54 protein-coding genes and 1 other RNA gene (2 of these 55 only partly in view) are annotated in these 56,228 nt (G+C 62.7%); 20 read left to right on the forward strand and 35 right to left on the reverse strand.

Translation table 11 applies throughout. From position 1 onward, the window contains the following. The 4 genes from ACP7D4_RS06575 to ACP7D4_RS06590 form a co-directional block, all read left to right on the forward strand. Positions 1–912: the 3' portion of a DUF58 domain-containing protein gene (locus tag ACP7D4_RS06575; protein ID WP_426208278.1), read on the forward strand. The gene continues 84 nt to the left of window position 1, outside the view; 912 of the gene's 996 nt are visible here — the last part of the coding sequence; the start codon falls outside the window, past its left edge; the stop codon is at positions 910–912. Next, positions 909–2,897, forward strand: a complete 1,989-nt coding sequence (locus tag ACP7D4_RS06580) for a transglutaminase TgpA family protein (protein ID WP_426208279.1) — start codon at positions 909–911, stop codon at positions 2,895–2,897. The genes ACP7D4_RS06575 and ACP7D4_RS06580 overlap by 4 nt, the downstream gene beginning before the upstream one ends. Further along, on the forward strand, positions 2,894–4,078 hold the full coding sequence (gene mltB, locus ACP7D4_RS06585; protein WP_426208281.1) for a lytic murein transglycosylase B: 1,185 nt from the start codon (positions 2,894–2,896) through the stop codon (positions 4,076–4,078). Before ACP7D4_RS06580 ends, mltB begins: the two co-directional genes overlap by 4 nt. A gap of 466 nt (positions 4,079–4,544) precedes the next feature. Beyond that, on the forward strand, positions 4,545–4,874 hold the full coding sequence (locus ACP7D4_RS06590) for a hypothetical protein (protein ID WP_099788908.1): 330 nt from the start codon (positions 4,545–4,547) through the stop codon (positions 4,872–4,874). Positions 4,875–4,973: 99 nt separating this feature from the next. Here ACP7D4_RS06590 and cysM read toward each other — a convergent pair whose 3' ends face one another. From cysM to gyrA, 15 genes are all read right to left on the reverse strand, one after another. Then, positions 4,974–5,876, reverse strand: a complete 903-nt coding sequence (gene cysM, locus ACP7D4_RS06595) for a cysteine synthase CysM (protein ID WP_426100573.1) — start codon at positions 5,874–5,876, stop codon at positions 4,974–4,976. Positions 5,877–6,024: 148 nt separating this feature from the next. After that, positions 6,025–6,375, reverse strand: coding sequence for a ComEA family DNA-binding protein (locus tag ACP7D4_RS06600; RefSeq protein ID WP_426100571.1), 351 nt, complete (start codon positions 6,373–6,375; stop codon positions 6,025–6,027). Between the two features lie 119 nt (positions 6,376–6,494). Beyond that, positions 6,495–7,460, reverse strand: a complete 966-nt coding sequence (rfaE1, locus tag ACP7D4_RS06605; protein ID WP_426208283.1) for a D-glycero-beta-D-manno-heptose-7-phosphate kinase — start codon at positions 7,458–7,460, stop codon at positions 6,495–6,497. Between the two features lie 2 nt (positions 7,461–7,462). Then, on the reverse strand, positions 7,463–8,638 hold the full coding sequence (lapB, locus tag ACP7D4_RS06610; RefSeq protein WP_426100569.1) for a lipopolysaccharide assembly protein LapB: 1,176 nt from the start codon (positions 8,636–8,638) through the stop codon (positions 7,463–7,465). 24 nt (positions 8,639–8,662) lie between these two features. Continuing rightward, on the reverse strand, positions 8,663–8,974 hold the full coding sequence (locus ACP7D4_RS06615) for a LapA family protein (RefSeq protein WP_426100567.1): 312 nt from the start codon (positions 8,972–8,974) through the stop codon (positions 8,663–8,665). Positions 8,975–9,140: 166 nt separating this feature from the next. Next, positions 9,141–9,446, reverse strand: coding sequence for an integration host factor subunit beta (locus ACP7D4_RS06620; RefSeq protein WP_072787195.1), 306 nt, complete (start codon positions 9,444–9,446; stop codon positions 9,141–9,143). A gap of 30 nt (positions 9,447–9,476) precedes the next feature. Then, the gene (gene rpsA, locus ACP7D4_RS06625; RefSeq protein ID WP_426100565.1) at positions 9,477–11,159 is read right to left on the reverse strand and encodes a 30S ribosomal protein S1; all 1,683 of its coding nucleotides are present in this window, start codon (positions 11,157–11,159) and stop codon (positions 9,477–9,479) included. A 137-nt stretch (positions 11,160–11,296) separates the two neighbouring features. Beyond that, positions 11,297–11,962, reverse strand: coding sequence for a (d)CMP kinase (gene cmk / locus ACP7D4_RS06630; protein WP_426208285.1), 666 nt, complete (start codon positions 11,960–11,962; stop codon positions 11,297–11,299). A 216-nt stretch (positions 11,963–12,178) separates the two neighbouring features. Next, on the reverse strand, positions 12,179–13,507 hold the full coding sequence (gene aroA / locus ACP7D4_RS06635) for a 3-phosphoshikimate 1-carboxyvinyltransferase (RefSeq protein WP_426208287.1): 1,329 nt from the start codon (positions 13,505–13,507) through the stop codon (positions 12,179–12,181). 11 nt (positions 13,508–13,518) lie between these two features. Continuing rightward, positions 13,519–14,415, reverse strand: a complete 897-nt coding sequence (locus tag ACP7D4_RS06640; protein ID WP_426100559.1) for a prephenate dehydrogenase — start codon at positions 14,413–14,415, stop codon at positions 13,519–13,521. A gap of 3 nt (positions 14,416–14,418) precedes the next feature. Beyond that, entirely contained in the window at positions 14,419–15,525 is a 1,107-nt protein-coding gene (gene hisC / locus ACP7D4_RS06645; protein WP_426100557.1) for a histidinol-phosphate transaminase, read from the reverse strand. Positions 15,526–15,543: 18 nt separating this feature from the next. Beyond that, on the reverse strand, positions 15,544–16,617 hold the full coding sequence (pheA, locus tag ACP7D4_RS06650; protein ID WP_426100555.1) for a prephenate dehydratase: 1,074 nt from the start codon (positions 16,615–16,617) through the stop codon (positions 15,544–15,546). Positions 16,618–16,654: 37 nt separating this feature from the next. After that, entirely contained in the window at positions 16,655–17,743 is a 1,089-nt protein-coding gene (serC, locus tag ACP7D4_RS06655; protein WP_426208289.1) for a 3-phosphoserine/phosphohydroxythreonine transaminase, read from the reverse strand. A gap of 22 nt (positions 17,744–17,765) precedes the next feature. Further along, positions 17,766–18,308: a DUF2059 domain-containing protein gene (locus tag ACP7D4_RS06660; RefSeq protein ID WP_426100551.1), complete on the reverse strand. Its 543-nt coding sequence runs from the start codon at positions 18,306–18,308 to the stop codon at positions 17,766–17,768. A gap of 184 nt (positions 18,309–18,492) precedes the next feature. Next, positions 18,493–21,111 (reverse strand): DNA gyrase subunit A, encoded by a 2,619-nt coding sequence (gene gyrA / locus ACP7D4_RS06665; protein WP_426100549.1) that lies wholly within the window; start codon positions 21,109–21,111, stop codon positions 18,493–18,495. Between the two features lie 461 nt (positions 21,112–21,572). Here gyrA and ompA point away from each other — a divergent pair, with 461 nt between their 5' ends. From ompA to ACP7D4_RS06680, 3 genes are all read left to right on the forward strand, one after another. Further along, a complete protein-coding gene (gene ompA / locus ACP7D4_RS06670) occupies positions 21,573–22,283 on the forward strand; it encodes an outer membrane protein OmpA (RefSeq protein WP_426100547.1) in 711 nt (236 codons plus the stop codon). A gap of 176 nt (positions 22,284–22,459) precedes the next feature. Then, positions 22,460–23,155 (forward strand): bifunctional 2-polyprenyl-6-hydroxyphenol methylase/3-demethylubiquinol 3-O-methyltransferase UbiG, encoded by a 696-nt coding sequence (gene ubiG / locus ACP7D4_RS06675; RefSeq protein ID WP_426208291.1) that lies wholly within the window; start codon positions 22,460–22,462, stop codon positions 23,153–23,155. A gap of 34 nt (positions 23,156–23,189) precedes the next feature. After that, a complete protein-coding gene (locus ACP7D4_RS06680; RefSeq protein ID WP_426100543.1) occupies positions 23,190–23,897 on the forward strand; it encodes an HAD family hydrolase in 708 nt (235 codons plus the stop codon). A 108-nt stretch (positions 23,898–24,005) separates the two neighbouring features. Here ACP7D4_RS06680 and ACP7D4_RS06685 read toward each other — a convergent pair whose 3' ends face one another. After that, positions 24,006–24,287 carry an energy transducer TonB gene (locus tag ACP7D4_RS06685; protein ID WP_426100963.1) on the reverse strand — a complete coding sequence of 94 codons (282 nt, stop codon included), beginning with the start codon at positions 24,285–24,287 and terminating at the stop codon, positions 24,006–24,008. Positions 24,288–24,537: 250 nt separating this feature from the next. Between ACP7D4_RS06685 and ssrA the strand changes: the two genes are divergently transcribed. Both ssrA and ACP7D4_RS06695 read left to right on the forward strand, forming a co-directional pair. Beyond that, positions 24,538–24,897, forward strand: a transfer-messenger RNA (tmRNA) gene (ssrA, locus tag ACP7D4_RS06690). Between the two features lie 287 nt (positions 24,898–25,184). Further along, positions 25,185–25,856, forward strand: coding sequence for a hypothetical protein (locus tag ACP7D4_RS06695; RefSeq protein WP_426208292.1), 672 nt, complete (start codon positions 25,185–25,187; stop codon positions 25,854–25,856). Between the two features lie 164 nt (positions 25,857–26,020). On the opposite strand, the gene ACP7D4_RS06700 is transcribed toward ACP7D4_RS06695, so the two are convergent. From ACP7D4_RS06700 to ACP7D4_RS06715, 4 genes are all read right to left on the reverse strand, one after another. Further along, positions 26,021–26,308, reverse strand: a complete 288-nt coding sequence (locus tag ACP7D4_RS06700; protein WP_426208293.1) for a DUF378 domain-containing protein — start codon at positions 26,306–26,308, stop codon at positions 26,021–26,023. A gap of 112 nt (positions 26,309–26,420) precedes the next feature. Beyond that, on the reverse strand, positions 26,421–26,975 hold the full coding sequence (locus tag ACP7D4_RS06705) for an NADPH-dependent FMN reductase (RefSeq protein ID WP_426100537.1): 555 nt from the start codon (positions 26,973–26,975) through the stop codon (positions 26,421–26,423). 62 nt (positions 26,976–27,037) lie between these two features. Continuing rightward, positions 27,038–27,628: a type 1 glutamine amidotransferase domain-containing protein gene (locus tag ACP7D4_RS06710; protein WP_426208294.1), complete on the reverse strand. Its 591-nt coding sequence runs from the start codon at positions 27,626–27,628 to the stop codon at positions 27,038–27,040. Between the two features lie 236 nt (positions 27,629–27,864). Next, positions 27,865–28,764, reverse strand: coding sequence for a DnaJ C-terminal domain-containing protein (locus tag ACP7D4_RS06715; RefSeq protein WP_426208404.1), 900 nt, complete (start codon positions 28,762–28,764; stop codon positions 27,865–27,867). A 95-nt stretch (positions 28,765–28,859) separates the two neighbouring features. On the opposite strand from ACP7D4_RS06715, the gene ACP7D4_RS06720 reads away from it, so the two are divergent. Further along, complete coding sequence (locus tag ACP7D4_RS06720) at positions 28,860–29,762, forward strand: c-type cytochrome (RefSeq protein WP_426208296.1); 903 nt, start codon at positions 28,860–28,862, stop codon at positions 29,760–29,762. Positions 29,763–29,787: 25 nt separating this feature from the next. On the opposite strand, the gene ACP7D4_RS06725 is transcribed toward ACP7D4_RS06720, so the two are convergent. Next, positions 29,788–30,747 (reverse strand): beta/gamma crystallin-related protein, encoded by a 960-nt coding sequence (locus ACP7D4_RS06725; RefSeq protein WP_426100529.1) that lies wholly within the window; start codon positions 30,745–30,747, stop codon positions 29,788–29,790. 173 nt (positions 30,748–30,920) lie between these two features. On the opposite strand from ACP7D4_RS06725, the gene ACP7D4_RS06730 reads away from it, so the two are divergent. Together ACP7D4_RS06730 and ACP7D4_RS06735 are read left to right on the forward strand one after the other, a co-directional pair. Further along, positions 30,921–32,309 carry an MATE family efflux transporter gene (locus ACP7D4_RS06730; protein ID WP_426208297.1) on the forward strand — a complete coding sequence of 463 codons (1,389 nt, stop codon included), beginning with the start codon at positions 30,921–30,923 and terminating at the stop codon, positions 32,307–32,309. A 118-nt stretch (positions 32,310–32,427) separates the two neighbouring features. Beyond that, the gene (locus ACP7D4_RS06735) at positions 32,428–34,644 is read left to right on the forward strand and encodes an alpha/beta fold hydrolase (RefSeq protein WP_426208298.1); all 2,217 of its coding nucleotides are present in this window, start codon (positions 32,428–32,430) and stop codon (positions 34,642–34,644) included. A 105-nt stretch (positions 34,645–34,749) separates the two neighbouring features. Here ACP7D4_RS06735 and ACP7D4_RS06740 read toward each other — a convergent pair whose 3' ends face one another. From ACP7D4_RS06740 to ACP7D4_RS06765, 6 genes are all read right to left on the reverse strand, one after another. Next, positions 34,750–35,520 carry a hypothetical protein gene (locus ACP7D4_RS06740; protein WP_426208300.1) on the reverse strand — a complete coding sequence of 257 codons (771 nt, stop codon included), beginning with the start codon at positions 35,518–35,520 and terminating at the stop codon, positions 34,750–34,752. Between the two features lie 314 nt (positions 35,521–35,834). After that, a complete protein-coding gene (locus ACP7D4_RS06745) occupies positions 35,835–36,014 on the reverse strand; it encodes a CsbD family protein (protein WP_426100521.1) in 180 nt (59 codons plus the stop codon). A gap of 165 nt (positions 36,015–36,179) precedes the next feature. Then, on the reverse strand, positions 36,180–36,836 hold the full coding sequence (locus ACP7D4_RS06750; protein WP_426208302.1) for a class I SAM-dependent methyltransferase: 657 nt from the start codon (positions 36,834–36,836) through the stop codon (positions 36,180–36,182). Next, positions 36,830–38,881 carry a M13 family metallopeptidase gene (locus ACP7D4_RS06755; protein WP_426208303.1) on the reverse strand — a complete coding sequence of 684 codons (2,052 nt, stop codon included), beginning with the start codon at positions 38,879–38,881 and terminating at the stop codon, positions 36,830–36,832. The genes ACP7D4_RS06750 and ACP7D4_RS06755 overlap by 7 nt, the downstream gene beginning before the upstream one ends. Before the next feature lie 61 nt (positions 38,882–38,942). Beyond that, positions 38,943–40,997, reverse strand: a complete 2,055-nt coding sequence (locus tag ACP7D4_RS06760) for a M13 family metallopeptidase (protein ID WP_426208304.1) — start codon at positions 40,995–40,997, stop codon at positions 38,943–38,945. Positions 40,998–41,029: 32 nt separating this feature from the next. Further along, positions 41,030–43,657: a M1 family metallopeptidase gene (locus tag ACP7D4_RS06765; protein ID WP_426100513.1), complete on the reverse strand. Its 2,628-nt coding sequence runs from the start codon at positions 43,655–43,657 to the stop codon at positions 41,030–41,032. A gap of 196 nt (positions 43,658–43,853) precedes the next feature. Here ACP7D4_RS06765 and ACP7D4_RS06770 point away from each other — a divergent pair, with 196 nt between their 5' ends. Both ACP7D4_RS06770 and ACP7D4_RS06775 read left to right on the forward strand, forming a co-directional pair. Further along, positions 43,854–44,681, forward strand: a complete 828-nt coding sequence (locus ACP7D4_RS06770; protein WP_426208306.1) for an HDOD domain-containing protein — start codon at positions 43,854–43,856, stop codon at positions 44,679–44,681. A 118-nt stretch (positions 44,682–44,799) separates the two neighbouring features. Continuing rightward, positions 44,800–45,078 (forward strand): flagellar protein FliT, encoded by a 279-nt coding sequence (locus tag ACP7D4_RS06775; RefSeq protein WP_426208308.1) that lies wholly within the window; start codon positions 44,800–44,802, stop codon positions 45,076–45,078. Between the two features lie 296 nt (positions 45,079–45,374). Here ACP7D4_RS06775 and ACP7D4_RS06780 read toward each other — a convergent pair whose 3' ends face one another. Then, positions 45,375–46,586 carry an aminotransferase class I/II-fold pyridoxal phosphate-dependent enzyme gene (locus tag ACP7D4_RS06780; protein WP_426208309.1) on the reverse strand — a complete coding sequence of 404 codons (1,212 nt, stop codon included), beginning with the start codon at positions 46,584–46,586 and terminating at the stop codon, positions 45,375–45,377. 1 nt (position 46,587) lies between these two features. Here ACP7D4_RS06780 and ACP7D4_RS06785 point away from each other — a divergent pair, with 1 nt between their 5' ends. Beyond that, positions 46,588–46,851, forward strand: coding sequence for a hypothetical protein (locus tag ACP7D4_RS06785; RefSeq protein WP_426208310.1), 264 nt, complete (start codon positions 46,588–46,590; stop codon positions 46,849–46,851). Positions 46,852–46,945: 94 nt separating this feature from the next. Here the strand turns inward: ACP7D4_RS06785 and ACP7D4_RS06790 are convergent, their stop codons facing one another. Then, on the reverse strand, positions 46,946–47,971 hold the full coding sequence (locus tag ACP7D4_RS06790) for a type IV pilus assembly protein FimV (protein WP_426208311.1): 1,026 nt from the start codon (positions 47,969–47,971) through the stop codon (positions 46,946–46,948). Positions 47,972–48,222: 251 nt separating this feature from the next. Between ACP7D4_RS06790 and ACP7D4_RS06795 the strand changes: the two genes are divergently transcribed. The 5 genes from ACP7D4_RS06795 to ACP7D4_RS06815 all read left to right on the forward strand — a co-directional run bounded on the left by ACP7D4_RS06795 (position 48,223) and on the right by ACP7D4_RS06815 (position 51,598). Beyond that, positions 48,223–48,939, forward strand: a complete 717-nt coding sequence (locus ACP7D4_RS06795; protein WP_426100503.1) for a tetratricopeptide repeat protein — start codon at positions 48,223–48,225, stop codon at positions 48,937–48,939. 163 nt (positions 48,940–49,102) lie between these two features. Then, a complete protein-coding gene (fumC, locus tag ACP7D4_RS06800) occupies positions 49,103–50,494 on the forward strand; it encodes a class II fumarate hydratase (RefSeq protein ID WP_426100501.1) in 1,392 nt (463 codons plus the stop codon). Further along, entirely contained in the window at positions 50,455–50,910 is a 456-nt protein-coding gene (locus ACP7D4_RS06805; protein ID WP_426100499.1) for a hypothetical protein, read from the forward strand. Before fumC ends, ACP7D4_RS06805 begins: the two co-directional genes overlap by 40 nt. 41 nt (positions 50,911–50,951) lie before the next feature. Continuing rightward, entirely contained in the window at positions 50,952–51,173 is a 222-nt protein-coding gene (locus ACP7D4_RS06810) for an RNA-binding S4 domain-containing protein (protein ID WP_426100498.1), read from the forward strand. A 137-nt stretch (positions 51,174–51,310) separates the two neighbouring features. Beyond that, positions 51,311–51,598, forward strand: a complete 288-nt coding sequence (locus ACP7D4_RS06815) for a DUF883 family protein (RefSeq protein WP_426100496.1) — start codon at positions 51,311–51,313, stop codon at positions 51,596–51,598. Between the two features lie 21 nt (positions 51,599–51,619). Here the strand turns inward: ACP7D4_RS06815 and ACP7D4_RS06820 are convergent, their stop codons facing one another. The 6 genes from ACP7D4_RS06820 to ACP7D4_RS06845 all read right to left on the reverse strand — a co-directional run. Continuing rightward, positions 51,620–53,290: a DUF692 family multinuclear iron-containing protein gene (locus ACP7D4_RS06820; RefSeq protein WP_426208313.1), complete on the reverse strand. Its 1,671-nt coding sequence runs from the start codon at positions 53,288–53,290 to the stop codon at positions 51,620–51,622. 18 nt (positions 53,291–53,308) lie between these two features. After that, a complete protein-coding gene (locus ACP7D4_RS06825; RefSeq protein ID WP_426208315.1) occupies positions 53,309–53,587 on the reverse strand; it encodes a DUF2282 domain-containing protein in 279 nt (92 codons plus the stop codon). A 243-nt stretch (positions 53,588–53,830) separates the two neighbouring features. After that, the gene (locus ACP7D4_RS06830; RefSeq protein ID WP_426100490.1) at positions 53,831–54,031 is read right to left on the reverse strand and encodes a YjfB family protein; all 201 of its coding nucleotides are present in this window, start codon (positions 54,029–54,031) and stop codon (positions 53,831–53,833) included. 20 nt (positions 54,032–54,051) lie between these two features. Continuing rightward, complete coding sequence (mobB, locus tag ACP7D4_RS06835; RefSeq protein WP_426100488.1) at positions 54,052–54,627, reverse strand: molybdopterin-guanine dinucleotide biosynthesis protein B; 576 nt, start codon at positions 54,625–54,627, stop codon at positions 54,052–54,054. Positions 54,628–54,646: 19 nt separating this feature from the next. After that, on the reverse strand, positions 54,647–55,339 hold the full coding sequence (locus ACP7D4_RS06840) for a general secretion pathway protein GspB (protein WP_426208317.1): 693 nt from the start codon (positions 55,337–55,339) through the stop codon (positions 54,647–54,649). A 1-nt stretch (position 55,340) separates the two neighbouring features. Continuing rightward, positions 55,341–56,228: the 3' portion of an AAA family ATPase gene (locus tag ACP7D4_RS06845; protein ID WP_426208319.1), read on the reverse strand. Its footprint extends 723 nt past the window's final position; 888 of the gene's 1,611 nt are visible here — the last part of the coding sequence; its start codon lies off the right edge, out of view — the gene reads right to left on this strand; the stop codon is at positions 55,341–55,343.

Here is a 56,228-nt window from a genome sequence, read left to right on the forward strand (position 1 = left end):
TTTCTCAACCAGCGGCGCGTGTTCATCCTGCCCACCGGGGCCGGGGTGGGCTTTGGCGTGCTGCTGCTGGTGCTGCTGATCGGCGCCACCAATTACAACCTGAGCCTGGGCTTTGCGCTGGTGTTCGCGCTGGGCGCCTGCGCCGTTGTCGACATGTACCTGACCTACCGGAACCTGGGCCAGCTGCACCTGGCGCCCGGGCGCGCCCAACCCCTGTTCGCCGGCGAAGTGGCGCAGTTCGAGCTGTCCATCGTCAACCGCAGCAAACTGGACCGCTACGCGCTGTGGGCCGATTTTTTGCAGGCCGGCGAGGCGCGCTACGTGGCCGACGTGGCGGCGGGCGAGCGCACGGCGCTGCTGCTGTCGGCGCCCAGCACGGCGCGCGGTTACCTGGCCGCGCCCCGGGTGCGCCTGGCCACCCGCTTTCCGCTCGGCCTGTTTCGCGCCTGGAGCTACTGGCAGCCGGACGCGCGCGCGCTGGTCTATCCGTTTCCCGAAGCGGTGGCGCCGCCGCTGCCGATGTCGGGCGTGGCCAGCGAAGACGGCCACGGCCACGCGGGCCACGACGACTTTGCCGGCATTCGCAGCTACCAGGCCGGCGACTCGCTGCGCCACATGGCGTGGCGCCAGATCGCGCGGCTCGACCCGGCGCTGGGCGGGCAACTGGTGACCAAGCATTTTGAAGGCGGCGCGATCGAGGAACTGATGCTCGATTTCGACGCCTTGCCCGCCACGCTGGCGCTGGAGTTGCGCCTGTCGCGCATGACGCGCTGGGTGCTCGACGCCGAGCAGCGCGCCCTGCCCTACGGCTTTCGCCTGCACGGCCACGCATTCGCCCCGGCACTGGGCGCGGCGCACCAGGCGGCCTGTCTGCGGGCGCTGGCGCTGTACGGCAGCAAGGAACGCCCATGATGGCGCGCCTGGCCTTGCAGCTCTCGCGCGACAAGGCGGACACCTTGCTGCTGCTGGCGGCCACGCTGCTGGTGCTGGGGCCCCATGCGGCGCACCTGCCGCCGTGGGTCTCGCTGGTGTGCGCCGCCACGCTGGCCTGGCGCGGCCTGATCACGTTCCGCGGCATCCGCATGCCGCCCACCTGGCTGCTGCTGCCGCTCGCCTTCGCGGCCATGGCCGGCATTTTCATGACCTACAAGACGCTGCTGGGGCGCGAAGCGGGCGTTGCGATGGCGGTGCTGCTGGTCGCCTTTAAAATGCTGGAAATGCACGCCCGGCGCGACCTGTTCGTGGTCATCTTCCTCTGCTTTTTCCTACTGCTGACCAATTTCTTTTACTCGCAAAGCATCGCCATGGGCGTCATGATGGTGCTTGCCATTATCGCCCTGTTGAGCGCGCAACTGACGTTCCAGTACAGCGGCGTGGTGCCGCCGCTGGGGCGCCGCCTGCTGCTGGGCGCCAAGATTTTGGGGTTCGCCGCGCCGCTGGCGCTGGCGCTGTTCTTCCTGTTCCCCCGACTCCAGGGCCCGCTGTGGGGCATGCCCGGCGACGCCACGGGCGCCCGCACGGGCCTGTCCGACAGCATGAGTCCGGGCAATATCTCGAATCTGGCCCAGTCCGACGAGATCGCCTTCAGGGTGCGCTTCAAGGCGCGCGCGCCGGCCCAGTCGGGCCTGTACTGGCGCGCCGTCGTGCTGGGCGACTTCGACGGGCGCAACTGGACCCACGCAAGGCGGCGCCACCGTGGCGAATCGACCCAGCTCTCGCTTAGCGGCACCCCCGTCGACTACCAGGTCACGCTCGAGCCGCACGGCAGGACTTGGCTGTTCGCGCTCGACATGCCGGGCAGCGTGCCGGTACTGCCCGAACAGGCGGCCCTCACGCCGAATGTCGAATTGCGCGCCGGCGTGCCCATCGACAAGCGGCTGCGCTACGACGTCACGTCGTACCCGACCTACCAGCTCGACGCCGGGGTTGACCTGCCCGAGGCCGAGCGCTATCTGGCGCTGCCGCGCGGCTTCAATCCCTTGGCCATGCAGGCCGGCCTCAACTTGCAGCGCGAGCCGGACCCGGCGCGCCGGGTGGAACAGGTGCTGCGCGAGTTTCGCGACGGCGGCTACGTGTACACGCTGCAGCCGCCCAAGCTGGGACCGAACTCGGTGGATGACTTTTTATACAGTTCGAAAGCAGGCTTTTGCGAGCATTACGCCAGCGCATTTGTGTTCCTGATGCGCGCGGCCGACGTGCCGGCGCGCGTGGTGACCGGCTACCAGGGTGGCGAGCGCAACCCGGTCGATGGCTTTACGGTGGTGCGCCAGAGCGACGCGCACGCCTGGGCCGAAGTGTGGATCCGCAACAGCGGCTGGGTCCGGGTCGACCCGACCGCGGCGGTGGCGCCGGGGCGCGTGGAACGGGGCATGGCGCGCACGCTGGCCCCAAGCGAGCAGTCCGGCATCGCGCGCCTGGGCAGCCTGATCAACCTGCAGCTGGACGGCGATTCGCTGATCGGGCGCCTGCGCTATCAAATCAGCGCCATGAACAATGGCTGGAACCAGTGGGTGCTCAATTACGACCCCGAGCGGCGCCAGGGCTTGCTCGACACGCTGCTGGCGGCGCTGGGCAACTGGCGCAACCTGGCGGCGCTGGCGGCGATTGCCGCTCTGCTCGTCGTTGCGCGCAAGCTGCACGTGCGCAGGCAGGCAGATCCGGTCGATGCGCTATACTCGGCGCTCAATGTGCAGCTGGGGCGGATCGGTCTGGCGCGCGCGCCGCACGAAGGGCCGAACGCCTGGGCGCAGCGGCTGGCCGAGACGCCCCTTGCGCCGGACCGGAAAGAGCGATTGCTGCGTTTCCTGGCGCTGTACAGCGCGCACAAATACGCGGACCGCGCACCCGACGCGGCGCTGCTTACCACCATGAAAAGGCTGCTCGGCACTTCCCGATGAAATTGTTCACCACCCTGCTTTTGCTGCTGGCCGTGTCTGCCAGCGGCGCGCTGCACGCCGCACCGGTCCACCCCAAAGCCAAGGCCGAGGTCAAGGCCAAGGCCAAGGCCAAGGCCAAGGCCAAGGCCAAGGCCAACCCGAAGCCCAAGCCCACCATCGCCAAGCCGACGCCGCGCAAAGTTGATTACGCGGGCGAGCAAGTCAATTTCGTGGAATGGAAAGCGGTCAGCGAGTTCGCCGACGAGATCGCGCTGCGCCACGGATTTGTGCGTAAGGAATTGACCGCGCTGATCGCGCAAATCCGTTACGTCGATTCGGCGGTGCAGCTGGTCAAGCCGGCGCCGGCGGGCAAACCAAAGAACATGACGGCGGTGCGCGCGCTGATGCTCGAACCGGTGCGCATCAATGCCGGCGTCGTCTTTTGGAACAGCAACGCCGACACGCTGGCGCGGGCCGAACGCGACTACGGCGTGCCTGCCGAAATCATTGCCGGCATCATCGGCATCGAAACCGTGTATGGACGCAACACGGGGCGCTTCCGCGTCCTGGACGTGCTCACCACGCTGGCGTTTGCCTATCCGGAAGCGCCGAATCAGGCGGCGCGCATGGCGTTTTTTCGGGGCGAACTGGAAAATGCCCTGGTCTTGGCGCGCAAGAACGCGATCGACCCGTTCAGCCTGCTGGGATCGTTTGCGGGCGCCATCGGCATGCCGCAGTTCATGCCGGGCAGCGTGCTCGCGTACGGCGTCGATTACGACCGGGACGGCGCCGTCAACTTGCAGAACTCGGCCCAGGACGCCATCGGCAGTGTCGCCAATTTTCTGGTGCAGCATGGCTATCAACGCGCACTGGGCGGGCCGTCCGTGTACGCGGCGCACGTGGCGCCCGACGAGCGCTGGGAGCGTTTCATCGGGCAAGGCTTGGCGGCCAAGTTTTCGCTCGACGAACTGCTCGCCGCCGGCGTGGCAAGCGCCCCCAGACCCCCTGGCGGGCGCCTGTACGGCTTGATCGACCTGCAAAACGGGGCCGAAACGACAGAATACTGCTTGGCAACGGATAATTTTTTTGCTATCACCCAATACAATCGCAGTTACTACTATGCAATGTCGGTGCTTGAACTGGGGCGCGCGGTCAGGCTCGCGCGGGGTGCTCAGGCGCTTATGCCCGGAGAAACTTTGTAAAGAAATGTAACGAGTCCGGCAGTCTTCCCCGCCATGTCAGGCGGTAGCGCGGGGTATACTGGCGCGGGGTATCATTGGAAGAAACGGCCCGTGCGCCCGGGAAAACTGTTTTGTGGCAACATACTGTTGCTATTCTTGCTTTTCATCCAGTACTTGCCGGTACCGTGCGGATCGAAGACTATAATTGCCCTACAATTAAACTTTCTGAAAAAACAATTAATTTTTCAGTGGTTTTGTGAGAGAATTGCACACCAACCATGTTGCGGGTAGACAACATGGTGGCCATCATTTTGTAATCTTCTATTGCTTTTGGGTACTAGATTCGAAAAGGGTTGTACAATTGTGTATAGTTTTTAAAAAGTGTTCCCTCGGATAAATTTGGCCAGCCGCACTGCGATAGTTGTAGCTACAAGCGAAGTCCGTGTATCGACCAAGCAAACAACTCACAATAGGAAGTAACGACATCATGACAAACCAAGTCGGTATTGATATGAACAGCGATTCGGATTCCGATGATCTGCTGCAATACAACCCCAACAGATTGTTGGACACCCTGATCGAGAATCTGCGTCTGAAAAACGATGCCGCCTTGTCGCGTGCGCTGGAAGTGGCGCCACCGGTGATTTCGAAGATTCGCCACCACCGCCTGCCGGTAGGCGCATCGCTGTTAATCCGGATGCACGAAGTAAGCGACCTGTCGATTCGGGACCTGCGTTATTTGATGGGCGACCGCCGCAACAAATTTCGCATCAGCGACAAGCAATTCAAGCCAAAAGAAGGCGAGCCACAGGCTTGATGAATGCGTCGCGCGAGAACAGCGCGTGACGCATTCATCACACCGTAGGGCGAAAAAGCGAAGCGCATTCCGCCCTACGGTGTTACGCCAACGGTCAGCCTAGGCCGGAAACACCCCGGTCGACAAATAGCGGTCGCCGCGGTCGCACACGATAAACACGATCGTCGCATTTTCCACCGTCTGTGAAATCCTCAGCGCAATCTCGCACGCCCCGGCAGCTGAAATCCCGCAAAAGATCCCCTCTTCGGCCGCCAGCCTGCGCGCCATCTGTTCGGCCGCCGCCTGGCTCACGCTTTCAATCTGGTCCACGCGCGCCTTGTCATAAATCTTGGGCAGATACGCTTCGGGCCACTTGCGAATACCGGGAATCTGCGAGCCTTCCTCCGGCTGCGCGCCGATGATGCGCACCGCCTCATTTTGCTCCTTCAAATACTGCGACACGCCCATGATGGTCCCGGTGGTGCCCATGGCACTGACAAAATGGGTAATGCGCCCCCCGGTGTCGCGCCAGATTTCCGGCCCGGTGCCGTCATAATGGGCGCGCGGATTATCCGGGTTGCCGAACTGGTCGAGGATGATGCCCTTGCCGTCGCGCTGCATCGACTCGGCCATGTCGCGCGCATACTCCATCCCGCCCGACTTGGGCGTGAGGATGATCTGCGCGCCATACGCGGCCATGCTCTGGCGCCGCTCGATCGACAAGTATTCCGGCATCAAGAGCAGCATCTTGTAGCCGCGAATGGCGGCCGCCATGGCCAGCGCGATCCCCGTATTGCCGCTGGTCGCTTCAATCAAGGTATCGCCCGGCTTGATCTGACCGCGCTCCTCGGCGCGTTTGAGCATCGACATGGCGGCGCGGTCCTTGACCGAGCCGGCCGGATTGTCGCCCTCCATCTTGCCGAGAATAATATTATTGCGCGCAACAGCATCAGCGCCCGGCAAGCGGACTAATTGCACGAGCGGCGTATTACCGATCGTGTCTTCCAGGGTCATATAGGGCATGGGAACTCTTCTACGGTATCAACAAACCATATTCTAATCCACCGCGTCGGCCTGCGTATGCAAGCGGCCAGCTTGCCCCCACAACATCTCCCCGGGGGAGATGGCGAAAAAAAGCCCACAGGTGGGCGCTGCGGGCAGGGTGGAATGCTTACATGCGCGCTGGCGCGGCGCCCTTCGCCTCAGCCGGCTTGGTCTTCGCGGCGGCGGCCGGCTTGGCCATCGCGGCGCCGTCCAGAGGCTTCCCGGCCACTACCAAGCCAGCCTGGGACAGCTTCGCCGCGCGCTTTTCGCCCACGCCCTTGACGCGCTTTTGAAAATCCGGCCAGTCCTTGAATTCGCCCTTGGCGCGCTCGTCGAGGATGGCCTTCGACATGCTCGGCCCGACGCCTTTCACAGCGTCGAGTCCGGCTGCGTCGGCCTTGTTGACGTCGACCTGGGCGAATGCAAAACCCATCGTGGTAACCATGGTGGCAACTGCAAGCAACAGTTTCTTGATCATCTCGGTGTTCTCCATATTGATGATGAGACGGGACGGCCCATGCCGCCCTCCCGTACCTAACGCCCTCCCCCCGCCCGGCAGTTGACCCGCACGATAGAGGCTCATCAATATCGTCAACCCTACTTGCCGAACAACTCCGCGCGCGTCACCGTCGCCGTGCCCAGCTTGCCAACCACGATGCCGCCGGCGCGGTTGGCCGTCATGATCGCGTCGGCCATCGGCATGCCCGCGCCCAGCATGGCGGCCATGGTGGCGATCACCGTGTCGCCCGCGCCCGAGACGTCATACACCTCGCGCGCGTCCGCATGCATGTGCAGCACTTCGGATGCCGTGTACAAGCTCATGCCTTCTTCGGAACGGGTCAGCAGCAAGGCATCCAGGCCAAGCGCTTCACGCAAGCCCTGGGCCTTGCTGGTGAGCTGCTCTTCGCTGTGCCAGCTGCCCACGATGCGTTTCAGTTCGGATTTATTTGGCGTGAGCACGGTGGCGCCCGCATATGGCGAAAAATCGTCGCCCTTGGGGTCGACCATGACGATCTTACCCGCCGCGCGGCCGGCCGCGATCATCGGCGCCACGTTGACCAGGCTGCCCTTGTTGTAGTCCGACAGAATGATCACGTCATAGTCGGGCAGCAAGGCGTTAAATTGGGTGAGCTTGTCGCGCAGCACGGTGTCGGTCGGCGCATCCTCGAAATCGATGCGCAGCAACTGTTGCTGGCGCCCGATCACGCGCAGCTTGATGATGGTGGAAATGGCTTCATCGCGCTGCAGATAGCTGTGGATCCCAGACTCTTGCAGCAACTGCGCCACCTGGGCGCCCGCTTCGTCGGCCCCCACCACCCCCAGCAAGCCGCAGTGGGCGCCCAGCGCGGCCGCATTGCGCGCCACGTTGGCGGCGCCCCCCAGGCGCTCTTCGCGCCGCTCAATGCGCACGATGGGCACCGGCGCTTCCGGCGAAATACGGCTGACGTCGCCGAACCAGTAGCGGTCGAGCATGACGTCGCCCACCACCAAAATGCGCACGGCGCCCAGGTCGGGCGCGGCAATCGGCGGGTAGCTGTCGGCAGTAAGGAAGCGGCTGATCATCATTAATTCATCACGTTAAGTTCTTCGGTACGGCGCGGCGGGTAGGTTTCCCAGTTGCTGCAACCGGGACACTGCCAGTAGAACTGGCGCGCCTTGAAGCCGCAGTGGCTGCAGCGGTAGCGCGCCAGCTTCTGGGTGTAGCCGTGGATCAGGTTTTTCACCATCGACAACTCTTCCCAGATATTGGCGGGCGCGTCCATCAGGCGCGCCTCGAGCAGCTTGTCCAGGCCCAGCAGCGTTGGATTGCGTCGCAGTTCGTCCACCACCAGTTCCTTGGCCGCATCCACGCCGTCCAGCTCGATAACAGCCTTGAACACGACTTCGATCAGGTCGATCGAGGAGGCTTCGGCCAGGTAGGCGCGCAGCAGGTTGACCCCTTCCTGGGGACGGCCGACCTTGCGGTAGCCATCCATCAGGCGCGCCGCCACCAGCGCCACGTGCGGCACGCTTTGCTGCTCGACCCGGCGCCACGTCATCAAGGCGCCTTCGACGTCGCCACTGACCAGCTGGGCGTCGCCGATGAGCAAGGTGGCGCGCACGTTCTTGCGGTCGGTGTGGACCGCCTTCTCGAGCAGGGCCAGGGCGTCGGCCGTGTGCAGGTGCACCAGCGCGTCCTGGGCCAGTTCGCAGTAGAACTGGGCGATTTCCTTTTGGCGCGCGCCGGCGCCGGACTCTTGCAGGCCGATGGCAGCTTCAATGGCGCGCGTCCACTCCTTTTCACGCTGGAAAATTTCCAGCAGCGAGCGCCGCGCTTGCACCGAATACGGCGTCTCGACCAGCTGGTTGAACGTTTCCTCGGCGCGGTCGAGCAAACCCGCTTTCAGGTAATCCATGCCCAGTTCGTACTTGGCCTGGGCCCGCTGTTCGCTTGGCAAATCGGGCCGGGCCAGCAAGTTCTGGTGGACGCGGATGGCGCGCTCGATTTCGCCGCGGCGGCGAAACAGGTTGCCGAGCGCAAAGTGCATATCGGCCGTTTCCGGGTCCAGCTTGACGATTTCGATAAAGGCATCGATCGCCTTGTCGGGCTGCTCGTTGAGCAGGAAGTTCAAGCCCTTGAAGTAGCCGCGCGGCAGCGTGCGCGATTCCGACAGCAATTGGCGGATATCGACGCGCGCGGTGATCCAGCCCATTGCGAAAAACAGGGGGATGCCGATCAGCATCCAGGTTTCAAATTCCATGCGGTTCTTTTGTTCTTAGTATTGTTATGGCGCGATGTGGGTATTCACACTGTCCGGCGCGGGCTGGGTGGGGCCGGTACGGGCGACGCTTTGCAGCGCCTGGATCGTGGTCTTATGCTTGCTGGTTTCGCGGCGGTGACGAAAGACGGTGGGCGTGACGGCCAGGATGCCGAACGCGGCGCCGGCGACAAAAAACGCGAGCAGCATCAACACCAAAGGCCCGCGCAATTCATAGCCGAGGAAGAAATTCAGGTCGACCGGATGGTCGTTTTTCATCGCGAAGCCGAAAAACAGGATGAACAGAATGACGCCGACGATGGAGGAAACGAATTTCATCAGAACTGCCCGGGGTAAAGTGATCGTGAGGCTTGCATATTACACCAAATAGATAGGCACTAAATTACCCCCACATCGTCCTCGCGCACGCGAGGACGATGTGGGGGTCGCGCAGGCATAAAAAAACGGCACCCGAAGATGCCGTCTCTGGAAGTCGCCAAACGACTCAGTCCTCGATAATCGGTTGCCCGACCATCGCGTCGACCCGCTCGCGCAATTGCTTGCCCGGCTTGAAGTGGGGCACCCGTTTTTCAGGCACCATCACCTTGTCGCCGGACTTGGGATTGCGCCCAATGCGGGGCGGCCGGCTGTTCAGGGCGAAACTCCCAAAACCACGGATCTCGATGCGCTGGCCAGTCGATAAAGCATTGGTCATTGCATCAAGAATGGTCTTGACAGCATATTCCGCATCCTTGGCCACCAGCTGAGAATAACGCTCAGCGAGGCGGTTGATCAGTTCGGACTTCGTCATCTGGCAAGGCTCCCGATCTCAGTGCTGCACTTAGTTCTTGTTGTCGAACTTAGCTTTGAGCAGTGCGCCCAGGCTGGTGGTGCCCGAAGCGGCATTGCTGTCCGAGGTCGACGCCATTTTCTGCATCGCTTCCTGGGTCTCGACATTGTCTTTCGCCTTGATCGACAGCTGGATGCTGCGAGCCTTGCGGTCAATGTTGATCACCAGTGCTTCAACGCTGTCGCCAACCTTCAGGTGGGTGCCAGCATCTTCAACACGGTCACGCGAGATTTCGGAAGCGCGCAGGTAGCCTTCGACTTCTTCGGACAGGCCAATGACAGCGCCTTTAGGCTCGACCGACTTGACCGTACCCGTTACCAGGGAGCCTTTGTCGTTCATTGCCGCGAAGTTGTTGAACGGGTCGCCTTCGAGCTGCTTGACGCCCAGGGAAACGCGCTCGCGCTCGACGTCGATGGCCAGCACGATGGCTTCCAGTTCGTCGCCTTTCTTGAAACGGCGCACTGCTTCTTCGCCCGTTTCGGTCCAGGACAGGTCGGACAGGTGCACCAGACCGTCGATGTTGCCGGCCAGGCCAATGAACACGCCGAAGTCGGTGATCGACTTGATTGCGCCACGGACTTTGTCGCCCTTTTTATGGGTAACGCCGAAGTCATCCCACGGATTGGCTTTGCACTGCTTCATGCCCAGCGAAATACGGCGGCGCTCTTCGTCGATCTCGAGAACCATGACTTCCACTTCGTCGCCCAGCTGGACAACTTTGTTTGGCGCCACGTTCTTGTTGGTCCAGTCCATTTCGGAAACGTGGACCAGGCCTTCGATACCCTGCTCGACTTCAACGAATGCGCCGTAGTCGGTGAGGTTCGTGACTTTACCGAACAGGCGGGTGCTCTGTGGGTAACGACGGGACAGACCGGTCCAAGGATCGTCGCCCAGTTGCTTGACGCCCAGCGACACGCGGTTCTTTTCCTGATCGTACTTCAAGACCTTGGCGGTGATTTCCTGGCCAACCGTCAACACTTCCGACGGGTGACGTACACGGCGCCATGCCAGGTCGGTGATGTGCAGCAAGCCATCGATACCGCCCAGATCCACGAACGCGCCGTAGTCGGTGATATTTTTGACGATACCGGTAACAACCGTACCTTCTTTGAGCGTTTCCATCAGCTTCTGGCGCTCTTCGCCCATCGAAGCTTCGATCACGGCGCGGCGCGACAGAACGACGTTGTTACGCTTGCGGTCGAGCTTGATGACCTTGAATTCGAGCGTCTTGCCTTCGAACGGGGTGGTGTCCTTGACAGGGCGGGTATCGACCAGGGAACCTGGCAGGAACGCGCGAATGCCGTTGGTCAAAACGGTCAGGCCGCCCTTGACTTTGCCATTGACGGTACCGATGACGATTTCGCCCGATTCCATGGCTTTTTCCAGTGCCAGCCACGATGCGAGGCGCTTGGCCTTGTCGCGCGACAGGATGGTATCGCCGAAGCCGTTTTCCAGCGACTCAATCGCTACGGAAACGAAATCGCCGACTTGAACTTCCAGTTCGCCCTGGTCGTTCTTGAATTCTTCGATAGGAATAAAAGCTTCCGACTTCAGGCCAGCGTTGACGATCACGAAATTGTGGTCGAGGCGCACGACTTCAGCGGAGATGACTTCACCGGAGCGCATATCTTGACGCGACAACGATTCCTCAAACAGGGCTGCAAAACTTTCCATACCGCTTACTTCAGTTGTTGCTGTTGACATATGATTTACACGAGTTAGCCAGCAGAGTTCGCACGACGCGACTTAAACTGGGTTAGGTTGAACCACGCCTGCACAAGCACTATTGCCTGGTCAGGCACCTGCTACCGCTATTTGACTGCTGCGTACCATTTCAGCACTTCCTCAAGGGCCTCATCGGCCGTCATATTGGAAGTATCCAGAATATGCGCCCCCTCCGCCGGCACCAGCGGGGCAATCGCGCGATTCGTATCACGGTCGTCGCGCGCTTGCAAATCCAACAGAAGGTCTTCCATGCTAGCAGAAAATCCCTTGTCAATCAATTGCTTATATCTGCGTTGCGCCCTGGCCGCAACGCTCGCGGTGAGATACACCTTCAATTTTGCATTGGGGAAAATCACCGTCCCCATGTCGCGCCCGTCGGCAACTAGCCCCGGCATCTTGCGAAAGTTCAGCTGCAGCGCGAACAGGGCTTGCCGGACGGTGGGGAAAGCGGCGATTTTCGATGCCATGTTGCCAACGGCTTCGGCGCGGATGGCCTGGGTCACGTTTTCATGGGAGAGAAAGATTTCGCCCTGGTCGAAGTGGACCGGCAAGTGCTCGGCGATCTTGGCCAGTGCGTGCTCGTCGCTCAAGGGCGTGTCGCGTCGGATCGCCATCAGGGCGGTCAGGCGGTACAGTGCGCCGGAGTCGAGGTAGTGGAACTTGAGGCGGTCGGCCACTTTGTGGGCGACGGTTCCCTTGCCCGAGGCGGTCGGACCGTCGATGGTGATGACTGGGATATGGGTTGTTGGCATTGTTATTAACCTTGTTAGCTTAAAAGCAGCACGTTCCATGGGTCGGCGCCCACGAAGCTGTTGTAAAAGGGGCATCTGCGCAAAGTTACATCGTCCTCGCGCAGGTGCGAGGACGATGTCGTTTTGATTTTCGAAGTCTCACATATCGCGATTTATGGGTAGCCAGTTGGTTCTGGAGCATTCTGTAATACCGTCACACGCGACGTAGAAACGCACTTAAAACAGCTCTTCCCGCGCAATCGCGGCAAACGCCTCAAAATAATCCGGAAACGTCTTGGCCACGCACTTGGGATCGAGAATACGCATCTGATTGCCGCGGCGCGCCTTGCCGTCCAGCGTGGCAAGAGAAAAACACATCGCCATGCGGTGATCGTCATAGGTCTCGATGGTGGCTGCGGCGATCACCTCCGGCGGCGTGATGGTAATGAAATCGGCCCCTTCCACCACCACCGCCCCCAGCTTGCGCAGCTCGGTCGCCATGGCCGCCAGGCGATCGGTTTCCTTCACGCGCCAGCTGGCGATATTGCGCAATGTACTGGTGCCGTCCGCATACAAGGCGGCCACGGCAATCGTCATCGCCGCATCGGGAATATGATTGAAGTCGGCGTCGATCGCCTTCAGGACACCGTTCGAAGTCGCCTCGATCCAGTTGTCGCCCCGGGTAATGGTTGCGCCCATCTGCTCGAGCGCCTCGGCAAAGCGCACGTCGCCCTGGATGCTGTCGCGGCCAACGCCTTCCACCCGCACCGGACCGCCGCCAATCGCACCGGCTGCCAAAAAGTACGAGGCCGACGACGCATCGCCTTCCACGTGGATCTCGCCCGGACTGACATATTTTTGCCCCGGCTGCACGGTGAACGACTGCCAGCCGTCCTGCTCCACCGTCACGCCGAAGCGGCGCATCAGGTTCAGCGTGATCTCGATGTATGGCTTGGAAATGAGTTCGCCGACCACGTCAATCAAGACCGGATGCTCCCTGGCCATCAGCGGCGCGGCCATCAGAATCGCCGTCAAGAACTGGCTCGACACATTGCCGCGCACCGACATGCGCTCGGCATGGATATGCCCGCGCCGGATGCGCAGCGGCGGATAGCCTTGCACGCCGGTGTATTCGATCTGCGCGCCGACCGCATTCAAGGCGTCGACCAGGTCGCCGATGGGCCGCTCGTGCATGCGCGAGACGCCATGCAGCGTAAAGTCGCCGCCAATGACCGCCAGCGCCGCCGTCAGCGGCCGGATCGCGGTGCCCGCGTTCCCCATGAACAGATCGGCCGTGTGATGCGGCAGCACGCCGCCGCCACCGTACACCATGTGGGTATGGTCGTTCACCTGGTTCCACTCGATGCCAAGCGAGCGCAGCGCGCCCAGCATGACAAGCGTGTCGTCGGACGCGAGCAGGTCGTGGATCAGCGTAGTGCCTTCGGCCAGCGCGGCCAGCAGCAAAATGCGGTTGGAAATGCTTTTCGATCCGGGCAGACGGACCACGCCCTCCACGTGCATGACGGGCTTGATGTCGATGTGCTGCGGATAGTGTTTTTGCTGCATTGTGGGTGATCCTATTCTGCGGTGTCGGGTGATGCGGGTGCTTCTGCGGCCTCGATGGCTTCGATCCAGCGGCAGCGGGCGCGCTGCGCGTTGGCGTAGACGGCTTCAATGCCGGCGCCGTCACCGGCGGCCAGCATGGCGCGCAAGCCTGTCAATTGTGCCAGATAGGCGTCCAGCTCGGCCAAAAGCGCGGGCTGGTTGGCCAGCGTGATGTCGCGCCACATTTCCGGCGAGGAACCGGCGATGCGGGTAAAGTCCCGAAAGCCGCTGGCCGCGAACTGGAACAGCAAAGCGGCATGCGGCTTGGCGGCGATGTCGTTGACCAGCGCGTAGGCCAGCAAATGCGGCAGGTGCGAGACCGAGGCGAAGACCTTGTCATGCTCCTGCGGCGTGAGGTGATGGATGACGGCGCCGCACGCCGTCCAGGCGGCGGCCACGCGCGCCACATCGGCTGCGGCGTTCTCGGTCAAGGGCGTGAGCACCGTCTTTTTGCCCTGGTACAGGTCGACGATGGCCGCGTCCGGACCGTTGGTTTCGCGTCCCGCAATCGGGTGGCCCGGCACGAACTGCCCTACCCGCTCGCCCAGCGCTGCGCGCGCCGCCTGCGCCACGTCGGTCTTGGTGCTGCCCGCGTCCGTGATGACGGTGTGCGGCTCGAGGAACGGCAGCATGGAAGCGAGAATGCGACCGGTCTGCGCAACTGGCGCTGCGATCAGCACCAGGTCGGCGCCCTGCATTGCCGCCTCGATGGAAGCCACCTGGTCAACGATGCCCAGTTCAAGCGCGCGCGCCAGCGCTGCGTGGGACCGCCCCACGCCGACCAGCGTCTTGACCGCACCGGCGGCGCGCAAGGCGCGCGCGAACGAGCCTCCGATCAGTCCAACGCCGACAATGACGACTTTATTCATCACTCAGGACAGCGCCTTTTTCAATGCCGTGATGAAGACCGCATTTTCCTGCGGCAGGCCGATCGAGATGCGCAGCCACTGCGGCAAGCCGTAATTGCCCACCGGGCGCACGATCACGCCCTGCTTGAGCAAAGCCAGGTTCACGCGCGCGCCAGCGCCGTCATCACTACCAACCTTGACCAGCACAAAATTGCCGAACGATGGCACATACTGCAAGCCCAGTTCATCGAACGCTTCAATGAATTGCGCGTAGCCGGCGGCGTTGTTCTTGGCGCCCTGCTCCAGGAAGGCCTTGTCGTTGAGCGCCGCAATCGCCGCTGCCTGGGCCATGGAATTGACATTGAACGGCTGGCGAATGCGGTTCATCAAATCGGTCAGCGCCGGCTGGGCGATGGCAAAGCCGACCCGCAAACCGGCCAGGCCATAGGCCTTGGAAAAGGTGCGCGAGACCAGCAGGTTGGGATACTTTTTGGCCCACTGGGCCGACTCGAACTGCTGCTCGGGCGCGAGGAACTCGTTGTAGGCTTCGTCAAGCACCACCACCACGCCAGCGGGCACCTTGGCCAAGAAAGCTTCGATCTCGGCGGCGGGAATAAAGGTGCCGGTTGGGTTGTTCGGATTGGCGATGAAGACCAGGCGCGTGTCGGCGTCAATCGCCGCGGCCATGGCGTCCAGGTCGTGCCCATAGTCTTTGGCGCCAACCACGATCGCGCGCGCACCCACTCCCTGAGTCGCCAGCGCATAGACGGCGAACGAATACTGCGCGTAGACCACGGCCTGGCCTTTCTGCACAAACGCGTGGGCCGCGATCTCCAGGATGTCGTTCGAGCCATTGCCCAGCGTGATCCAGTCGGCCGGCACGTCGTAGCGCTTGGCCAGCGCCGCCTTCAAGTCAAAACCGTTGGCGTCCGGGTAGCGGCCCAGGTCGGCCACGGCCGCAGCCATGGCCCGCTTGCTCGACTCGGGCACGCCGAACGGATTTTCGTTGGAAGCGAGCTTGACGATATTTGCTTCGTCAAGGCCGAACTCGCGCGCCACTTCGGCGATGGGTTTGCCGGCCTGGTAGGGGGCGATGGCGCGAACGTATTCTGGACCGAATTGCTGTGGCATGGACTGTCTCTTTATGATTTAGGTGAGGCTGAGCGGATAGGATCCCAGCACCTTGAAAAATGCGGCGTTGTCCTTCAATTCCTCGAGCGCCTTGGCAACTGCGGGATTTTGGACGTGGCCTTCGATATCGACGTAAAAATAGTATTCCCAGGTCCCGATGCGGGCCGGGCGCGATTCAAAGCGCGTCATTGACACGCCATTCACGGCCAGGGGCGCGAGCAGGTTGTAGACGGCGCCCGCCTTGTTGGGCACGGCCAGCACCAGCGAGGTCTGGTCTTCGCCCGAAGGATTGGTCTGCAAGTGGCCGATGACGGCAAAGCGCGTGCGGTTGTGCGGGTCGTCCTGGATGTGGCCATTGACCACGCCCAGGCGGTACTGCTCGCCCGCCATTTCGCTGGCAATCGCCGCCATGGCGGGGTCCTTGCTGGCCATGACGGCCGCCTCCGCGTTGGAGGCCACCGCGCGCCGCTCCAGGGCCGGGTAATGCTGGTTCAGCCACACCTGGCACTGGGCCAGGGCCTGGGAATGGGCGCACACCACCGTCACGCCGTCCATGGTGCCGGACTTGGTCATCAGGCTGTGGTGAACGGGAATCGAGATTTCGCCGCTGATGATGGTGGTGGTGCCGAGCATCAGGTCGAGCGTGCGGTTGACCGCCCCTTCAGATGAATTTTCGATCGGGACCACGCCAAAGTCGGCGGTGCCCGCCTCGGTCGCGCGAAACACTTCGTCGATCGAGATGCACGGCAAACCCTCCACAGCGCTGCCGAACTGCTGATACACGGCCTGCTCGCTGAAGGTGCCGGACGGGCCGAGGTAAGCGACGGTAACGCGCTTTTCCAGCGAACGGCAGGCTGACATGATCTCGCGGAAAATGGTCTGCACTTCGGCGCCCTTGAGCGGACCCGGATTGCGTTCGGCCACACCGCGCAGCACCTGCGCTTCGCGTTCGGGGCGAAACACGGGGGCGTTGGTCTCGGCCTTGACGTGGCCCACTTCCTGCGCCAGTTCTGCGCGCCGGCTCAGCAGGGCAAGGATTTGGGCGTCGATCGCATCGATCTGTTCGCGCAAGGGTGTCAGTTTGTCTGTCATGGGTCAGCAATATTCTAGTGGTTGGCACCGGTGGATGTTAGCGACCGGCGAACTCGTTCAAATAATCGACCAGGGCTTGCACGCCCTCGATCGGCATCGCGTTGTAGATCGATGCGCGCATACCGCCGACGGACTTGTGGCCCTTCAGTTGCAGCAGGCCGCGCGCTTTTGCGCCGGCCAGGAATTGTTCATTGCGTGTTTCGTCGCGCAGGAAAAACGGCACGTTCATGCGCGAGCGGCAGTCTTTGGCCACCCGGTTCTCGTAGAAATCATCGACGTCAATGGCAGCATACAGCAGCGCGGCCTTGGCGATGTTGCGCTTTTCCATTGCGGCCACGCCGCCCTGTCGCAGCAGGTGGGCGAACACCAGGCCGGCGATGTAGATGCTATAAGTGGGCGGCGTGTTGTACATCGAATCGTGGTCGGCGACGATTTTCCAGTCGAAGGCGGACGGGCAGATCGGCAGCGCGTGGCCGAGCAGGTCTTCGCGCACGATGACCAACGTCAGGCCCGCCGGGCCGATGTTCTTTTGGGCGCCGGCGAAAATCACGCCGTACTTGGTGACGTCGATTTCGCGCGACAGGATGTGCGAAGACATGTCGGCCACCAGCGGCGTGTCGCCCTGGATGGTGGGCACGAAGTTGTATTCCACGCCGTCGATGGTTTCGTTGGTGCAGATGTGGACATAGGCCGCGTCGCGCGTGAGCTTCCAGTATTCCTGCGGCGGCACCGACGTGAAGTGGCCGGGCTCGGACGTGGCGGCCACGTTGACGTCGGCGTAGCGCAGCGCTTCCTTGATCGACTTGCCCGACCAGGAACCGGTGTGGACAAAATCGATCGTGGCCGGCTGCGCCATGCGCGCGACCAGGTTCATGGGCACGATGGCGTTTTCGCCCAGGCCGCCGCCCTGCAGGAACAGCACCTGGTAATTGGCGGGAATCGACAGCAGCGCGCGCAGGTCGCGCACGGCAGCCTGATAGATGGAGATGAATTCGGGACCGCGATGGCTCATCTCCATGACCGACATGCCGCTGCCGTGCCAGTCGAGCATTTCAGCGGCGGCCTGTTCCAGCACTTCTTTGGGCAGCACGGCGGGGCCGGCGGAGAAATTGTAAATGTGGGTCACGGCGATCCTTGGTTATTTTTCTTCAGTGAGTTGCTTCAGTGAGCTTGCCGATGGCAGCACCGATCTTTGGCATGACAATTTTCTGGCTGATTTGCAGCGCTTCGTAGCTCAGGCGCGGGGTCAGGAACAGCATCTTGGTGCCGGCGGGCGTTTCGTAGAAAGCGGCCATTTGTTTAAGCTCTTCCACGCTGAAGTAGCGCGCGTAAAGGGGCACGATTTCGGCCAGCAGTTCATCCATCAGCTTGGGGTCGCGAAAGGTGGCGCCGAAGGTGGCGGCCACCGCCGGGATTTCCTTGGCCGCCTTGTCGATGGCTTTCTTTTTTTGTTCGGCGGTGAGCTTGGTGTTTTTTTCCAGCGCGGCGGCAACGCCTGCCGTCATCATGGACGGCATGTCTTGCTCGAGCTTGATGAAGGAGGCCAGCATCACTTCGCGGTATTTCATCGCGGTGAGCAGTTCGTTGACGGCGGCGGTGGTGGCGGGGTCGGTCACGGGAGCGCTTTGCGCCCACAGCGATGGCGCTATGAACGCCAGTGCGGCGAAAAATACGGTGGCGATCTTTTTCATATCCGGGACGTGTCTGGTTATCGTAAGGGCTCGGCGCCCCACCGGAAAAGCGAAAGCGCATTGCGCCATTCCAAGCGCCACGTGGACGCTCGCAATGGCGGAATGCGCTTCGCTTTTCCGCCCTACGTTGATTCATGCGCTTGGGGCACTGTTATTTTCGCATGAAACAGCGCCCCTTGCAGCCTTACTCCGGCGGCGTTTCGAGATCGACGTCTTCAAGGTCGGTTTCGACCACGCGCTGCAGGCCCGAGAGCTTGGTGCCGTCTTCGACGGCGATCAAAGTCACGCCTTGCGTGGCGCGGCCCATCTCGCGAATCTCGGACACGCGGGTGCGAATGAGCACGCCGCCGGTCGTGATCAGCATGATCTCGTCGCTCGGCTCGACCAGCGTGGCGGCGACGACCCTGCCGTTACGCTCGCTGGTCTGGATCGCGATCATGCCCTTGGTGCCGCGGCCGTGGCGCGTGTACTCGGTGATCGGGGTACGCTTGCCAAAACCGTTCTCGGTTGCCGTGAGCACCGACTGCTGCTCGTTCTCGGCCACCAGCAGCGCGATCACGTTCTGGCCTTCCTCGAGGTTCATGCCGCGCACGCCGCGCGCCGTGCGGCCCATCGGACGCACGTCGTTCTCGTCGAAGCGCACCGCCTTGCCCGAGTCCGAGAACAGCATCACATCGTGCTCGCCGTCGGTCAGCGCGGCGCCGATCAGGAAGTCGCCATCGTCCAGGTCGACCGCGATGATGCCGGCCTTGCGCGGATTGGAAAAGTCGCGCAGCGGCGTCTTTTTGACGGTGCCAAGGCTGGTCGCCATGAACACGTAATGGTCTTCCGGGAACGTCCTGTTTTCACCCGACAGCGGCAAGATGACCGTGATCTTCTCGTTGTCCTGCAGCGGGAACATGTTGACGATCGGTTTGCCGCGCGAATTGCGCGAGCCTTGCGGCACTTCCCATACCTTGAGCCAGTACATGCGGCCGCGGTTCGAAAAGCACAGCATGTAGTCGTGCGTGTTGGCGATGAAAAGCTGGTCGATCCAGTCCTCTTCTTTGGTGGCCATGGCCTGCTTGCCGCGCCCGCCGCGCTTTTGGGCGCGGTATTCGCCGATCGGCTGCGACTTCATGTAGCCGGTGTGCGAGAGCGTGACGACCATGTCCTGCGGCGTGATCAAGTCTTCGGTGCCAAGGTCGGTCGGATTGTGTTCGATGGTCGAACGGCGCACGTCCTTGTTGCCGGCGCCGTACTCGTTCATGATCAAGGTCATTTCATCGGTAATGATGACGGTGACGCGCTCCGGCCTGGCGAGAATGTCGAGCAGGTCGGCGATGTGCGCCATGATCTCTTTGTACTCGTTGACGATCTTGTCCTGCTCAAGGCCGGTCAGGCGCTGCAGGCGCATCTGCAAGATCTCTTGCGCCTGTTCGTCCGACAGTTTGTACAGGCCGTCCGGCTGCATGCCGTAGTGCTTGGGCAGGTGCTCGGGACGGAAGGCCTCGACGCCACCGATGGTGGTGCCTTCGGCGGTGCGCAGCAGCATTTCACGCACCAGGGACGAATCCCAGGCGCGCGCCATTAGTTCGGTCTTGGCGACAGGGGGCGTGGGCGCGGCCTTGATGATGGCGATGAAGTCGTCGATATTGGCCAGCGCAACGGCCAGGCCTTCGAGCATGTGGCCCCGTTCGCGCGCCTTGCGCAGTTCGAACACGGTGCGCCGCGTGACCACTTCGCGCCGGTGCGACAGGAAGCACTGCAGCATCTGCTTCAAGTTCAGCAGCTTGGGCTGGCCGTTGACCAGCGCCACCATGTTCATGCCGAAGGTGTCTTGCAACTGGGTCTGCTTGTACAGATTGTTGAGGACCACTTCCGGCACTTCGCCGCGCTTCAGTTCGATGACCACGCGCATGCCGGACTTGTCGGACTCGTCGCGGATGTCGGAAATGCCTTCGAGTTTTTTGTCGCGCACGTTTTCAGCGATGCGCTCGAGCAGCGACTTTTTATTCACCTGATAAGGCAGCTCGTCGACGATGATCGCGATGCGCCCGCCATCCTTGCCGTATTCCTCGAAGTGGGTCTTGGCGCGCATGACGACGCGGCCACGACCGGTGCGGTAACCGTCGCGCACGCCCGAAACGCCGTAGATGATGCCGGCGGTGGGAAAGTCGGGCGCGGGAATGATCTCGATCAGCTCATCGATCGAGCAATCCGGGTTGCGCAGCACATGCAGCGCGCCGTTGATTACTTCGGTAATGTTGTGCGGCGGGATGTTGGTGGCCATGCCGACCGCGATGCCCGACGAGCCGTTGATCAGCAGGTTGGGAATGCGGGTTGGCAGCACCGTCGGCTCTTTTTCCTTGCCGTCATAGTTGGGCTGGAAGTCGACCGTATCCTTGTCGATGTCGGCCAGGATTTCGCTGGCGATCTTGTCCAGCCGGCACTCGGTGTAACGCATCGCCGCGGCGGAGTCGCCATCGACCGAACCGAAGTTGCCCTGGCCATCGACCAGCGTGTAGCGCAGCGAGAAATCCTGGGCCATGCGCACCAGCGTGTCGTAAATCGACGCGTCGCCGTGCGGGTGGTACTTACCCATGGTCTCGCCGACCACGCGGGCGCACTTGACGTACGGCCGGTTGTAGACGTTGTTCATTTCGTGCATGGCGAAAAGGACCCGGCGGTGCACCGGCTTCAAGCCGTCGCGCACGTCCGGCAAGGCGCGGCCCACGATCACGCTCATGGCGTAATCGAGATAGCTCTTGCGCATCTCTTCTTCGAGGGAAATGGGGATTGTTTCTTTTGCGAATTGATCCATTGGCGGGACTGATCTCAGGCTGTGGTTATAGTAGCTGTACGCAAACGCTGCATGCTTGGCCCCTGCCGATCCGAACGGCGCACGACACGGTGTAAACGCCGATCTTATCAACAGAAGCGTGGGATTTTAGCATGCGCCGTATAGCAGCAGGCTATTTCCTGAGTTCACGGCGGGAAGCGGACGGGTGCGAGGGAAGCTTGTCAAACTGCTATTCGACGCGCGACACGATGTTGCACGAATACAACATCCGGGCACGCAAATGCGTATGAATGAATAGCGCGGTCGTGCTATTTGGGCTGCTGTGGCAAAATGGCTGATAAGTTAATTGCCGGTTTCACAAGCGGAATAAGGCAGTGCCGGGGCAAGCGGGATTTGGCCATTCGCCAAGCCCCCTATCTTGTTCATACGCCCAAGTGCGCAGTATTGGCTGCGGATTTCCCCCCCGAAAGGAAGAAAATATAATGAAAAAATTCTTGATGTTCATGCTGGCCGCAAGCGCGGTTGCAGGCAGCGCACTGGCCCAAAGCTCGCCGCCGTTCGCACCGTTGACGACCGACATCCAGGCCGCCAAGCCGCACAGCGCTTACGTGCAGGATGCACGCGGTGTCATCGTCCGCAATCCATTCGGTCTGTGCTGGCGTACCGGTTACTGGACCCCGGCTGACGCCGTGCCAGGCTGCGACCTGCCAATTTGCGTTGAGCCAGCCAAGCTGGAAAACGGCAAATGCGTGACCTCGCCGCCAGCAGTCGTTCCGGTCGAGCCACCGCCAGCGGTACAGCCACCGGCAGCCGTCGTTGTTCCTCCGCCAGTGATCGCTTCGGAAAAAGTCACCTTCGCCGCTGATGCGCTGTTTGACTTCGACAAATCGGTGCTCAAGCCTGAAGGCAAAGGCAAGCTCGATGACCTGGCCTCGAAGATGCAAGCGATCAACGTCGAGGTCATCATCGCCGTCGGCCATACCGACTCGGTCGGCACCGATGCTTACAATGAAAAGCTGGCACTGCGCCGCGCCGGCGCCGTCAAGGCTTACCTGCAGGCTAAAGGTATCGAAGCGAACCGCATCTACACCGAAGGCAAGGGCGAGAAGCAACCGGTCGAAAGCAACAAGACCGCAACTGGCCGCGCCAAGAACCGTCGCGTGGAAATCGAAGTCGTTGGTACACGCAAGTAATTGCTTCAAAGCGCCGCCCGGTTGCATGGGGCGGTATAAAATGCCGCTCAGTTAAACACTGGCGGCATTTTTTTTGCTGTAAGCTACCCAATCTTGCAACCTGGTGCATGCGTTCCATGGTTTCCCGCATTCGCGGGGACTGCGTGGATGCGCTGCGCGCCGCCACTTGATTCCGTATGAATGCCGACCCTCTAGAAATCCAGAAATTCAGTGAACTTGCCCACCGCTGGTGGGATCCAACGTCCGAATTCCGCCCCCTGCACGACATTAATCCGCTCCGGCTCGAATGGATTAATGCGCGCGCCCCGCTGGCGGGCAAAAAAGTGATCGATATTGGTTGTGGCGGCGGCATCTTGTCCGAGTCGATGGCAAAAAAAGGCGCGGACGTCACCGGCATCGACTTGTCGGACAAGGCGCTCAAGGTGGCGGACCTGCACAGCCTGGAGTCCGGCGTGCAAGTGCGCTATCAACTGATCGCCGCCGAAGGCATGGCCGCACAGGAACCGGGCCAGTACGATGTGGTGACCTGCATGGAAATGCTTGAGCACGTGCCCGATCCTGCGGCAATCGTCAAGGCGGCGGCCACCCTGGTGAAACCAGGCGGCCACGTCTTCTTCTCGACCATCAATCGCAACGCCAAGGCCTACCTGTTTGCCGTGCTGGGCGCCGAGTACCTGCTGCGCATGCTGCCCAAGGGCACGCATGACTACGGCAAATTCGTCACGCCGGCCGAGCTCTCGCAATTCATCCGCGAAGCCGGTCTGCAGGTGGACGGCTTGAAAGGCCTGACTTACAATCCGCTGACCAAGATTTACGCGCTGAACCAGGACACCGATGTCAATTACATGGTGGCTTGCAGCCGTCCGTTATAACAGCGCTGCCGCGCCCTGACCCCTCCATCCTCCTATGACCTCCCCCGCCCTGCCGGCGCGCCCGCGCGCTATTCTGTTCGATCTCGACGGTACGCTGGCCGACACCGCGCCCGACCTGGCGGCGGCGGTCAACCGGCTGCGTACCGAGCGCGGCCTGGAGCCCACGCCCTACGCCGTGCTGCGCCCGACCGCTTCGGCCGGGGCGCGCGGCATGATCGGGGCCGCCTTCGGGCTGACGCCGGCCGACGAGGGCTACGAAGCATTGCGCCTGGAATGGTTCGACCACTACCAGGAAGATATTTCCGTGCATAGCACGCTGTTTGGCGGCGTGACCGAATTGCTGGCCGGCTTGACGCATGCGGGCATCGCGTGGGGCATCGTGACCAACAAGCCGGCCCGATTTACCGATCCGCTGGTGCCGCAGATCGGGCTGGCGCACGCAGGCTGCATCATTTCGGGCGACACGACCGGGCATGCCAAGCCGCATCCCGCGCCGCTGCTGGAAGCGGCGCGCAGGCTGGGCGTGGCGCCGACCGATTGCTGGTACGCCGGCGACGACTTGCGGGACATTGAGGCGGGCCGTGCTGCCGGCATGGTGACGGTGGCGTGCGCATGGGGCTATTGCGGCGCCATCGAGCCGGTCAACTGGGCCGCCGATCACTTGCTTGATACGCCAGTCGACTTGCTCGAACTGGTGCTCAATGTCCAGGCCGCGCCCCAGCGCAAGACGCAACTGGCTTGACAGCGGCGCCGGCCGTGCCGGTTGCCGACAAACTTCGCAGATGAAAAAAAGGGCCACCCAAAGGCGGCCCGAATCAAATCATCGAGGAGAAACAGGTAAAACGAATTCTTAACCCAGGGTCCAGTTGTACGCGACCTTGGTCCAGGTGCTGTCCGGCTTGCCATCCTTGCTGCCCGGCTTGAACTTGCAAGCGGTAATCGCGGACAGTGCTGCCTTGTCGAGACCCTTGAAGCCGCTGGTCTTTTCAAGCTTCGAATCGAGCACCTTGCCGTCGGCCGACACCAGGAAAGCCATCGAGACGACACCCTGCTCTTCATTCATCAACGATGCTTTCGGATATTCCGCCTTGCAGCTTTTGGCGTCGAAAATTGCCGGCACTTCAGCTGCCATGGCGAGGTTGCCGACGGTAGCGAGAACGAGAACGGCGGCACATTTGAAGAAAGGGGTGGTGGTCATGGTGAACTCCTGGTTTCAGGTTGGTAATAGGAGGTCGTCTTGTGGCCGACCGTTAGAGATACTATACGGCACTAAATGCCGTGTGGCAATTCTTTTTGTGCCGCACGGCAACAGTTGTGCGAACAAAGTCCATGCGAATCGGGGCGCCACCAAGCTTGGCATTGCGCTACAATAGAGGTTCTGTGGGGGCGACCTGGTTTCGACGTGGGTTGCAAAGCAGCGCAGGGCATACCGAGGGCGGGCTACCTCGTAAATACAACCTGAAAAACTTAACTGCAAACGATAACTCGTACGCACTCGCAGCTTAATTGCTGCTAGCTCTAGAACACCTCGTCCCTGGGGTGGGCCGTCAAAAGCTCTAGAGTCATTTACAGGGACTCGTCTGATGCTGGGTTACTTAGCACTGGACTAAATAATAGGTAACTCGCTTGTACACAGCGTGCACGTCCGCGTTGTACCGGTTAAATTAAATGGCAGTGCTAAGTATGTAGAACTGTCTGTAGAGTGCTTGCGGACGCGGGTTCGATTCCCGCCGCCTCCACCAAAGCATGCTGAAAAACCGTCCCTTGGGCGGTTTTTTTTCGTCCGCACCGATCCGCGGCGCAAGTTTCACGCGCATGTAGCGGGCCCGAGGGACAACTTACCGCGCTAAAACGCCCATACCGCTTCGATCCCCCGATCTCGCGACGGGCTTGCTGTCGGTGCCAGAACGAAGATCTTCCAGCCAGTCAAGGTTTTCCGATCTCGCAATAGTTCCCTCAAGACATTTCGCTGGCAAGCAGTTCATCCAAGGAATACACTGCCCTTCCCGACGTCTGTTTCGAGGTACCCATGAAAACCGCCTTCACCGCCATTGCTTTGCTCCTCGTCACGCTGGTCAGCCAAGCGGAGGACATTCCGGAGACGCCCCAACATCCCGTCAGCATCGGCGACAGCTGGACCTTCAAACGGGTGTCAAAAGGCCAGATCACGGTTCAGTCGCGTACCATTTTTAAGATTGCCGAGCAAGGGGCGGACGACCAGTACATCATCAAGTCCCTGTCCGGCGAAGTGAGCGGGAACGGGCCGACCGTCTGGCGCCAAGCCGGCCGGGTGGACACCGATACCTGCATGATTGATTTTTTTGGCGGCAGCACGCTTGGCATTACCCATAGCTGCAGCACGGCCTTTGTACCGGGCATGGATTGGAACACGGAAGCAATCAACAAGGAAACCAGGACGACGCAGCGCTATCAGGTGATCGGTCCGGACGAGGTGACGGTTGGCGCGGGTACCTTTCAGGCGCTCAAGATCGAGTCCCATTGGGAAGTGGCAAAAGCCGTCAATACAGGCAAGGCGTCGCCCAAATACGGTCCGCCCCTGCGCTACCATTTTGTCTATTGGTATGCGCCCGAAACGAAAACAATGGTCAAGGCAGAGCGCGAATTTCGTAACCCTGCCGGTGCGGTGGAGACCCGCTCAACCGACGAACTGGAAGCATTTCGCGTGCAAAACCCGCGCTGAACGCCAGTGCGCACCTTTAACCGGGCCGCACCACATCGCTCCTGATGGCGCCCCCCGAGCTGGCAACTCCCCGCGCCACAATCTTGCCGGCAGAGGAAACGGGCAACCCGGACCAGGGAGCCAGCAGTGCTCGCGCTCCCCCGGACCGCCATTGAGCGTTGCGGCTAGTGCTTGTCCGACGCCATCTTGCTGCTGGTATAAATCGAATACAGCGCCGACAACCCGACCAGCACATAGACGATGCGCGACAAGGCGGACTGCGTGCCGAACAGCGCTGCGACGAGGTCGTAGTTGAACAGGCCGACCAGGCCCCAATTGAGGCCGCCGACGATCAGCAAGACCAGGGCGACCCAGTCCAGCGCGTTCATCCGGGCCCTGTGCATGGAACCTGTCGCGCTTCGCCTGTCGGAAAGATGCCTGCGTTCAGATGCAGGTGCGTTAATTGTTGCCATTGCTACCTCCTCGGTGTGTATGGGCTGAGGCGCTGCCAGCGGCAGCGCACTTGCACCGGCATGAAAAGTACCGGGTGCATATCTACGACACCGGAACGCGGGCCAAGTTTGATCAGGATGGAGGAAAGCGGCTTGCAACATGATGTTGCGCAGCCTCGGCCAATATCAGCAGCGCTGCGCGCAGCGGTTCGGTGAATTCAGGCATGTCCATCAGCGTCGCCGGATCGAACTCCTTGCGCGCGCAGGCAATGCGCACCGATGCCGCCTCGAGCACCGACCAACCCATCGTGGCAACGATTTCCGCGAGCGCAGCCTGGGCATGGCTGGCGCGCGGCGAACTATTCAGCAGCGCCACCGACTTGCCTTCCAGGCCCGTCGTGCCGACCACCCAGTCGAGCGCGTTTTTCAATGTTCCCGGCACGCCATGTGCGTATTCCGGGCAGGCGATCAGGATGGCGTCGCATTCGCGCAGCAGTGTTTGCCAACGGGCCACGGCGGCCGGCGCCGGCGTTTCGTGGTCGGGATTGAAGTGCGGCAGCGCGCCCATCTCTTCGTACAGGGTCACCACCAGACCAGGCGGCGCCAGCGCGGCCGCCGCCCGCAACAGCGCCGTGTTGACGGACGCGGCGCGCAGACTGCCCGATAGTGCAATTACATGCAGACTCACAGCAACTCCTGAAGTAAAGACAAGGGAGATGCAAGCCTACCATGCCGCCAATCACGCCGCTGTCAGGACGACGCCCCCATGTCGGCGCGCGCCGCATCGATCTGCAATGCCTTCTTGAGCGCGTCGTTGAAAGCAGGTAAGTCATCCGGTTTGCGGCTGGTGATGAGCTTGCCGTCGATGACCACTTCGTCGTCGGTCCATTCGGCGCCTGCATTGCGCAAGTCGGTTTGCAAGCTGGGCCAGCTGGTCAGGTGACTGGCTTTGGCGACGCCGGCGTCGATCAGCGTCCAGGGGCCGTGGCAAATAGCGGCGATGGGTTTGTCTTCGGTGGCAAAATCGCGGATGAAGTCGATCGACTCTTTACTGAGGCGCAACTGGTCAGGATTGGAGACGCCGCCCGGCAACAAGAGCGCATCGAACTGCCCGGGTGAGGCGTCGCGCACATTTAGTTCTACCTGAAACTGGTCGCCCTTGTCGGCATGATTGAACCCTTGAACCTGCTCACCTTTTGCCTTGGGAGAAATGAGCGTTACGGTGGCGCCGTGCTGCTCGAGAAAGCTGCGCGGCGACGTGTATTCGATCTGCTCGACCCCGTCAGTCATCAGTACCGCGACACGCTTGCCGCGCAAGGCTTGGCCAGTGCTTTGTTCCATGTGATTTCCTTTGCATGATTGAGTTTTGCGTTAGATTGCCACGCAATTCTAAAAGCCCCTGCGAGAGCGTGGCGCGCGCCTCGGCCGCCAGACATCTTTGCTTACAAATCCACTGTACGTAAATACAGCTTTGCGTCGCAAGGATTGTTATGCATCAACGATAAAGACAGGCTCAGTAGCATAGTCACTACATCACGGTGGAGGAGCCGGGCATGCGCGGTGCAGTGGACAGGCAGTCATACACGAACCGCGGCGCGCGGATTGAAGGCCAGGTCGCGCGCCATGGTCTGGTACAGCTCGCGCGCCTTGGGGCTGCTGGCAGGCGGCAAGACCACTTCGAGCTCCAGGTACAGGTCGCCAACGGGGTGGCCCGGAATGCCACGCCCTTTCAAGCGCAACTTGCGTCCGCTTTGCGAGCCGGGCGGCACGCTCACCTGCACGTCGCCGGACGGCGTGGGCACGTCGATATGCGCGCCAAGGGCCGCTTCCCAGGGCGCCACGGCCAGCTTTTCGTAGACGTTGCGCCCTTCCACCCGGTACCGCGCATCTGCATTGAAGCCAATTTCAAGGAACAGGTCGCCAGGCGGAGCGCCGCCGCTGCCCGGGTGGCCCTGCCCCGCCAGGCGCACTTGCTGGCCGGGCAGCACGCCCTTGGGAACGGGTACGTCAAGCGCGCGTTCGCGGGTGCTGATCCGGCCTTGAACGTCGCGCTGGGGCACGCGCAAAGTCACCGTCCGGTTGGCGCCGTGGTAAGCGTCAGCCAAGTCGATGAAAAGACTGGCGTGCATGTCTTCGCCGCGGGCGTAAAACGCACTGCCGCGGCGACCGACGTGGGCGAACAGGTCCGAAAAAAAGTCGTCGCCACTGCCGCCGTGGGCGGCGGCGCCTGCATCAGCGCGCTGGAAAGGCCGGCCGGCGCGCGCCCTGCTTCCCAAGGCATCGTAGGTGGTGCGCTTGGCGGCGTCGCCCAGCACGCCGTACGCCTCGTTGATTTCCTTGGCCTTGTCGCCCGCGTCCCGCGCCTTGTTGACGTCGGGGTGGTGCTTGCGCATCAGCTTGCGGTAGGCTTTTTTGATGTCCTCCGCCGTTGCGTTGCTGGCAAGGCCAAGCGTCTTGTAATAGTCCTTGTATTCCACGAGCAGCACTCTGGAACCGGTTTATACAATCGTACTGTGTGGTCGCCGCCGGGAGCGCACGCTTCCGGCACGCATCTTTAAAAGAGGAAGCCGCAATGAACAAATGGGTCAAGGGAACCAGTCTGGCGCTGGCGGCAGTGGCGGTCCTCGCGGGGGCCACCGTGCTGGTTGGCAAGGCGATGGGCGAGCGCAAGATGCAGCGCGTCATCAGCGTACCGTCGACGCAGTTGCTGGTGCCGGCGGCGCGCGCCAGCCTGGAACAGGGCCGCTACCTGTTCGCCACGCGCGGCTGCGCCGACTGCCACACGGCAAGCGGCGGCGGCAAGGAAGTCATCAACAGCGGCGCGATGCTGGTCATTTCGCCCAACATCACGCGCGGCGCCAACAGCGCGACCGCCACCTACGTCGGCACCGACTGGGTGCGTACGCTGCGCCACGGCGTCAAGCCAGACGGCAGGCCGGTGATGATCATGCCCAGCGAAGACTACAACCGCCTCAGCAACGACGACGTGGCGTCCATCATCGCCTACGTCCAACAGTTGCCGCCGGTGCCAGGGCGGCGCGCAACGGTACAGTTGCCGGTTGCCGTCAAGGTGTTGTATGCGTTCGGGTACGTCAAGGATGCTGCTGAACTGATCGACCATGTCTTGCCGCCGCAACCGCCGGTGCTGGCCGCCGTCAGCCTGGCGCATGGCGCTTACGTGGCCAACAGTTGCGTTGGCTGCCATGGCGCTACGCTCAGCGGCGGCAAGATCCCCGGGGCGCCGCCCGAATGGCCCGCGCCTGCCAACCTGACAACCGGCAACGGCAGCGCCATGAAGCGCTATCCGACGCCCGAACTGTTCATGGCCATGCTGCGCAGCGGCAAACGGCCCGACGGCAGCGCGATCAGCAGCGTGATGCCCTTCGGCTCCCTGCGGGAAATGAATGATGTCGATGTGCGCGCCCTGCACAGCTACCTGCAGACGCTGCCCCCGCGCGCGGCAGGGGGAAGGTAAAGCGGGGCTCTGGCCCGCCCTGTTCTTAACGCACGCGGCGCACCGACGAGATTGCGTTGTGCAGCGTGCCCAGGCGGTCGTAACGGCCGGGGCCGAATACCTGGCACTGGCCGCGGAACCCGGCGTGTTCGCAAAATTCCCACTGCCCTGCCTGGATCACGAGCGAGCCGGCGCGATCATTGAAATTGACGTCCGTCAACGAACTGATTTCATTGTTGATCGGCAAGCGCTCGCCGCCAAACCCTTGTCCCGCGAACAATTCAACTGCGCCGCCGTCGCGCCCCTCGCGCCCGTCATTCCCGTTATAGCCGTCGCGCTGGCCATAGCCGCCGCGGCGCTCGCCCCCGTCGCCAATCTGGCGCGCCGATGAAATGGCGCGGTTAAAGGCGCGATCGAGGTTGCGGTATTCGCCCGGCCCGAAAGTGCGGCAGCGGCCGCGGAAATCGGTGTGCTCGCAAAACTCCCACGTGCCGCCGCGAATGACCATCGACTGGGTCATGTCGTTAAAGCCGAGCGGCACAAAATTGTTGGCGTCGCCGCGCAGCGAGATTGAGCGCCCGCGCAGGTCGCTGCTGTCGAACAGCATCACCGATTGTTCGCCGCCCCGGTTGCGCCCTCGTCCACGGCCGCGCTCTTCGCCGCGGTCACCACGGTCGCCGCGGTCGCCACGCTCGCCCCCGATTTCGCGCAGCGACGAAATCTGGTTGCTGAACCGGTCCAGATTGCGGTACGGGCCAGCTTCGAAGACCCGGCATTCGCCGCGAAACTCGCTGTCGACGCAAGCTTCCCAGCGGCCCGAACGGACCATCAAGCTCATCGCGCGGTCATTGAACCCCTGGTTTTGCAGGTTGCTCACTTCGGTGCGCACGGTCGATTCGCGCCCCGTCAGGTCAACGCCGGAATACAGGGTAACTTCCCCCGCGTGGGCCGCCGTTTGGGCCAACAGGGCGGTGGAAAGCATGAGGGCGAACTGGTAAGGGCGCATGGTCGATATCCTTCGATGGGTGGAGTTCGCATTGTGAAGCTATCAACGCGCGGCGGGGGGATGCGCTGACACTTATGTTGTAACAAAATCCTACTCAGCAAGACGCACCGCAGCGTTGCAGAACGCGATTGCAAAATGTCAGTAAAATCCCTGTTTGTCCGTTTGAAGCTTCCATGACCCATCTTTCCAATCACGCGCCCTACTCCGTCCGTTCCGAAATGTCGGCCCTGTGGGGCCTTTCATGGCCGATGCTGGTCGGCCAGCTGGCCACCGTGGGCATGGGCGTGGCCGACGTCGCCATGACCGGCCATGTCAGCGCTGCCCAGCTGGCCGCCGTGTCGCTGGGCGCGTCCGTCTGGTCGATCATCCTGGTCACGGTAATGGGCGTGATGATGGCGATTAACTCGGTCGTCGCCCATGAAATCGGCGCCGGCCAGTTTGGCAGCATCGCGCACACCGTGCGCCAGGCGCTGTGGAAAGGCCTGGGCGTGGGGCTGCTCGCGTGCATCGCGGCCAACCTGGCCACGCTCCTGTTCGACCATATCGGCCTGGACGCCGAAGTGAACGCCAACGCCTCGCGCTTTTTGCACGTGATCAGCCTGGGCATGCCCGCGTTTGGCTGCTACCGCGCACTGTACGGCTACACCACCAGCATCAACCAGACCAAGCCGGTGATGGTGATCGCGCTGCTTGGCCTGCTGCTCAACGTCTTCATCAACTACCTGCTCGTGTTCGGGAATTGGGGCATGCCAAAAATGGGCGCAGTGGGCTGCGCGGTGGCCACCGTGATCGGCATGTGGCTGATGCTGGCGGCGATGCTGCTCTGGATCCGCTACGCTCCGGCCTACCGCGCCACCTATCCGTTCACGCACTGGGAGTGGCCGCACTGGCCAGAGATTAGCAGCATGCTGCGCCTTGGCGTGCCGATCGGGATCACCTACTTTGCCGAAGTGAGCGCCTTTGGCGCCGTCAGCCTGCTGATCGCGCGCTTCGGCGTGGTGCAGGTGTCGGCGCACCAGATTGCGCTCAATTTTTCGTCCCTGGTATTTATGGTGCCGCTCAGTTTCGGCATCGGCCTGATCACCCGCGTCGGCCAGGCGCTGGGCGAAGGCAACCCGCAGCGGGCGCGCTTTGCCGCCTGGGTCGGCATGGGCATGGCGCTGGCGTTCGCGGTCATCTCGGCGCTCTTCATCGTGCTGTTTCGCTGGCAGATCGCGCGCGCCTATACGTCCGACCCGCAGGTGCAATCGCTGTGCGTGGACCTGCTGCTGTTCGCGGCGCTGTTCCAGTTGTCCGACGCGGCCCAGGTGGCGGCGTCGAGCGCCATTCGCGGCTACAAGGTCACGCGCCAGCCGATGCAGATCCAGGTGCTGGCCTTCTGGGGCTTTGCGCTGCCGGCCGGGATCGTGCTGGGTCTGGCGCCCGCGTGGAGCCCCTGGTCGCCCGCCGCGCCGATGAAGGCGCAGGGTTTCTGGATCGGGCTGGTGCTGGGGTTGACGATTGCCGCCGTGCTGCTGACCCGGTCGCTGGCGCGCCTGTCGCACAGGCGCGCGCTCGCTTGATGCGCGAGGGCGACGCTACAACAGTATCGGGCCCATATTTACAGCGTTATCGAGCCGACTCTGGTATCGTCTTGCGGTTCCATGAGAACAACAAGATCAACCTAACGACGAGACTCCCATGCGTTTTCTGCTTTGTCTTCTAGCCGCACTTTCGAGCGCTCCCGCATCCGCCGAGCGCCTGACCCTGGACCGACTGCACGCCGACCCGGCGCTGTCGGGACCTGGCGTGCGCAACCTGCGCGTGTCGCCCGACGGCGCGCGCGTCACCTTTTTGCGCGGCCGCCCCGACAACCAGTACCAGCTCGATCTGTGGGAATACAACATGAAGGACAAGACCACGCGCAAGCTGGTCGACTCCAAGGTGCTGGTGCCCAACGAGACGCTGTCGGCTGAAGAGCAGGCGCGCCGCGAGCGCGCGCGCACCGCCAGCTTCCAGGGCATCATCAATTACAGCTGGTCGCCGGACGGCAAGCAGCTGCTGGTGCCGATCGCCTCCGACCTGTACCTGGTCGACGTGGCCAAGCCCGAAGCTGCGCGCAAGGTGGCTACCGGCAGCGTGGCCGATCCGAAGATTTCGCCGAAAGGGCGTTACCTCTCGTTCGTGCGCAACCAGAACCTGTTCGTCATCGACCTGGCCAGCGGCGCCGAAAAGCAGCTCACGCAAGACGGTGCCGGCACGGTCTTTAACGGCGAGGCCGAATTCGTCGCGCAGGAAGAAATGGACCAGCGCACCGGCTACTACTGGGCGCCGGACGACTCGGCGATCGCGTACAAACGCTACGACGAAGCACCGGTGCCGGTCGTCAAGCGCTTCGAGATTTTCGCCGACCGCACCACCGTCGTCGAACAGCGCTATCCGGCTGCGGGCGACCCTAACGTGCTGGTAGACCTGATGATCGTCTCGCCCACCACGGGTGCGCAGCGCAAGGTGGAACTGGGCGCGAACAAGGACGTGTACCTGGTGCGCGCCGACTGGAGCGAGAACAGCAAGCAGCTGCTGTACCAGATCCAGTCGCGCGACCAGAAGCGGCTCGACCTGATCTCGGTCGACGCGGCCACGCTGGCCCAGCGCACCATGCTCACCGAAACCTCCAAGACCTGGGTCGCGCTGCACAACGACCTGCGCTTTTTAAAAGGGCGCAACGCCTTTATCTGGGCTTCCGAGCGCACCGGGCGCAATCACCTGTACCTGTACGACCTCGATGGCAAGCTGCTGCATCCTATCTCGCAGGGCAACTGGGGCTTCGACGACGTGCTGGCGGTCGACGAAAAAGCCGGGCGCGTATACGTCTCGTCCAACCGCGACGCCGTCATCGACAAGCAGACCTACGCGCTGGCGATCGACGGCAGCACTGCCGACAAGCCGCTGCGCATCACCAAGGCCGACGGCTGGCATGAGTCGTCCTTCGCCAAGAACGGCCAGGTGTTCGTCGACACCTTCTCCGATCCGTCGACCCCGGCGCAGGTATCGATTCGCCGTCCGGACGGTTCGATGGTCGAGTGGCTCGAGAAAAACGAAGTCAACGCCGCTCACCCGTATGGCAAATACCTGGCCGACCACCTGAAGACCGAATACGGCACCCTCAAGGCGAACGATGGCCAGACGCTGTACTACTCGCTGATCAAGCCGGCCGGTTTCAAGGCCAATGCGCGCTATCCGGTGTATTTGTCGACCTACGGCGGACCGGGCGCGCAGCACGTCAAGCGCAGCTGGGGCGACATGTTCGACCAGTACATGGCGCAGCAGGGCTATGTCGTGTTCAGGCTGGACAACCGCGGCTCGACGCGGCGCGAACGCGCCTTCACCGACGTCATCTACGGCAACCTGGGCCAGCACGAAGTCGAAGACCAGGTCACCGGGATCGACTGGCTGGGCCGGCAAAGCTTTGTCGACAAGCGCCGCATCGGCGTGTACGGCTGGAGCTATGGCGGCTTCATGGCGCTGCGCCTGTTGTCGGCCGCGTCCGACAAGATCGCCGCCGGCGTATCCGGCGCGCCGGTGACCGACTGGGCCTTGTACGACACCCACTACACCGAGCGCTACCTGGGCGGCACGCCAAAGGGCGACCCGGCCGCGTACAAGAACAGCGGCGTGTTCGCGCACCTGGACGGGCTCAAGTCGCCGCTGCTGCTGATGCACGGCATGGCCGACGACAACGTCCTGTTCAGCAACACCACGCGTCTGATAGACGACCTGGTGAACCGCAACGTGCAATTCGAGCTGATGACGTATCCGGGCGCCAAGCACGGCATTTCAGCGCGCGCCGGCAAGCGGCACGTGCAGTACACGATCGACGCGTTTTTCCGCAAGCACCTCGCCGCACCAAAACAGTAAGCATCCAGCAATAATCTCCCCCGGGGTCAGTTCCCCCATTACGACACGAGCTCATCTGCCTGCAGATGAGCTCGTTTTGCGTTTCTTGTGTGTTTTTTTGTACGATCAGCGGATTTTGCTCCGTGCGGCAGGCGGCGCCGGCTGGGGCAGATGCATCGTCACCTTGCCGTCGGCGTCCAGGAAGTCGAGTGAGGGCTGGTTTTCCGGCGTTACCGTCATCATGATTTTAGGGCGTCCTTGCGCATCGGCAAGAATGACTGCGGAAGACTTGCCTGGCGTCTTGCTGACAAAAAGGTGACGTGTCTGTTCCCCGCCGGCGTCCTTCCAGCGGCGCAGCAGCGCCTCCTTGGCGGGCCCTTCCGCAGCACCTTGGTACGACTTCCACAAGGGGTCGTAGTCCTTCACGAGTCCGCGATCATAAATGTTCAGCCCCGACGTCATGCTGCCATTTTGCTCATAGTGTCCAAGGGCGAGCTGCTGGTCGCCGCCAAACCGGTCCATGGAGAAATGCATCCCTGCTACCGGATGACCTTCCGCATCAAGTTTTCCATCAAAGATCAGCCCGCCACTTTCGTCGCCTGCGGCGTTATAGAAAATAATGCCTGGGCGCGCCGGCCCATCGCGTTTGATCTCCTTGCCTCCCATCACGGGCTGGGGAATGCGTTCGCGATTCGAAATAACGAGGTCTGTTTTTCCTCCCGGCGTGACGATATTGATGCGCTCGACATCAATTTCCGAGAACTTGCCACGTGGGGAGCTACTGGTCGCAGCGGCCAGCATACCAACTGCCAACATGGCGCCGCCGACTGTGACCACTTGGCGCAACAGCCGGTTCTGACGTTGAAGTTCGCGCATAATTGCCTGATCTTGATTCATTTTTCCCCCGTTAAGTAGGAGGTTGTGGGATCACCGGCATCCCAAAATATTGATGTTGTGTCAAGAGTGTAACGACAGGGTTGGCCATATGGTTCGGGTTACGACGAAGTGCTGGATGGATGGGTTAAAGAGTAGAAATCCTCGATAAACGATGTGTTTCTCACGGACCGCGCCGCTTGAGGTACGCCAATGCAAAACGAGCTCATCTAGCAAAAGATGAGCTCGTGTCGTAATGGGGGAACTAACCCCGGGTGAGGTTGCGGGCAAAAAAATAGCCGCGACATGCGCGGCTATTTTTTTATGCTGACTCGATATTAATTGAGCGCATCCTTGGCGGCTTCTTTCAGGTCGCCCAACTTTTCCTGGGTCTTGCCTTCAACCTGGTTCGACAAGCCTTTGACCTGCTGTTCCTTGTTGCCGACGATCTTGCCAGCCTCTTCCTGAATCTTGCCGCCGATATCTTGCAGTTTGCCGTTGACTTGGTCTTTGTTCATGGTGAGCTCCTTGGGATTGCGCATGCCCAGGTGGACATGCAGTGAAGCCAGAATACCGTGGCGCAAAAAGTCGGTCTGTTCGTGTCCGCACATATTTAGCTATAAAAATGTCTTTGCAAAAAGTGATACAGCCCGGGCAATCTCCGCTCAAGAACGTATCATATTTTACCCGCCGCCCAATGCCGGCTTGCGCCAGACACTGGCCAGCCACGGTTGCTGTTCGCGCGGCAAGCCCGGCGGGCGATAGTAATGATGAAGCGGCAAAAACTTGGCGGCCGTCAGGTATTTTTCCCACGTCTCGTAGTCGTAATAACTGCCGTAGCGCTGCCCATTCCAGCCTTCTTCGTTCTGCCCCCGCGGGTTTGAACTGAACAGTACACCGCCCGGTTTCAGGCACGCGTACAGGTCGTCCAGCACCTTGGACAGCACCCGGCTCGGCACATGAAACAGCACCGCATTGGCGAACACGCCGTCGAACATCGCCGCCGGCAGATCGAGGTGCGCAAAATCCTGGTGCCACACTTCGCAGCCGCTAAATGCCGCCGCCATGCCGGCAAACTGCTTCGAACCGTCCACGCCAATGGCGCGGTGGCCCATGGCGCTGAAAGTCTTCAGGTCGCGCCCCGGACCGCAGCCCAGGTCAAGGATGGTGTACGGAGCGTCCGCCTCGATCGCTGCGAGCAGCGCGCCGATGTTCTGGCTCACGTCATGGTCGATCGTCCCGTAGAAGAACTGCTGCGCGTGCTGGTCATAATAGTCAAGCGTGCGCTGCGCGATGTCGTCGGCGTCGGCGTCGGCGTCGGCGTCGGCGTCGTTCACCATACCCGCACCCGCTCCGCCGGCGTCAGGTACAGCGCCTGCCCCGGCTGCACGTCAAAGGCCTTGTACCACGCATCCATATTGCGCACGATCGCCGTGCGGTACTTGTCGGGCGCATGCGAATCGGTCAGCACGCGCTGGCGCAGGGCCGCTTCGCGCACCTTCGATTGCGACGACGTGGCGTAGCCGAGGAAGAACTCGCGCCCGGCCTGGGCCGTCATGACCTTGCCATCCAGCGAAGCTTCGAAGGCGTCGTAGGCGGCGTCCAGCCCTGCCAGGTCGGCCAGGTTTTCACTTAGCGTCAGGCGGCCGTTGACGGCCAGATCGGGAAAGGGTCGGTAGGCGTCGAACTGCGCCACCAGCTTGTCGGCGGCCTGCTTGAAATGCGCCTTGTCTTCCTTGGTCCACCAGTCGCGCAGGCGGCCCTGGGCGTCGAACTGCGCCCCCTGGTCGTCAAAGCTGTGGCTGATTTCGTGGCCGATGGTCGAACCGATGGCGCCGTAGTTGGCAGCGTCCGACGCCCCCGGATCAAAAAACGGCGGCTGCAAGACTGCGGCCGGGAAGTTCATCGCGTTTTGCAGCGGCAGGTTGACCGCGTTTACTTCGTGCGGCGCCATGGCCCACGCGCCGCGCGCAACCGCCTGCCCCAGCCGGGCCAGCTGCTGCGCATAATGGAACTGCGAAGCGCGCTGCGCATTGCCATAGGCGTCGTCCGGCAGCACCGCCAGGCCCTCGTACGAGGCCCAGCGGTCCGGGTAGCCGATCCCCACCTGCATGGTCTTGAGTTTTTCCTGCGCCTGCGCGCGCGTGGCCGGCGCCATCCAGTCAAGCTTCTCGATGCGGCGGCTGAAAGCGGCGACGATATTGGCCACCATCTGCCCAAGGCGCAGCTTGTTCTCGGGCGCGAAGTAGCGCTCCACATACAGGCGCCCCACCGCTTCATCAAGCGCGCCGTTGGCGGCGGCCAGTGCGCGCTTGCTGCGCGTCCCCTGTTGCGGCGTGCCCGCCAGAACGGTGCCATAAAAGGCAAAGTGCTGCGCGCCGAAAGCCTTGGGCAAGACGTCAGCCTGCGCATTGATCTGATGGAAGGCAAGGTAATCCTTCCACGTGGCCAGCTCCTCGCTGGCCACCAGCGCGGCGGCGCCGGTTACGGCAGCCGGATGCCACACCGTGAACACGCCGGCCTGCTCAAGCATGGCGCCGCCGAAAAACGCCGGCCAGTCCATGCCCGGGGCGCGTGCGGCAAAGTCGGCCTGGGTCCAGCTGTTGTTGGCCTTGACGATGTCGGCCGAATCCTCGCGCGAGGCGTGCGACTGCGCGATCCGCGTCTCCAGTGCCATCACGCGCGCTGCGCGCGACGCGCCCTCGGCAAAACCGGCCAGCTTGAACATGGCTGCGATGTGCTGCTGGTATGCGGCGCGCAAAGCGGCCATGGGCGCGCTGTCGGTCAGGTAGTAGGCGCGGTCGGGCAGGCCCAGGCCGCCCTGCAGCAGGTAGGGCATGTTGCGCGCCGGGTCGGCCAGGCCCTGCGCCACCCACAGGCCGAACAGGTTGGCGGTCTCGAAGTCGGTGCTGTTGAGCGGGTCGACGTCCGCTCGCAGCGACGCGCCCAGCGCGCGCGCCAGGGCGCGCTTGTCGCCGATGGACGAGATCCGGGCCAGCGCCGGCCACAGGGGCGAAGCGCCCTTCGCCTCGATCAGGGCTTCATCCATGAACGCGGTGTAGTAATCTGCAACCTTGCGCGCGTCGCCCTTGGCCGACTTGTCGGCGGCCAGCGCGGCGATCAGCGCCACGATGCGGTCATCGGTGCTCTCGCCCAGCGCCGAGAAAGCGCTCCAGCTGCTGCGGTCGGCCGGGATCTCGGTCCTGGCCAGCCATGCGCTGTTGGCGTGCGTGAAAAAATCGTCGCCCGGCAGCACCGTGGCCGGCGCGGCGAGCATGCTCTGTCCGGAGCAGTCAAAGGCTGCTGCGCCCAGCCCCAGCCCGAGTCCGAGCCGAAGCCCCAGGGCCAGCACAGAGCCGCCCTTACGTAACATCGTGGTGTGCATGGTGCCCCTCGCAGTGGCGCGCGCCGCCATGCAGGGACGGCGCGCCTTTCGAGAAATCAGATTACCACACCCGTACGCGCTGGTCAGGCGGTAAATACAGCGCCTGCCCGGGCTGGACGTTAAAGGCCTGGTACCACGGCTCCAGGTTGCGCACGATGGCGGTGCGGTACTGCGCCGGAGCGTGGCCGTCGGTCAGCACGCGCTGGCGCAGGGCCGGCTCGCGGATCTTGGTCTGCCATGCGCTCGCGTAGCCCATGAAGAACTGCCGGTCGGCGTCGCTTGGTGCAGCCTTGCCCGCAAACGTGGCCTTGTAAGCGTCGTAGGAAGCGGCCACGCCGGCCAGGTCGGCCAGGTTTTCGCTCAGCGTCAGCTGGCCATTGACGGCCAAATCGGGAAACGGCTTGTAGCCGTTGTACTGCTGGACCAGTTTTTCGGACGCCTGTTTGAAGTACGCCATGTCGTCCTTGGTCCACCAGTCGCGCAGGCGGCCCTGCGCGTCGAACTGCGCGCCCTGGTCGTCGAAGCTGTGGCTGATTTCGTGGCCGATGATCGAACCGATGGCGCCGTAATTGGTGCCGTCGGACGCCGCCGCGTCAAAGAACGGCTTTTGCAGGATCGCAGCGGGGAAGTTCATCGCGTTTTGCAGCGGCAGGTTGACCGCGTTGACCAGTTGCGGCGGCATTGCCCACGCGGTCTTGTCGACCTTTTGCTTGAGCTTTGCCACCTGCTGCGCGTAGTGGTACTGCTCGGCGCGCATGGCGTTGCCCAGCGCATCGCCCGGCACGACCTTCAGGCCGGCGTACGAGGTCCAGCGGTCGGGGTAGCCCACGCCCACGTACATGGTCTTGAGCTTTTCCTGCGCCTGGGCGCGCGTGGCCGGCGCCATCCAGGTCAGCGTGTCGATGCGCTTGCCGAAGGCGGCGATGATGTTGCTGACCATTTGCTTGAGGCGCACCTTGTTCTCGGCCGGGAAATAGCGCTCGACGTACATCTTGCCGACCGCGTCATCCATGGCGCCGTTGGTGGCCGCCAGCGCGCGCTTCCAGCGCAGCGACTGCTGCGGCGTGCCTTGCAGCGTCTTGCCGGCAAACTCGAACTTCTGGTCGCCGAACGCTTTGGGCAGCGTGGCGGCAAAGTGGTTCACCTGGTGGAAGGCCAAAAAGTCCTTCCAGGTGGCGACGTCGGTGCTGCCCACCAGCTTTGCAATGCCCGTCACCGCACCCGGGTGCCAGACGATGAAGCGCCCTGCTCCCCCCAGGCGCGCCGCCTTGAAAAACGCGCGCCAGTCCATGCCCGGCGCCTTGGCCGCAAAGTCCTGCGCGCTCCAGGTGTTGTTCGCCATTAAAACGTCGGCCGAATCTTCGCGCGTGGCGTGCGACTGCGCAATGCGCGTTTCCAGCGCCATCACGCGCGCGGCGCGCGCATCGGTGTCGCCGTAGCCGGCCAGTTTGAACATGGCGGCGATGTGCTGCTGGTACTTGGTGCGCAGCTCGGCCATGCGCGCGCTGTCGGTCAGGTAGTAAGCGCGGTCGGGCATGCCCAGGCCGCCCTGCAGCAGGTAGGGCGTGTTGTGATCCGGGTCCGACAAGCCTTGCGTGACCCACAACCCGAACAGGTTTTCGGTCTGGAAGTTGGTCGAGTTCAGCGGATCGACGTCGGCGCGCAATGACGCGCCCAGCGCGCGCGTGAGCGCCGCCCGGTCCTTGATGGCGTCGATCCTGGCCAGCACCGGTTTGAGCGGCACGACACCCTTCGCCTCGATCCCCGCTTCATCCATGAAGGCGGCGTAGTAGTCGGCCACCTTGCGCGGTTCGCCGCCCAGGGCCTTGTCGGCGAGCGCCGCTTCGATCAGCTTGACGATGCGCGCATTGGTCGTTTCGGCCATCTCGGCAAATGCGCCCCAGCTGCTGCGGTCGGCCGGAATCTCGGTCCTGGCGAGCCAGTCGCCATTGGCGTAAGTGAAAAAATCGTCGCCCGGCAGCACTTGCGGCAAGGCCGTGGCGGCCTTGGCCGGCGCCGGCGTCTGGCCTGCGCCATGGGCCGGCGCGATAGCCATAGACGCGCCACACAGGGCCAGTGCGACGGCGCGTTTCAAAGGTGTCCAGCTGGTGTTCATGTAAGGTCCCCTTCTGGTTGAAGTGATGGCTTTTATTTTAGTGCAGAACGCACCTGGGGCAGCAAGGCTTGCTTTTGCTTGACGCGGGTGCGAATCGCATTACCCACGCGCGCCGCCTCGACCTGCGCATCGGCCCCGAAAGTCTGCTTGACGTAGGCTTCCATCATGTCGGCGTCGAGCGCCTTGGTGGACCCGGCCACGATGCCAGGGAACAGGCGGTTCTTGCCGCCCGCTTCCTGGTCCTTGAGCAGCACCTCGCGGTTGGCCAGCGCAAACGTCCAGGCCAGGTCGCTGTGGCCGGCGTACGACACCAGCGGCACCACGCCGCTCGTCATGGCCGCCGGCAGCGCATCCGACAGGGCCAGTTTCAGCGAACGGGCGGCAAGCGCGCTGTCTTGCGCCATCAGCAGCGAACGGCCGAAGCGGCCGCGTTCTTCGGTGTTCTGGGTTTGCAGCGTGCGCTCGACCATCTGTTCGTACGTTTTTTGGTCGGCATAGCGCCCCGCCGTGGCAACCACAAAGTCGAGCATCGAGACGTCGACGCTGGCCGGGTTCTTGAGGTAGTTCTGCAGGCCGCTGTTGGCCTGCGCGATGGCGCCGGCATCGCCCGAGCGCGCCAGTGCGCTGGCCAACAGTGAACGCAGCTGGCGCTCTTCGGCCGTATCGGCCGCCTTGACGGTCCAGCCAAGCTTGTTCATGCGCGGGCTGGCCAGCGCGATCACCAGGCGCCGAATCGCTGCTTGCTCCGGCTCGTTCTTGGCCAATTCGTCGAGCGTGGCCAGGCTCTCCATGATCGAACCCCACACCGCAAAACGCGGCTCGTCGACGTATTTGTCGAGCAGCTTGAAGTAGCCGGACAGCGGGATGGTGCCGCCCTGCGCCAGGCTCCAGGTGTCGTTCAAGAGCTTCAGGCGCGTGGTGTCGGCCAGCTTGGGCGCCTGCTGCGCCAGCGCTTCGAAGGTAACAGCGTCGTATTTGATGCGAAAGTACCCAACGCTAGCCGGGTCGATCACCAGCGCGCCGTCGCAGTTCGGCTGCGTGACGGTGACGGACGGGCCGGAGAGCAAGGTGTACGACGCCTTGCCGTTGACGGTACCGACCTGCACCGGGATATTCCACAGACGCTTTTCAAGCGCCGGCTCGTCCAGCCGGTACTGCTGCTGGCTGAGCGTGACGCGGCGCTTGCCGTTCTCGCACGCCTGCTCCACCGACACCAGCGGAAAGCCGGGCATCGTGGTCCAGTCGGAGGCGAGCTTTTCGACCGGTTTGCCGGACGCCTTTTCAAGCGCGCTCCAAAGGTTGGCGCTGGTGGTGTTGCTGTACTGGTGCTGCGCCATGTAGGCGCGGATGCCCTTGCGGAAGGGTTCCTCGCCCAGGTAGGCTTCGAGCATGCGCAAAAAGGCCTGGCCTTTGCCGTAGGTGATGCCGTCAAAGGCGGAGGCGGCCTGCTCTTCGGTCTCGACCGGGGTCTGGATCGGGTGCGTGGTCTTGCGTGCATCCTGGTTGAGCACGTATTCGCCGTTGGCCTGCACGTTCAGCGGCGCCCGCCATTCAGGGTGAAAATGGTCGGTGGCCTTGGTCGCCATCCACGAAGCGAAGCCTTCGTTGAGCCACAGATTGTCCCACCAGGCCATGGTAACGAGGTTGCCGAACCACTGGTGCGCCACTTCATGCGCGTTGATGCCGAACGAGCGCTGGCGTGTGCTGTCAGGGCTGGTCTTGGGGTCGTACAGCAGCGCCGATTCGTTGTAGACGATGCCGCCCCAGTTTTCCATGGCGCCGTTAAAGCCGCCCGGGATGGCAATCTGGTCGAGCTTGGGCAGCGGATAGGGCTGGCCAAAATAGCCGTTGTAATAATTGAGGATATCCTTGGTCACCCCCAGCGCATAGGCGCCGGACGCTTGCTTGCCTTCGGTGGTCACAACGCCGATCTCGACCGCGCCCTGCTTGACGCTTGAGCGTTCCAGTTCGCCGGCCACCAGCACCAGCAGGTAGCTCGGCATTTTGGGCGTGGCGCCAAAGGCGAAACGCTGCAGGCCGCCGTCGATCTTTTCCTGCCTTTCGACCGGGGTGTTGGAGTAAGCCTTGAAGTTGGCCGGCAAGTCGACCGTCAGCTTGAAGTTGGCCCGAAACGATGGCTCGTCCCAGCTTGGGAGAAGGCGGCGCGTATCGGTCGGCTCCATGTTCGTGGCGAGCATGGATTTTTCCTTGGCGCCCACCTTGTATTTCAGCTGGAACAGGCCGCGCGCTTCGCGGTTAATCGCCCCATGAAATTTGAGCGCCAGCTGGTAGCGCCCCGGCGCGAGCGGCGTGGCCAGCTTGAAGGTGAGCGTTTCCTGCTCCTTGCTCACTTGCCCGGCCAGCTTCAGTTCGCCGATGCCCTTGCCCGACAGGCTGGCCGCATCGATGTCGATATTGGCCACATTGAGCATGATGGTCGAGGTGCTCTTGAGCACGTCGATCTCGATGCTTTCGGAGCCCAGGAAGGTATTAGTCGCCATGTTCGGCACCAGGTGCGCGGCGTACTGTATCGGGATCACATCCTTGGGCAGTTTGCCCGGGGTGGCCGCGAACAAAAACGGCGCTTCCGCGTGGGCGGCAAGGGTGGCGATGGAAAGAGCGGCGGTGGCGGCAAAGCGGCAAGCTAACGGTAGGTTCATTCTTTTCTCGTTTGATGTAAGGGCCCAGGCTGCACTTTATCGAAAGCGCACCAAGCGTGCTCGTTAAATGCGACGAACTGCAAAATAAGGCGCCGCGCTGCAGAAAAGCGCGCATGGCCGAACTGGCGCGCGCAGGATATTCGCTATATAGTCATCCGAAGCGCCTTGCCCAGCATGCATAAACCAGGAGAGCGTCATGACGTTGGAAGCCTTGCTGCAAAACCCGAACGCCCTCCCCACCGCCCCCAGGGTGGTCGAAGAATTGATCAGCAGCTTTGAAAAAGCCGAGGTGTCGGTCGACGACATCGCCCGCACGCTCTCGCTCGACCCGGTGCTGTCGGCCAAGCTGCTGCGGCTGGCCAATTCGGCGTATTACCATGTCTCGCGCCGCATCGGCAACGTTGAAGATGCGATCCGCATGCTCGGCTTTGTGACGGTCAGGACGCTCGTTATCAGCAGCGGCCTGGTGGGCGGCTTCAAGACCGTGCCCGGCCTGGACTTGAAGCGTTTTTGGCGCTACAGCATGAACACGGCGGTGGCCGCCAAGTGGATCGCCAGGAAAGTGGGCTTGAATACCGACCTGGCCTTTACGATCGGAATGATGCACGCGATCGGCCAGTTGGTCATGCACACCGGCTTGCCGGCCGAGGCGCAGGAGCTCGACAAGGCCGTGGACTGCTTTCAACCCGCCCGCCTGGCGGCGGAGCATGCCGCCTTTGGCTACGACTACAGCGAGGTCGGCGCCGAACTGGCGCTGCGCTGGAAGTTCCCCGATGTGTTCCCGGATACAATGCGCGGCTTCCCGCAGCCGCTGGCGGGTGCGCCCTTGAGCCGGATGGCGGCGGTGGTGCATCTGGCGGTATGGCGCGCGGCCGCCGATGAGCTCAAGCTGGACGCTGCGCAGCGCGCGGCGAGCGTGCCGGTCGCCGTGGCGGCCGCCCTGGGACTCGGTCCGCAAGAGCTGCTGGACGACATGCCGGGGCTGGCGGACCTGTCCGCAGGGCTGGAAGAGATGATTCATTAGACAAGGTTTTGGGGTTTTTTGAATTTATTTTCAAAATACCCTCAAGTTTGCATTTGCCGTGCCGATACAAAAAAGGACAAGCGGCAATCCTTTTACATATCCTGGCAAGGTGAGCATCATGACCCCGAACGACGTTCTCTCGATGTACGAAAATATTGCCGGATTGACCAGCAAGATGGCCGGCGCGGCGCAGGCGGGCGATTTTGACGGCTTGTCGCGGATGGAAACGCAATGCGCCTTGCAGTCGGTGCAAACGATCGGCGGCGTACCGGCACTCGAAGGCGCGGCGCGGATGCGCAAGATTGATTTGCTCAAGATGATCATGGCGAACGACCGGGCGATCCGGGATGTGACGCAGCCGTGGCAACTGTCCGACGTGGTGCGCGCGACGCACTGAGTTTGACCAAATTTAAGAAAGCCGTTCCGCGCAAGCTGAGCGGCTTTTTTTATGGCACATCGCGCTCGCGCAGGCGCTCACTTATAGATTGGCCCGGGAGTATAAAAAAATCGTCCTCGCGCACGCGGCTGTTGCAAAAGGGGCCGCCCAGGCCTTCGCTTTTCCGACCTACTCCTTCTGCAACACCCGCGTGCGCGAGGACGATGTGGGTACGGTTTTCGGCCTGCTGTGCAACGGCCGCCGACGCGAGCACAATGCGTTGGCATACAAAAAAAGCGCCCGCAGGCGCTTTTGTTTTACTGTGCAACCGCCAGCTTCAACGCCAGCGCAATCCCCTCGGCCGCCTGCCCGATCTCCGCCAACGACGGAAAACTCGGGGCAATCCGGATATGGCTGTCTTCCGGATCCACCCCATACGGATAAGCCGCACCGGCTGGCGTGAGCGTAATTCCCGCCTCTTTGGCCAGCGCGATGGTGCGCTTGGCAGCGCCCTTTGGCGTCACCAGATCAATGAAATAGCCGCCCTTGGGCACCGTCCACGACACGCCGTCAACCGCGCCCAGATGCGCCTCGAACTGCGCGAGCACCGCATCGAACTTCGGCTTGAGCAGCGCGCGGTGCGCGGCCATCAGCGCATCGACGGTTGCCGCATCCTTCAGGAAAGCGACATGGCGCAGCTGGTTGATCTTGTCCGGGCCGATGCTGCGAATGCCCGCATGCTTGGTCCACCAGGCGATGTTCGCAGGGGAAGCCGCCAGCGCGGCAATGCCGGAACCGGCCCAGCTCACCTTCGAAGTGGACGCAAAGACGATGGCGCGCTCAGCATTGCCGGCCTTAGCGCACGCGTCAAGAATGTCGGCGATGACGATGCTCTCTTCGGTCAGGTGATGGAAACGGTACGCGTCATCCCACATGATCCGGAAGTCCGGCGCAGCCGTCTTCATCGCGGCCAGGCGTGCAACGACCGCGTCCGAATACACGGTGCCGGACGGATTGCTGTACTTCGGCACGCACCACATGCCCTTGATGCTGGCGTCGGCGGCAACCAGGCGCTCGACCAGGTCCATGTCCGGGCCGTCGTCGCCCAGCGGGATATTGATCATCTTGATGCCGCGCGCTTCGCAGATCGAGAAGTGGCGGTCGTAACCTGGCACCGGGCACAGGAAACTGACTTGCTGGCCCACCCAAGGCTGGCCGCCCGGCGCACCGTTGAGCAATGCGTAGACGATTACGTCGTGCATCAGCGACAGGCTGGCGCTGCTGTCGACAATCACCTGCGCCGCCGGCACGCCGAGCAACTGGCCAAACAGCGCGCGCGCTTCCGGCAGGCCGACGCCCAGACCATAATTGCGGCAGTCGGTACCGTCCAGCGCCGTAAAGCTGTGCAGGGGCGCCATCAGTGCATTGGACAGGTCCAGTTGTTCGGGCGCGGGTTTGCCGCGCGACATATCGAGCTTCAGTCCGCGCTCTTTGAATGCATCGTATTGTGTTTGTACCGCGAGTGTCATTTTGCTTGCTTTCCGTAATGAAATCACGGACAAGTATAACCTTTTGGCACCAAACTCGCTGCGGGAGGGGGAATTGGGGAGAGCGATCACCAGCTATCTGCTGGCGTCGCCTCTTGCCGGTTGCATCCGGCGTCCGCTTGCGCACAGTAGGCTCGCGGACAGCTTCCAGAACAGGCGTTTCTTCAACGATTACCTGCTGATCGCGCCACACTATCGTTGGTGGCTGCGCCAGGTCCGTGTTCCGTTTTTTGCCGCCACTGGGTGACAACGGAAAAGAGTATAACGCACAATGTCAAGTTGTGTAGACGAGTTCGTGCGCGCGACCTCAAAAAAGCAATATTTATTTTTCAAACACCGTTTCAAGCTTCTGCCGGCGCTTCCGCCACCACGGCCGCCACGGTGGCCTTGCGCCGGAAGGGATTGGCCAGGCGCGCATACCAGGCCACTGAATCGGCCGCGGCCGTCTCCACCGTCTTGCCTTTGCGGCGGCTGAGCATGAACCAGACAGCACCGCCGATCGCCAGCAAGGCCAGTACGATGCCGATCACCAGCAGCCACGGAAAACCGGCGGCAGGTTTGACCACTGGCTTGGCCAGCGCCGGCGCTGGCGGCGGCGCTGGTTCAGCCTTGTGGAGCGTGGCGTCCGGCGCGGCATGCTTGCCTTCCATCGCCACTTGCAGCTGCTTGACCTTGTCTTCGAGCTCCACAATCTGCGCGCTGAGCAGCGCGTTGTTGGCGTCGATCGAGGCGCAGCTCTTGATCTGTTCTTGCGAAAACTGCGGCTGGGGACAGGCGGCGTCGGACGACGGGACCTTGATCACGCGTGCCGGGCGCGATCGCTCAACCTGCGGCGCAGGCTGGGGCGGCGCAATGCGGGCTGGCGCGGCTGGCGCGGCGCGCGCAGGTTCGGCGACGGCAGCGACGGCCAGCGGGGTCGGGGTTGAAAGCGGCACCGCCGCCGGCCGTGGCGCGGGCGCGGGCGCGGGATCGGGCGTGATCCACAAGGTCACCGCGCGTACGTTGCGCCGGTTCCCATCAACCAAATCCAGGAACAGGTGCACGGCGTCGGAGTCGACCGGCTTGACCGACGTGACATGCAGGAACTGGCGGCCATCGCGCCGCATCACCGACAGGTTCAGGCTGCCCAGGACCGGATGCATGGCGATGTTGGCGCCCTTGTAGACGTCGGCGCTGGAAAGGCGCACGGAGACCGGCGTACCGGGTTCCGCCAGCGCGCTCAGTTCGACGTCGGCGATCAAGGGCTGGCCCAGGTGCGAGCGCACCACCGGTTCGCCCAGTTCGGCGGCCTGGGCGCAGGCCAGCATGCCGCTGAAAACAAGGGCGCCGCACAGGCGGAGGGCGTGGGCGAATCGGAGCGGGTGCATAGGAATCAAGTCAGTCGTTTCAGTTGCGGCCATCAAAATTTGTAGCCTTACCTACATTAACGCGCATTGGGATGAACACTTTAATCCGAAAGCCGAACTAAATAGGATGCCGCTATGGAAATGAATCCCGTCCTACAGCGCAGCAATGCCGGAAAACAACAGAACATGACCATGTTCAAATTATTTGTAGACAACAAAAATTGCAGAGATAAAATAAACTTTCCGGCTATTAACTAAACCCAGGAGGCACCATGTTCAAGCAATTTTGCTCCACAGTCGCTGTTGCATTCAGTGTTCTCGTTGCGCCCGTTGTTCATGCGGATGCCTCGACCGCACTGAAAAGCGCCATGGATGCGCAAGCGAAAACATTCGCAGTGACGCACAAGGCCGCTGAAGCAAACGATCCCGTGGCGCAGTTCAACCTGGGCGTGCTTTACGAAAAAGGAGCCGGTGTAACCGAGGACCTGGCGATGGCCCGCATCTGGTACCAGAAAGCGGCCGATCAGAATGAGGGCAAGGCGCAGTTCAATCTTGCAGTAATGCATTTACAAGGCGAAGGCGGGCCGAAGGAACCTGTAGCGGCGGCAAAGCTTTTCAAAGCGGCTGCCGAGAAGGGAGACGCTGCATCCATGGCCAACTTGGCCGTCCTGTACGACTCGGGCAATGGCGTTGCCAAAGACCCCAAAATGGCGTTCAAGTGGGCTTTGAAGGCGGCCGAGGCCGGCAACGTCCCGGCGCAAGTGAATGTGGCCTCCATGCTGCGCACCGGCCGTGGCTGCGAACGCGATTTTATCAAGGCGGCGGCCTGGTACCTGAAAGCTGCTGAAGCGGGCAACGGCGTGGCCCAGGAACGCATCGGCTACATGTATTCGGTGGGACAGGGCGTGCCGCGCGATGCGGCTGAAGCTGCCAGATGGACCGGTTTTGCTAAGGACGCCGGTGTGCGCATCACGAGCTTCACGGAATAAAAGGATGGGATCGATGCGCCGGCTCGTCGAACCGCTCCAGCAGAGGCAATAGGCTGGTTCCGGCCCCACAGGTACGACTGTGGCCGGATGCCGGCATCTGACTGTCTGGTGACCTTTGGAGTAAACTCGTTAATCCAAACACCACACAAAACAGGATGCCGCTATGGAAACGAGAAGCGAAAAGGACAGTTTCGGCCCCATCGACGTGCCCGCCGCGCACTTGTGGGGCGCGCAGACCCAGCGCTCGCTGCTGCATTTCGCCATTTCGACCGAGCGCATGGCGCCCGAACTGGTGGCTGCCCTGGCCCAGGTCAAGCGCGCCGCGGCCGCCGTCAACCGCTCGCTCGGCCTGCTGCCGGCCGACAAGGCCGACGCCATCATGCGCGCGGCCGATGAAGTGCTGGGCGGCGCCCATCCCGACGAATTTCCGCTGGTGGTTTGGCAGACCGGTTCCGGCACCCAAAGCAACATGAACATGAATGAAGTGCTGGCCAACCGCGCCTCCGAATTGCTCGGCGGCCAGCGCGGCGAAGCGCGCCTGCTCCATCCGAACGACCATGTCAACATGGGCCAGTCCTCGAACGACATGTTCCCGACTGCGATGCACGTGGCCGCCGCCGCCGCCGTCACGCACGCGGTGCTGCCGGCGCTGGCCAAGCTGCGCGGCACTTTGATGATCAAGTCGCGCGAATTTATGGACATTGTCAAGATTGGGCGCACCCATTTGCAGGACGCCACCCCGCTCACGCTGGGGCAAGAGTTTTCGGGCTATGTGGCGCAGCTCGAGTATTCCGAGCACGCGCTCAAGCACGCCCTGCCCGGCCTGCTGCAATTGGCCGCCGGCGGCACGGCGGTCGGCACGGGCTTGAATGCCCATCCCGACTTTGCCAACCGCATCGCCGCCGAACTGGGCTCGCGCACGGGGCTGTCGTTCAAGTCGGCGCCCAACAAATTTGCGGCGCTGGCCGGCCACGACGCGCTGGTGGGCGCGCACGGCGCCTTTAAAACGCTGGCCACGGCCTTGATGAAAATCGCCAACGACGTGCGCTGGATGGCGTCCGGTCCCCGCTCCGGCCTGGGCGAAATCACCATCCCCGAAAACGAGCCGGGCAGCTCCATCATGCCGGGCAAGGTCAACCCGACCCAGTGCGAAGCGATGACGATGCTGTGCTGCCAGGTGTTCGGCAATGATGTCGCGCTGACCATCGGCGCCGCTTCGGGCAATTTTGAACTCAACGTTTTCAAGCCGATGATCGCGCATAATTTTCTGCAAAGCGCGCGCCTGCTGGCCGACGGCATGCGCTCGTTCGACGTGCACTGCGCGCACGGCATCGAACCGAACCGCGAACGCATCGGCGAACTGATGGAGCGCTCGCTGATGCTGGTGACCGCGCTCGCGCCGCATATCGGCTACGACAAGGCGGCGCAGATTGCCAAAAAGGCGCAGCACGAAGGCAGCACGCTCAAGCAGGCGGCGCTGGCGTTGGGGTTCGTGACCGAGCAACAGTTCCATGAATGGATCGTGCCGATCGCGATGACGCGCCCCGGCCTGTGACGCGCGCGGCAAGCAGGCCAGCGTCGCTGGCACGCTGGAGTTGGCTGCTGGTGCTGGCAGCGCTGCTGGCGGCGTACCTCTGGTTCGCGCGCAAGCATGACCTTGAAGCGGCCATCAGGCGCGACTTTGCCGCCTCCGGCAACAAGGTGATCGACTTGCCGAAATCGATTCCGTTTGCGTGGACGCGCGTGTGCATCCTGGGTCCCTATTCGGATGCCAAGGCGACGAGCGCCCTGCTCGGTTTCGCATGGAATTCAGACGCGCATTCCAACGTCAAGAAAGATGACGGCGTCACGCTGCTGGTGTTTACGAACAAGAATATGGTGGTTGGCGCGGTCGACTTTTCGCGCGAGCTGGCACCCATGGCCGGCAAGTGCTACCCGCGTGCCGACGCCAGGTTCCAGGTTCTCCTGTAACCTGCGCAATCGGGCGACTTAACAAGATATCCAGGAATTAAATGCAAAATCTCACTTTCGACCTTGCGGGCGAATTCGTTGAACTCAATCAGTTGCTCAAGCTCTCAGGGCTGTGCGACAGCGGCGGCGCCGGCAAGAACATGGTCGCCAGCGGCGTCGTCAAGGTCGACGGCAAGAAGGAATTGCGCAAGACTGCCAAGATTCGCGCCGGCCAAGTGGTGCTGGTGGGGGACGTGCGGATCAGCGTGAACGAGGTTCATTAACTGGGCGTTTGGGGAATATGAAATACGCCGGCAGCGTGACGGCGGCAGCGGCTTGTCACTGTTTGCGCCCTGACAAACACGGAAGTTCTTGCTTGCTTATATTATAAGACGTTACCAACCGGTTGAAGGTGGCCGCCATGGACAGCCCGGAACAAAACCCCCAAACGCAGGAACGCCTGATCGGCGACTTGCGCCTCGTAATCGAAAATGCGGAGGAATTGCTTAAAAATACAGACCAGTACACCAGCGTTCTGTACCAAAGCGCGCGCGCCAAACTCGCGCTTGCCTTAAATGCGGCCACCGAAGAGCTGGCCCGTTTCGAAGACGCCAAGCTGGGCCGCATGATCGAAGCGACCCATGCCGCCAGCCACCTGCACGCCGAACATAGCGGCGAAGCGCGCATCATGCGCGCCTTCCTCACGTAATTCCCGCAGGCGCACCGGCTGTCATGCCGGTGCCGCCAGCATTCCCTCTTCCAGCCACACGTTCAGGTTTGCCGCAAGGTCAAAAGCATCGTCGAGGTCGAAGGCGGCGTCGAGCGCTTCTCCCATTGTCCTGCCGCTGGCCAGCGCCAGCAGCGCTGCGTGGCTGGCGGCGGTGAGCGCGACTGCGGTGGTTTTCCATGCGGGGCGAACGATCGCTGCGGTGCACGGCGTTGCCATCGCTTGCGGAAAGACGGCGCCGCTATCGGCCTGGTGCGCTTGCCACAGTTGCGCGATGGCCCAGCTTGACGCGAACAGGGCACAGGCGGGATGCAGCGCGAAGCGGGCATCTTCAAACTCTTGCGGCGACAGGGCCGACAGCGCTGCAGCGCTCAGCGCGGCGCCGTCTGGCGCGTAGTGGGCGCGGTGTAGCAACCATTCAAAGCGCGCCATGTCGGGTAGATAGGGATAGTCGGCGACGTGTTCGAAGAGGGCCAAAAAATCGGCGAAGCTGGCGCCGAAGTGATGCAGGTCGGCGTTGTCGGACGGGTGAGCCAGACCGTAGGCGCGCGCGAGGGCAGTGAAGAAGTCGTCGCCGACCAGTGCGCGCACAATGGGAAATGCCGCGCCGAGCACCTTGTTCCAGGTGGCGGTCAGGTTGCCCCGGTACAGGCCCAGGCGCTCGGAAGGGTTACCGGATTTGAGGTGCACGAGGAGTTCGCCCTCGCTGTCCACGTCGGTAAGCGCTCGCGCAAACGCCTCTTGCACACTGTGGGGCGAAACAGCCGGAGACTCGCCGAGTCCGGCACACTTCCACCGGATGGTCGGGTGCGCAGTGTGTTGTGCCACGTCTTGTCCTATGGCTTGACCAGCCGCGATCACGCGCGCCTTTTCCGCTTCGGCCAGCAGCACTTCCAGCGCCGGGACATCGGTATCCCACTCGATGAGAGTGGGCGCCGCCCCGAACCGCGCCACGGCCGCCCGGTACAGCTCCCACACCTGCGGCGCCACCTGCGCGCCATGATGGTCGATCACCGCCGCCGGCGTCACCAGGTGCCCGGCCAGGTGCATTTCGCCCACCGTCCCCGGCGCAAGCGCCCCCAGGGCGGCCATGGCATCCTCGCCATGATTGCACTGGTTGACGTACAGGTTGTTCACATCCAGCAGCAAGCCGCACCCGGTACGCTGCGCCAGCGCGGCCATGAATTCGGTCTCGCTCATCGCATCGGCATGAAACCGCACGTAGGTCGAGACGTTCTCCAGCAGGATGGGGCGGCCCAGGCAATCTTGCACCTGGCCCACGCGTTCGCACAGCAGCGCCAGCGTGGCCTGGTCCAGCGCCAGCGGCAGCAGGTCGTTCAACTGGCGTGCCTGCACCGCGCCCCAGCACAGGTGTTCGGAGACCAGCATCGGTTCGACCTGCTCGACCAGCGCGCGCACGCGCTCGAGGTGAGAGAGTGAAAAGCCGCGCGCCGAGCCCAGGCCTAGGCCCACCCCGTGCAGGCTGAATGGATAGTCGCGCCGCAGTTGGCGCAGCACGTGCCACTCCCAGCCCGCGCGATCGAGAAAATTTTCAGTGTGGACTTCGAGCCAGTCGACCTTGGGCCGTTGCTCCAGGAACTGGCGATAGTGCGGCGCGCGCAAACCCACGCCAACGCGCGGTGGCGCCGTGGCGGCGCGCATCGATGACGTCACGCTGTCGGCGCCGCGGTATTACTTGCTTGTTTCGACGGCCAGGGTCCCGCCAACCTTCACGCAGGTGCCCTTGGCCACATGCTTCCACTCGTTCTTGTCCTTGTCGACCGTGGCCTGGCCGGCGCAGCTGTGCGAGCCGTCGGCGCTGGAGCAATCATTCTGGCCAGCTTTGGCAACGCCGTAGCATTTTTCCTGCGAGCTCTTTTTGGCCATGTTCGGCTTGGCATCGGCGACCGCGACGGTCAGCACGCAGACACCTGCGAGCGCGGTGGCAATGACAACTTGACGCTTATTCATTGGATTGTCCCCATTGTTGGTTTTGATTGAATTTCGCTGTTTCCATGATGTAGTCCATTGTGGCAGCACGAGAGTTACCATACTACACTTTTACGTTTGCTTTCACTTCAACGAAAAAAGCCCGGCTCCTCCACTGCGGGAGGTAGCCGGGCTCAGCGTAACGCCTATATGGTGGGCGAGCGGCTATCGACAATAACGCGGCCCCTCCGCGTTGTGTTGACAAGCCGCGGCCAAAAAAAACAGTCAGGCGCTCGTGTTAATCGTGTTGCCGAGGTGGGCAGGCAGGTTTTGCAGCGTCGGCGGCGACGATACGGAGTTGATCAGCTGGGCCGCGGTGGAGGCTTGAATTTGCTGGGCACGCTTGAGCACGGCCAGCCCGACCTCCTGCTTGACACCGGTTTCCGCAACGCTGCTGGAAAGGTTTGCTAATGAAGCGACATCCATGACTTCCTCCGTAGATCGGCCTATCTTTGATTGACGGCGCGATTTTCAAAAACTTGAGGATTATTTTCAGATAGATGCTGACGCACCCATGCCAGCACGGTGGCAGGCGCGTTCAGGTCGAGCCAGGCGACGTCAGCTTTGACGCCGTCGGGTCGGGCCACGTCGGCGGCGACGGCGACAATATGGGCGTCGTTCGCATACAACGCCGGCTGCCCCAGCGAAGGGCGATGCACCTCGATCTTGGGCACGCTCTCCCATTTATAGCCTTCGACCAGCGTCAGGTCGGCCGGCGTCAGGCGCGCCAGCTGCTCGCCAAGCGAAGGCTCGGGCGCGCCGCGCAGTTCGCGGATCACCGCCACGCGAAATGGCGAGGCAATCATGACTTCGGCCGCGCCGGCCATGCGCAGGCGTGCGCTGTCCTTGTGCGGGGGCTCAAGCATGATGTCGTGATGGCTGTGCTTGATGACGTTTACGCGCAGCCCGTCGGCCGCCAGATGCGCCACCAGGTATTCAAGCAGCACCGTCTTGCCGCTGCCCGACCAGCCGACGACGCCGAGGACCTTGTGCATGCCTGCTCCTTTCAAAGTGATGGTCAAGATATTTGTCTTTATAACGCTAATAGGCAACCCGATATCGCGTGCCGCGATAGTTCATCACCGCCGCTTTGGGCAAGAGCTGCTCGAGGATCAGGCCGGGGGCGACCTCCTCGCCTTCGTGGCGCAGCACCTTGTCGATCAGTAGCAGCCGGTCAGCGGGGTTTTTCGAGTACATATAGCCGCCAAAGGTGACCTTCGGCAGCTCGCCGCGCTGGGGCTCGGGCAACTGGCTCATGAAGGGCAGGTTTTCCTCGGGTGCGCTCGGCTCCGGCGCGGGTGGCGGCGTTTTGGCCTGAGCCGGCATGGGCGCCGCGCGCGCCAGCGCAGGCGCGACGGGCGGCGGGACGGGCGGCGCCGCTACCCGCGCAGGCAGAGGCGCGGGTAGTGGCACAGGCGCGGGCGCGGCCACCGGCACCGGAGGCACGACGATCACCGGCGGCGGCTGCGGCGCGGCCACCAGCACGGGCGGCTCGGCCGGCGCCGGCTGCACCGCCAGCACGGCCGGCGCGGCGGGCGCCGCGTTCCGCCACCACGCGACAGCGCCGCCCGCGGCCAGCACGGCGGCGCAGCCGAGCGCAATCCACAGCGCCGTGCGCGAGGTGGCGGCGTGAGCCGGAGCCGCTGCTTGGATCGGCATGGCGTGTAAAGTCGGTGCGCTGCCAAGCTGGCGTTCGGCCTGGGCTTTTTTGAGGGCTTCGAGAATATAGGACATCTTATTTTTTTCCCGTTCTGGCAGCGAGCAGGCGCGGCTCGGCGACGCCCGACAGCTGGTTCAGGCGCATGTAGGTGCGCGGTCCGGCCACGCCGTCCGCCTTCAGATTTTGCTGCGCCTGGAAGCGGCGCAGCTGTTCCAGCGAAGTCGCGTCGAGCGGCACGCCGGCGGGGGGCGTTGGCGTGCCATTGAGTTGGGCCAGGCGGGCCGCGATCCAGTCCACATCTGGCCCCTGCTCGCCGCGCGCGACCTGGTCGCGGAAAGCGCGCGGCATGCTCCAGAACGTGGTGAAGGCGCCGTCAAAGCGCGCCGCCAGCGCGGCCACGCCAATGGTCTGGCTCTTGCCATTTTGGCGCAGGGTGATGCTGGCGTCGTCCATGGCGGTCAGCACCGCGTAACTGACCGCGCCGCCATCGCGCAGCGTGAGGATGGCCGGTCGGTCGAGCAGGCGTAGTTCATACAGGCCGCCCTTGCCCTGGTGGCAGCGCACATTGAGTCTTGCGCTGACCTGGCAGACGTCGCCGGCGGGCAGCGCCTTCCCCCACAATGACGCCAGCTCGCGCAGCGCCAGCTGTTCGTCGCTGTGGGCAAACGGCGCGGCCGTTGGCAGCACGCGCGCCGCTGGCGCCGGCGCCGGCGCCGGGAAAGGCAGCACGGGTACGGCGGCCGTGGGCGCCGGCGCGGCGACCTGCGGACGCAAGTGCCAGGCAGCTGCTGCGCTGACCGCGGCTGCGGCCAGTACGGCCAGCGCCACCAGCGGCCAGCGCGGTTTGACCGCTGCTATGCCTGGCTGCCCGGCAAAGACTTCATCGGCGGCCCTGCGCAAGATGGTGCGCGTGACTTGCGGGCTGTTCTCGACATAGGCGCCGAGCAGCGCGCGGTCGCACAG

This window comes from Massilia sp. TWP1-3-3 (assembly GCF_049897805.1).
In the GTDB taxonomy this organism is placed as follows: Bacteria; Pseudomonadota; Gammaproteobacteria; order Burkholderiales; family Burkholderiaceae_D; genus Telluria_A.

Bases quoted from the DNA above. Each gene is read 5' to 3' on its own strand.
- ACP7D4_RS06580 (WP_426208279.1), top strand. From the start codon at position 909: ATGATGGCGCGCCTGGCCTTGCAGCTCTCGCGCGACAAGGCGGACACC.
- mltB (WP_426208281.1), top strand. From the start codon at position 2,894: ATGAAATTGTTCACCACCCTGCTTTTGCTGCTGGCCGTGTCTGCCAGC.
- ACP7D4_RS06590 (WP_099788908.1), top strand. From the start codon at position 4,545: ATGACAAACCAAGTCGGTATTGATATGAACAGCGATTCGGATTCCGAT.
- cysM (WP_426100573.1), bottom strand. From the start codon at position 5,876: ATGCCCTATATGACCCTGGAAGACACGATCGGTAATACGCCGCTCGTG.
- ACP7D4_RS06600 (WP_426100571.1), bottom strand. From the start codon at position 6,375: ATGATCAAGAAACTGTTGCTTGCAGTTGCCACCATGGTTACCACGATG.
- rfaE1 (WP_426208283.1), bottom strand. From the start codon at position 7,460: ATGATCAGCCGCTTCCTTACTGCCGACAGCTACCCGCCGATTGCCGCG.
- lapB (WP_426100569.1), bottom strand. From the start codon at position 8,638: ATGGAATTTGAAACCTGGATGCTGATCGGCATCCCCCTGTTTTTCGCA.
- ACP7D4_RS06615 (WP_426100567.1), bottom strand. From the start codon at position 8,974: ATGAAATTCGTTTCCTCCATCGTCGGCGTCATTCTGTTCATCCTGTTT.
- ACP7D4_RS06620 (WP_072787195.1), bottom strand. From the start codon at position 9,446: ATGACGAAGTCCGAACTGATCAACCGCCTCGCTGAGCGTTATTCTCAG.
- rpsA (WP_426100565.1), bottom strand. From the start codon at position 11,159: ATGGAAAGTTTTGCAGCCCTGTTTGAGGAATCGTTGTCGCGTCAAGAT.
- cmk (WP_426208285.1), bottom strand. From the start codon at position 11,962: ATGCCAACAACCCATATCCCAGTCATCACCATCGACGGTCCGACCGCC.
- aroA (WP_426208287.1), bottom strand. From the start codon at position 13,507: ATGCAGCAAAAACACTATCCGCAGCACATCGACATCAAGCCCGTCATG.
- ACP7D4_RS06640 (WP_426100559.1), bottom strand. From the start codon at position 14,415: ATGAATAAAGTCGTCATTGTCGGCGTTGGACTGATCGGAGGCTCGTTC.
- hisC (WP_426100557.1), bottom strand. From the start codon at position 15,525: ATGCCACAGCAATTCGGTCCAGAATACGTTCGCGCCATCGCCCCCTAC.
- pheA (WP_426100555.1), bottom strand. From the start codon at position 16,617: ATGACAGACAAACTGACACCCTTGCGCGAACAGATCGATGCGATCGAC.
- ACP7D4_RS06660 (WP_426100551.1), bottom strand. From the start codon at position 18,308: ATGAAAAAGATCGCCACCGTATTTTTCGCCGCACTGGCGTTCATAGCG.
- gyrA (WP_426100549.1), bottom strand. From the start codon at position 21,111: ATGGATCAATTCGCAAAAGAAACAATCCCCATTTCCCTCGAAGAAGAG.
- ompA (WP_426100547.1), top strand. From the start codon at position 21,573: ATGAAAAAATTCTTGATGTTCATGCTGGCCGCAAGCGCGGTTGCAGGC.
- ubiG (WP_426208291.1), top strand. From the start codon at position 22,460: ATGAATGCCGACCCTCTAGAAATCCAGAAATTCAGTGAACTTGCCCAC.
- ACP7D4_RS06680 (WP_426100543.1), top strand. From the start codon at position 23,190: ATGACCTCCCCCGCCCTGCCGGCGCGCCCGCGCGCTATTCTGTTCGAT.
- ACP7D4_RS06685 (WP_426100963.1), bottom strand. From the start codon at position 24,287: ATGGCAGCTGAAGTGCCGGCAATTTTCGACGCCAAAAGCTGCAAGGCG.
- ACP7D4_RS06695 (WP_426208292.1), top strand. From the start codon at position 25,185: ATGAAAACCGCCTTCACCGCCATTGCTTTGCTCCTCGTCACGCTGGTC.
- ACP7D4_RS06700 (WP_426208293.1), bottom strand. From the start codon at position 26,308: ATGGCAACAATTAACGCACCTGCATCTGAACGCAGGCATCTTTCCGAC.
- ACP7D4_RS06710 (WP_426208294.1), bottom strand. From the start codon at position 27,628: ATGGAACAAAGCACTGGCCAAGCCTTGCGCGGCAAGCGTGTCGCGGTA.
- ACP7D4_RS06720 (WP_426208296.1), top strand. From the start codon at position 28,860: ATGAACAAATGGGTCAAGGGAACCAGTCTGGCGCTGGCGGCAGTGGCG.
- ACP7D4_RS06725 (WP_426100529.1), bottom strand. From the start codon at position 30,747: ATGCGCCCTTACCAGTTCGCCCTCATGCTTTCCACCGCCCTGTTGGCC.
- ACP7D4_RS06730 (WP_426208297.1), top strand. From the start codon at position 30,921: ATGACCCATCTTTCCAATCACGCGCCCTACTCCGTCCGTTCCGAAATG.
- ACP7D4_RS06735 (WP_426208298.1), top strand. From the start codon at position 32,428: ATGCGTTTTCTGCTTTGTCTTCTAGCCGCACTTTCGAGCGCTCCCGCA.
- ACP7D4_RS06740 (WP_426208300.1), bottom strand. From the start codon at position 35,520: ATGAATCAAGATCAGGCAATTATGCGCGAACTTCAACGTCAGAACCGG.
- ACP7D4_RS06745 (WP_426100521.1), bottom strand. From the start codon at position 36,014: ATGAACAAAGACCAAGTCAACGGCAAACTGCAAGATATCGGCGGCAAG.
- ACP7D4_RS06750 (WP_426208302.1), bottom strand. From the start codon at position 36,836: ATGGTGAACGACGCCGACGCCGACGCCGACGCCGACGCCGACGACATC.
- ACP7D4_RS06755 (WP_426208303.1), bottom strand. From the start codon at position 38,881: ATGCACACCACGATGTTACGTAAGGGCGGCTCTGTGCTGGCCCTGGGG.
- ACP7D4_RS06760 (WP_426208304.1), bottom strand. From the start codon at position 40,997: ATGAACACCAGCTGGACACCTTTGAAACGCGCCGTCGCACTGGCCCTG.
- ACP7D4_RS06765 (WP_426100513.1), bottom strand. From the start codon at position 43,657: ATGAACCTACCGTTAGCTTGCCGCTTTGCCGCCACCGCCGCTCTTTCC.
- ACP7D4_RS06770 (WP_426208306.1), top strand. From the start codon at position 43,854: ATGACGTTGGAAGCCTTGCTGCAAAACCCGAACGCCCTCCCCACCGCC.
- ACP7D4_RS06775 (WP_426208308.1), top strand. From the start codon at position 44,800: ATGACCCCGAACGACGTTCTCTCGATGTACGAAAATATTGCCGGATTG.
- ACP7D4_RS06780 (WP_426208309.1), bottom strand. From the start codon at position 46,586: ATGACACTCGCGGTACAAACACAATACGATGCATTCAAAGAGCGCGGA.
- ACP7D4_RS06790 (WP_426208311.1), bottom strand. From the start codon at position 47,971: ATGCACCCGCTCCGATTCGCCCACGCCCTCCGCCTGTGCGGCGCCCTT.
- ACP7D4_RS06795 (WP_426100503.1), top strand. From the start codon at position 48,223: ATGTTCAAGCAATTTTGCTCCACAGTCGCTGTTGCATTCAGTGTTCTC.
- fumC (WP_426100501.1), top strand. From the start codon at position 49,103: ATGGAAACGAGAAGCGAAAAGGACAGTTTCGGCCCCATCGACGTGCCC.
- ACP7D4_RS06805 (WP_426100499.1), top strand. From the start codon at position 50,455: ATGGATCGTGCCGATCGCGATGACGCGCCCCGGCCTGTGACGCGCGCG.
- ACP7D4_RS06810 (WP_426100498.1), top strand. From the start codon at position 50,952: ATGCAAAATCTCACTTTCGACCTTGCGGGCGAATTCGTTGAACTCAAT.
- ACP7D4_RS06815 (WP_426100496.1), top strand. From the start codon at position 51,311: ATGGACAGCCCGGAACAAAACCCCCAAACGCAGGAACGCCTGATCGGC.
- ACP7D4_RS06825 (WP_426208315.1), bottom strand. From the start codon at position 53,587: ATGAATAAGCGTCAAGTTGTCATTGCCACCGCGCTCGCAGGTGTCTGC.
- ACP7D4_RS06830 (WP_426100490.1), bottom strand. From the start codon at position 54,031: ATGGATGTCGCTTCATTAGCAAACCTTTCCAGCAGCGTTGCGGAAACC.
- ACP7D4_RS06840 (WP_426208317.1), bottom strand. From the start codon at position 55,339: ATGTCCTATATTCTCGAAGCCCTCAAAAAAGCCCAGGCCGAACGCCAG.